We start from the raw sequence: 57,407 nt of genomic DNA on the forward strand, positions 1-57,407 counted from the left end.
GGCTCATCATCGACCGGTAGCCGTTGCGGTGAGCGAGGTCGACGGAGTCGAGCGTCTCGGTCAGGGAGCCGATCTGGTTGACCTTCACGAGCAGGGCGTTGGCCTGGCCACCCTCGATACCGCGCTGGAGCCGCTCCACGTTGGTGACGAAGAGGTCGTCGCCGACAAGCTGGGTCTTGTCGCCGAGCGTCTCGGTGATGGCCTTCCAGCCGTCCCAGTCCTCCTCGTCGAGCGGGTCCTCGATCGAGACGATCGGGTAGTTGGCCACGAGGTCGGCGTAGTAGGCGATCATTTCCTCGGCCGTCTTCGAGGAACCCTCGAAGGTGTAGGTGCTTCCCCCGATTCAGTGCTGTCGCAGAACTCCGTGGCAGCCACGTCGAGCGCGAGGGCGACGTCCTTGCCGAGCTCGTAGCCCGCCTTGCCGATGGCCTCGGCGATCAGGTCGAGCGCGGCACGGTTGGACTCGAGGTCAGGGGCGAAGCCACCCTCGTCGCCCACCCCGGTGGAGAGACCGCGCTCCTTGAGCACCGCCTTGAGGGCGTGGTAGACCTCGGCACCGATGCGCAGTGCCTCACGGAAGGTGGGCGCACCGATCGGCGCGATCATGAACTCCTGGATGTCCACGTTGGTGTCCGCGTGGGCGCCACCGTTGAGGATGTTCATCATCGGCACCGGCAGCACGTGTGCGTTGGGACCGCCGACGTAGCGGTAGAGCGGCAGCGCGGCCGAGTCGGCGGCGGCACGGGCCACGGCCAGGGAGACGCCCAGGATGGCGTTGGCGCCGAGCTCGGCCTTGTTGGGCGTGGCGTCGACGTCGATCATCGTCTGGTCGAGCAGCCGCTGGTCGTCGGCCTGGAGACCGATGACGGCAGGCGCAATCTTGTCGAGCACGACCTCGACGGCCTGCTGCACGCCCTTGCCGAGGTAGCGGCCGCCGCCGTCACGGAGCTCCATGGCCTCGAAGGCGCCGGTGGACGCGCCGCTCGGAACGGCCGCGCGGCCGAAGGTGCCGTCGTCCAGCTGGACCTCCACCTCGACGGTGGGGTTGCCACGCGAGTCGAGGATCTCGCGCGCGCCTACTGCTTCGATTGCGGCCATTCGGGTGGTGCTCCTGTGTCAGTGAGACGGATGACGTGCGAGGCCAAGCCTAGACGGCCCCTGCGCCGAGGTGGGGAGGCACGCTCCCCGGCTGGACGGCCGCCGGCCGGAGGAATCGCTCCCGATCACCGGGAGAGAGGTCTGCATCACATCGCTGCGGACTAGCGTCGCGGACCCCAGCACCGATCGGAGGCTCCCGTGAGCCCATCTGCCACCACCGAGATGTCGGCTGTCGCGGCCGTCAGTCTGGCGTGGAAACGCGCCTACAACGACCGCGACATCGACGCAGTCGTCGCGCTCTACACCGAGGACGCGGTGCTCAGCGTGCCCGGTATGCCCCACGTGCAGGGGCGTGAGGCGATCGCCGGATTCTTCCGCTCCCGCATCGAGAAGGCGGGCGACGCCGGACTCCAGGTCGAGGACGTACCGCTGGGGGACGTCGTCGTCGCAGGCTCCTTGGCATGGCAGTGGCAGACCTTCGAGATGGTCCACCGCGAGCTCGGGGTGGTCGGCAGCGGTGCCCTGTGCACCCTCTTCCGCAAGCTCGACGGCGCCTGGTTCATTGCCGGCGACATCTCGAACCTCGCCGAGCCGCGCGTCGATCTCTACGCGCACGTCGAATCGCTCCGTTGACGAGTGGATCCGGCGCTCACTCCCCAGCCGGCGCCGGAACCACGCCACGTTCTCCTGCAGACGCGGATCGTCCGGTCTGGCGCGGGACGCGGCGAGCGCGGAGGGCAGCCCCTCGGCGTACCTGCCCGTCCACCAGCAGGCGAGCGCGTGTTCGTCGCGAGCACGCCAGGCGTACGTCGCGAGGTCGGCGAAGAGAGCGTCCGGAGGTGGCGCGGTGATCGCCATCGCGGCCGAGGCGAACACGTGGGCGACCTCGTGGCGCCCACGCAGCCGCTCGACACGAGCGAGATGGACCAGGGGTTCGGCTCGGCCGGGGAGCCACGCGACGGCATCGAGGAACGCGTCGCTCACCTCGGGTGCGGGCGCCGATCGCTGCTCCAGCAGCAGCCCGACCTCGAGGGCCGCAAGGCCACGCTCCTGCAACCAACCGGCCGGGTTGGCGGCCCGCTTCCGATAGGCAGCCAGGGCCCGTTCGGGCTCTCCCGCATCGCGCCACGACTGGCCGAGATAGAACTGCATCCGTGGATCGTCGGGCTCGCGGACGAGTTCTGCCTCGATGAGCAGCGCATCCTTGCGATAGGTGTCCGGATCCTTCGAGCGGGCTCCTTCCTTGCGGACCAACACCCGCGGTGCGCCCAGCGCGCCGATCTCGGCATCCGGAAGGTCGAGGTACTCGTGGACCGCACCACGCCATCGCCACGGCATGCCGAGCCGGACCAATGCCAGCCGCTGGTAGCGCAGCGGGCCGAACTCGACCTCGAGATGGTGCCCGTCTGCGTCGAGATCGGGCCAACCTGTCGGCAGGTCGACGAGCTCCTCGTCGGCGTCGATCCACAGCACGTGGTCCTCCGCACTCGATTGGGGAAGGGCACGGGCCGCCTCCAGCGCCTCTTGACGGTTGTGGCCGAAGTTGACCCACGGACGCTCGAGCAGACGGCCAGGCACGTCGGCGAGGGTGCGCCGCACCAGCTCCTGGGTGCCGTCGCTGGATCCGGTGTCAGAGACCACCCACCAGTCGATGAGCGGTCGGACGCTGCGCAGGCAACGCTCGATCACGTGCGCCTCGTCCCTGACGATCATGTGCAGTCCCACCCGTGGCATGGCCAGACGGTAGTGGATTGGCTCGATGACCCGCGTGGTCGCATACTCGGCGCCATGCGTACTTTCCACCGTTCCCTCTCCCTGCGTGCCGTCGCCGTGCTGCTCGGTGCTGCACTGGTGGTCACCGGGTGCTCCGATGACGAGCCCGCCGAGAAGGACGTCCCGGTCCTGAGTGCGGAGGCGGTGGCGACCCTGGTCGAGACCGGCGCGAAGCAACTCGCCTCCGGTGAGATCGACGCGGCGCGTGCCACGTTCACCAGCGTGGTCGAGGTCGATCCGGGCAACGTGCTCGCGCACTACAACCTCGGTCTGATCGAGCAGCAGGACGGTGACACCGAGGCCGCGATCGAGCAGTACGACGCCGCGCTGGCAACCGACCCGGCGTACGGGCCCGCGCTCTACAACAAGGCGATCCTGCTCGAACAGACCGACCTGGAGGAAGCCGTCGCGCTCTACGAGCGAGCAGTCGAGGCCCAGCCGGAGTTCGCTCCCACCCACATGCGGTTGGGGTTCGCGCTCGTCCACCTGGGCCGCACCGAGGAGGGCGAGAAGCACTTGGCCAAGGGCCTCGAGCTGGACCCGTCGATGAAGGACGTAGCCGCACCTGACTACGACTGATCGACCGTTCGGCCATTTTCGGCCGTGACCTCGGGCGGACGGCAACCGGGAGCGCTCCGTGTCCCTATGCTCGCGACCATGCCGACCCACACCCGCCGCCGCAACACCTTCAACGCGGCCTTCGCCTCCCTCGCCTTCGCCGCCGTGCTCGCACCCACGAGCGCCCAGGCCCTCAGCTCCGCGCCCACCGTCGCTCAGGTGGCCGGCAAGGCCACCAAGCCCAACACCGTCCGCGCCTGCTTCCACCGACAGACCGGCGACCTCCGCCTCATCTTCAACAAGCCCGGACACCGCACCTGCAAGCCCGGCGAGACCAAGATCGTGTGGAAGGGCCAGGGCAAGCGCGGCGCCCAGGGCGCCCAAGGACCGCAGGGTGTCCAAGGCGTGCAAGGTGCCCAGGGCCCGCAGGGCGAGCAGGGTCTGCAGGGTCTGCAGGGCGAGCAAGGCCCGCAGGGCGCCGAAGGGCCGCAGGGCACGACCGGCCCCCAGGGCACGACCGGTGCCACCGGCGCCACCGGCGCACAAGGACCGACCGGAGCCGTCGGAGCCCTCGGCGACACCGGCGCAACCGGAGCCACCGGCGAGCAAGGCCCGCAGGGAATCCAAGGCATCCAGGGCCTCCAAGGCGATCTCGGCCCGCAAGGACCCCAGGGCGAAGCCGGCCCCATGGGCCCGACCGGCCCACAAGGCCCACAGGGTGCCGAGGGAGAGCAAGGGGCAGCCGGATCCAACGGCGCTGACGGCGCCCAAGGCACCGCCGGAGTCACCGGCCCGACCGGCCCGCAGGGTGAGACCGGTGCCACGGGCGCGGCCGGGCCGACCGGAGCGACGGGGCCCGTCGGCGCACCGGGCGCCGCGGACATCCAGTATGTGTGGGAGGACATCGTCGTGGGCGTCCAGTCACCGGTCGACGTCACGACCGCCGCCTGCCCGGCCGGAATGGTCGCCATCGGCGGCGGCGTCGCCGACCCGACTCCGGCGGTCGGCAACGACATGCTGATCACGACGCAGCCGTCTCGAAACGGACAGCCAAGCACCGACCAGGTGGGTGTCGCCTACTACAACAGCGAGGAACAACGGCGAAGACCTACACCGTCTGCATGGGTGTCCCGGCTCCCTGAGTCTGACTACGACTGATCAACCGATCGGTCATTTCTGCAGACCATGTCGGGAGGACACGGGACCGGGAGCGCTCCGCGTCCCTATGCTCGCGACCATGCCGACCCACACCCGCCGCCGCAACACCTTCAACGCGGCCTTCGCCTCCCCTCGCCTTCGCCGCCGTGCTCGCACCCACGAGCGCCCAGGCCCTCAGCTCCGCGCCCACCGTCGGCCAGGTGGCCGGCAAGGCCACCAAGCCCAACACCGTCCGCGCCTGCTTCCACCGACAGACCGGCGACCTCCGCCTCATCTTCAACAAGCCCGGACACCGCACCTGCAAGCCCGGCGAGACCAAGATCGTGTGGAAGGGCCAGGGCAAGCGCGGCGCCCAGGGCGCCCAAGGACCGCAGGGTGTCCAAGGCGTGCAGGGCCCCCGCGGTGAGGACGGAGCCCAAGGCGATACCGGAGCAACCGGCGCAACGGGAGCGCAAGGTCCCCAGGGCCTCCCGGGCGACCAGGGTCCCCAGGGACCGCAGGGTGTCCAAGGCGTGCAAGGCGTCCAGGGCGAGGCCGGCCCGCAGGGCGCCACCGGGGCCATCGGAGCCACCGGTGCTCAGGGCCCCCAGGGGATCCAAGGTGTGCAGGGCGACCTCGGCCCGCAAGGACCGCAGGGCGAAGCCGGCCTCATGGGACCGACCGGCCCCCAGGGTGCCCAAGGTGTGCAGGGTCAGGCGGGCGACACCGGCTTGACCGGAGCCACCGGAGCGGCCGGCCAGACCGGAGACGTCGGCCCTCAGGGACCCGCTGGCGAAATGGGCCCTGCCGGTGCGACCGGGGCCACCGGCCCCGCGGGCCCGACGGGTCCTGCCGGGTCAGGAGCCACCTTCTACTACGCCACGGAGCAGTTCACGGGCGACTCCGGCCCGGACGGACAGCTTGTCGCGGCCCAGTGCGAGCCCGGCGACACCGCGATCGCCGGTGGCTGGAGCACCGATCAGGCCGTCGACGTCTGGATGTATGACTCCTTCCCCGTCGATGCCGCAGGGACCGCCACCTCCGCATCACCGTCAGGCTGGGCCGCCCTCTACTGGAGTGGTCCCAGCTCCGTCGACCCCCAGGTCACCGTCTACGCCTCCTGCCTCGACCTGACTCCCTGACGGTCGACCGTTGCAGGTGAGGGTCACCGATCGCGCTCGGTGGCCTTCACCTGCTGCCAGATCTCGTTGACCTCGGTGGCGGTGAGCGGCGGGTCGCCGGGGCTGCGACCGATCGACTCCGGGTCGAAGACGTGCGGGTTGCGTCGCCGCATCTTGGCTGCGATGCCGGCCGCGACGTCGTCCATCGTGAAGGCGCCACGCTCCTCTGCGACCGCAGCGTGGAAGACCACTTGGAGCAGCAGGTCGCCCAGCTCCTCGCAGAGGTGGGCGTCATCGCCCTCCGCGATCGCCTCCTCCACCTCCCCGCCTCCTCGCGGAGGTAGGGCACCAGCGACTCGTGGGTCTGCTCGGCCTTCCACGCACAGTCTGCGCGGAGCCGACGCATGATCTCGACAAGCTCGATCACCGGGTTGGGCGGCTCGATCACCGGGTTGGGCGGCTCGGGCACCGGGTTGGGCGGCTCGGGCACCGGGTTGGGCGGCGCGGGCACCGGGTTGGGCGGCGCGGGCACCGGGTCGGGTGACTCGGTCACCTGGGGCACCGGCTCAGTCTCGAAAGCAGCCATGCCTCAAGGGTCGCTCAGCCGCACTTCTGCGACGCGGGCAGGGCCGCGATGTAGTCGGCATTGGCCGCTTCGGCGGGGTCGTAGTTGGCCGCCAGCTCGGCCAGCTCGCTCACCGGGCGCGCGAGGGAGTCACTGTCGACGTCGTACTCCGTCTCCAAGGAGGCGAAGCGCGGGTCGCGGGTGATCTGCTTGTCGGCCGCCCACTCGTCGACCAACGCCTGCCCCTGGGTCATCGCGTCGGGTTCGGGCACCCGTCCGGCGGCGAAGGCATCGGCGCCACCGGCGGCGAGATAGACGGCAGCGGTGTCCAGCTGCAGCTGCACCTCTTCGAAGACCGCCCGCTCCCCCTCGTCGATCTGCTGCTGCACCGCCTGCTGCTCCGCCTCGGTGCCGAGGAGCCTCCGCGCCTTCCTGACGTCCAGGTCATGGGCAGCGGCGTACTGCTCGGCGATGCTTCGCTGCACGAGGATGTCCAGCGTGGCCGCCCGCACCAGCCGCATCGGCACCACCTGTTCGGCGGACGCGTTGCGCGCCGAGACGAAGTCGCAGTAGCGCTGTGCCAAGTCGTCGACGTCGGAGAGGCTGATCCGCTCACCCGCGACGACCGCAGCAGCCCCCGGGTGCACGTTGCTCTGCAGCGGCTCCGCCCCACAGCCGGCAGCAGCGGCAAGTGCGACTCCGGTCAGCAGGGCGAGGGCGGCACGGGTGGGGCGAGTGGGCACGTCGGATCTCCTCAGGACTCGAGCCAAGGTGTGGTGGAGACCACACCCGCCCATTCAAGCAGGCGTCGGCGCCGGGTCCAGAACCGCGTCGATCACTCCGCGTGCCCAGGCCAGCAACTCCTCGTCGCGCACCGGCTGGTTGGGCTTCGTCTGCGGCCGCGGCACCAGCACCGAGTTGGCGGCCTTCTTCACCAGGCTCTTGGGATAGAGCCGGTTGAGACGTACGACGCGCGAGTCCGGCAGGTCGACCGGGGCGAAGCGCACGTTGCGCCCTGCCATGGTGATCTCGGTGATTCCGGCCGCCCGGGCCCGCACCCGGAACAGCGCGACCTGGAGCAGGCTCTGCACCGGCGCCGGCGGGTTGCCGTAGCGGTCCTTCAGCTCTGCCGCGATCGCGGTGACGTCGTCGTTGGTGCGCACCTCCGCCAATCGCTTGTACATCTCCAACCGCAGCCGCTCGGTGCCGATGTAGTCGTGGGGCAGGTGTGCCTCGATCGGGATCTCGATGCGGACCTCGCCGAGCTCCGGCTCCTCCTCGCCCTTGAACTCGGCGACCGCCTCACCGACGAGCCGGACGTAGAGGTCGAAGCCGACGTCGGCGATGTGGCCGGACTGCTCGCCGCCCAGCAGGTTGCCGGCGCCACGGATCTCGAGGTCCTTCATGGCGATCGCCATGCCGCCGCCGAGGTCGGAGTGCTGGGCGAGGGTCGCCAGCCGTTCGTGCGCGGTCTCGGTGAGCGGCTTCTCCCCGGATAGAGGAAGTAGGCGTAGGCGCGCTCGCGGGAGCGTCCGACGCGCCCTCGCAGCTGGTGGAGCTGCGAGAGCCCGAGGGTGTCGGCCCGCTCGATGAGCATCGTGTTGGCGTTGGAGACGTCGAGGCCGGACTCGACGAGCGTCGTACACACGAGCACGTCGAAGCGCTTCTCCCAGAAGTCGAGCATCACCTGCTCGAGCTGCTTCTCGTTCATCTGGCCGTGCGCGGTGGCGATCCGGGCCTCGGGCACGAGCTCCTTGAGTCGAGCGGCGGCCCGCTCGATCGAGTTCACCCTGTTGTGGATGTAGAAGACCTGGCCGTCGCGCAGCAGTTCGCGACGGATCGCGGCCACGACCTGCCGATCCTCGTAGGCACCGACGTAGGTGAGCACCGGGTGGCGTTCCTCCGGGGGCGTGGTGATGGTGGACATCTCGCGGATGCCGGTGATCGCCATCTCGAGCGTGCGCGGGATCGGTGTGGCCGACATGGCCAACACGTCGACCGACGTACGCAGCCGCTTCATCTGTTCCTTGTGCTCGACGCCGAAACGCTGCTCCTCGTCGACGATGATCAGCCCGAGGTCCTTGAAGCGCATGTCGGGGTTGAGGAGTCGATGGGTGCCGATGACGATGTCGATGCTGCCCTCGGCCACTCCCTCCATCACCTCGCGCGCCTCCTTGTCGCTCTGGAAGCGGCTGAGCTGCTTGAGCACGACGGGAAAGCCACTCATCCGCTCGGCGAACGTGGAGAAGTGCTGGGTGACCAGAAGCGTGGTGGGCACCAGCACAGCCACCTGCTTGCCGTCCTGCACGGCCTTGAAGGCGGCACGTACGGCGATCTCGGTCTTGCCGTAGCCGACGTCACCGCACACGAGCCGGTCCATCGGGATGATGCGTTGCATGTCGGCCTTGACCTCATCGACCGTGGAGAGCTGGTCAGGGTCTCGGTGAAGGGAAAGGCGTCCTCGAGTTCGCGCTGCCACGGGGTGTCGGGCCCGAACGCGTGACCCTTGGTCGCCTGACGCGCGGCGTAGAGCTTGATGAGCTCTGCCGCGATCTCGCGCACCGCACGCCGGGCCTTGGCCTTGCGCTTGCTCCAGTCGGCGCCACCAAGACGGTCGAGGCTCGGCGACTCGCCACCGACGTAGCGGGTCACCTGGTCGAGCGCGTCGGCGGGTACGAAGAGACGGTCGGCAGGGGCACCGCGCTTCGCCGCGCCGTACTCGAGCACGAGGTACTCGCGCACCGCCCCTTGGAGTTCGCGCTGCTTCATCTCGACGAAGCGGCCGACACCGTGCTGCTCGTGCACGACGAAGTCGCCGGGGCTCAACTCCAGCGGGTCGATCTGCTTCTTGCGACGCGCGGGCATCTTGCGCATGTCGCGGGTGGAGGCCTGCTGGCCGGTGAGGTCCTCGTCGGTGATCACGGCGAAGCCCTCGCCGAACAGGCCGGACTGGAGGCGCCCTGTCGTCACGGTCACGACGCCGTCGCCGGTCGGCACCTCACTCAGGTCCTCGACGAAACGGGCCGGTTGCTCGTTCTCCCCCAGCACCTCGACGGTGCGCTCTGCCGAGCCGTGCCCCTCTCGGACCACGACGACGGTGCGGCCCTGGGCCGCCCACTCACGTACGTCGCGGATAGCTGCCGCAAGGTCGCCGCGGTAGGACTCGGCCGGCTCCACCGCGACGGTCCGCGTCTCCGGCGCGCCCTCCTCGGGGGCAAGCGTGCCCGCCTCGTCGTCGAGGCCGAAGGGGCTGAGCGTCCACCACGAGACACCGAGGCCGAGAGCGTGCGCACGCACCTCGCCCAGCGAGCGGTAGGAGGCGGCCCCAAGGTCGATGGGAGCCTGGCCACCGCTTGCCGCGGCGGCCCAGCTGGCGCCGAGGAACTCCTCGCTGGTCGCGACCAGGTCCTGTGCGCGGGAGCGGGCACGCTCCGGATCCAGCACCAGCACATGGGTGTCGGAGGGCAGGAGGTCGACCAGCAGCTCCATCTCGTCGACGAGGACCGGAGCCAGCGACTCCATGCCCTCCACGGCGATCCCCTGAGCGATCTTCTCGGTGAGTTCGCGCAGCTGCGGATGGGCCTCACCCAGTGCCGCTGCCCGTTCCCGGACCTGCTCGGTGAGCAGCAGTTCTCGACACGGCGGCGCCCAGAGCCGGTCCAGGCTCTCGAGGGTGCGCTGGTCGGCGACGGAGAAGCTGCGGATCTCCTCCACGTCGTCGCCGAAGAACTCCACTCGGATCGGGTGCTCCTCCGTGGGTGGGAAGACGTCGAGGATGCCGCCCCGCACGGCGTACTCCCCGCGCTTCTCGACGAGGTCGACACGCACGTAGGCCGCGTCGGTGAGACGGCGGCCGACGTCGTCGATGTCGGCACGGGAGTCGAGTCGCAGCTCGACCGGCTCGAGATCGCCGAGCCCCTTCACCTGAGGCTGCAGCACGCTGCGCACCGGCGCGATGACGACCTTGAGCTCCCCCTCCTCGGGGTGGCAGATCCGGCGCAGCACCGCCAACCGCTTGCCGACGGTGTCGCTGCGCGGGCTGAGCCGCTCGTGCGGGAGCGTCTCCCAACTCGGGAAGTAGCCGATGAGCTCCTCGGGCACCAGATCGGTCAGCGAGTCGACCAGGTCCTCGGCCTCACGCTGGGTCGCGGTGACCACCAGCACGGTGCGGCCCGACGCGACGAGCCCCTCCACGACGAAGGGCCGCAAGCCGCGCGGCCCGGTGAGGTCCAGGGCATGGACGGTGTCCACGTCGGCCAGGGCACTGGCCAGGGTGGGGTCGGCGAGGACGGTCCGGGAGAGGCCGGTCAGGCGCACGGTGGTTCCTTCGATCGATCACGGCCACGCCACCGCGGGGCGACGCAGGACAGCCCCCAACCGGTGCCGGGTGGGGGTGACCCGATGAGTCTACGTGCCGGCCGAGGACCGGTTCCGGGGCCTCACGGCCGACGGAAGACGACCTGGTAGTTCTTGGAGAAGCCGATGTCGGTGCGTTTCTCGACGAGCTCCAGCTCAGCGAGCTCGGCGGCCATCCGACGGAGCTTGCGGCGGTAGGGCCGCTGCTCGGGAGGCATCGCCGCCGCGGCTGCCTCGAGGGAGTAGGCGACCGTTCCGAAGAACCCCTCCATCCGCTCGATCTCCACCACCTCGAAACCGATCAGGTCGGCGAAGTGCTGCCACGCGAACTGGGTGTAGCGGAAGAAGTCCCAGGGTTGCTCGTGCTCCTGGTAGTAGAAGGGTGCCGTCAGCCAGACCTCCCCGCCCGGCTTGGTGATCCGGTGGAACTCGCGCAGGGCACGCTCCGGCTCCCGCACATGCTCCAACACCTGGGAACACCAGACCAGGTCGTAGCGGCCGTCCTCCACGGGAATGTCCACGACGTCGCAGATGTGGTCGATGTGGCTGTAGTCCTTGCCCTGGGTCGCGGCGACGTCTGCTGCCTCGTAGCTGACGTGAGCGAACAGGTCACGGTAGGGAGCCGACCCGGCTCCTGCGTCCAGAACCCTGAAGTGGGGACCTGTCCCCCGCGCGGCCGCTCGCTCAGCGAACTTCCTGGCGTGCATGCGTGAGGTGTTGGGCACCGTGATGCGCTGCCCAGCCGCCTCCGACGACTCGTTCGGCTGCATGCGCCGAACCTAGCAGCGACGAGGTGCACTGCGGCGTACCACGGACGCAAACGCGTGGACCCGCGTACGACGACGGCGTTACGTTGCCGGGTATGAGCTGTTTCGTCTCGCACACGACCATCGACTGCCACGACGCCTACGACCTCTCCGAGTGGTGGAAGGCGCTGCTGGGCTACGAGGACATCCCCGGCGACCCCAACGAACCGGGACACGAGGAGTGCATGATCCGGGACCCGGAGTCCGGCCATCAACTTCTCTTCATCCAGGTGCCCGAGGCCAAGGCGGTGAAGAACCGGATCCACCTCGACCTGCGTCCCCGAGCGGGCACCCGCGATGAGGAGAACGAGCGGGTCCGCTCCCTCGGCGCCACCGAGGTCGCTGACCACCGCGGCCAGTACGGCCCCGGCACCGGCTGGCTCGTCTTCGCCGACCCCGAGGGCAACGAGTTCTGCGTCCTCCGCTCCGAGGCCGAGATCTCCGCCCCCGACTGAGGACTCCTACTTGGCGACGATCACCGAGGAGCCGTGGCCGAAGAGACCCTGGTTGGCGGTGATGCCGATGCGGGCACCCTCGACCTGGCGGCCCTCTGCCTGGCCGCGGAGCTGCCAGGTGAGTTCGCAGACCTGGGCCAGCGCCTGGGCGGGGACGGCTTCACCGAAGCAGGCCAGGCCGCCGGACGGATTGACCGGGATCCGGCCACCGATGGTGGTGGCGCCGGCCCGGAGCAGGGCCTCGGCCTCACCCCGCTTGGCGAGCTGGAGATCCTCGATCCAGTCGAGCTCGAGGGCGGTCGACAGGTCGTAGACCTCGGCCACCGAGACGTCCTCAGGACTGATGCCGGCCTCTTCGTAGGCCGCCGCGCCGATCGACTCCTTGAAGGTCAGCTCCGCGGCCGGGACGGCGGCAGAGGACTCCGTGGAGAAGAGCGGCATGTCGATGATCGTGTTGGGGAAGGTCGGCGTGACCGTGGAGATCGCCTTGATCCTCACCGGGTCGGCGATGCCGTGCTTCTTCGCGTACTCGACCGACGTCACCAGCACCGCGGCGCCACCGTCGGAGGTGGCGCAGATGTCGAGCAGGTGGAGCGGGTCGGAGACCACGGCGGAGTTCACGACGTCATCGACGGTGACCTCCTTGCGGTAGCGCGCGTAGGGGTTGGCCAGCCCGTGCTTGGCGTTCTTCACCTTCACTGCGGCGAAGTCCTCCGACGTGGCGCCGTACAGGTCCATGCGGCGACGGGCGTAGAGCGCGAAGTATCCCGGGTTCGTCATGCCCATGAGCTTGAAGCGGAGCCAGTCCGGGTCGTCCCAGCGCTCACCGGCGTTGGGGGCCAGGAAGCCCTTGGGGGTGGTGTCGGCACCGACGACGAGTGCGACCTCGGCCTGACCGGCGAGGATCCGCGAACGGGCGGTGTCGAGGGCTTGGGCGCCGGTGGCGCAGGCGGCGTACGACGTCGCGACACGTGCGCCGTTCCAGCCGAGGGCCTGGGCGAAGGTCGAGCCGGCGACGTAGCCGCCGTAACCGTTGCGCACGGTCTCGCCGCCGACGATCAGGTCGACGTCCTGCCACGGCACACCGGCGTCGGCCAGTGCGTCACGGGCGGCCTTGACGCCGTACTTCACGAACGAGTGGCCCCACTTGCCCCACTGGTGCATGCCCACACCGAGGATGGCGACGTCGTTGCTCATGCCTGCGCTCCTTCGCTCTGGGTGGGAAGCCACTTCCACATGGTCTTCACGGTGCCGTCCTCTTCGGTCCACGCGGGCTCGACGACGAGCTGCACGGCGGAGCCGACCTTGACCGTGTCGACGCCGTGGCCGGCGGCCAGCTGGCCCAGCACCACGATGCCCTCCGGCAGTTCCACCGCTGCGAGCGCGAAGGGCTCGTAGGGGTCACTGGTCGGGGTGTAGGGAGCCGGCGGCTGGTACTGCGCGTCGGTGTAGGACCACACCGTGCCGGTGCGGGACAACTCGGCGTCGACGAACGTCTCGCCGTCACACGCAGGGTTGCGACAGAAGTCGATGCCCTTCGGGAAGGCCAGCGTGCCGCAGGCCTCGCACTTGGCAGCGATCAGTGCCGGCTCGGGGCCGGTGGTGAACCAGCCCTCCACCGCGGGAGTCTCGGTCATACGTCCTCGCCTGTCCTCTTCGAAGTCGGAACACCGGGGATTGTGCCGCATGGCAGCGGAGCCTCGACCACGTGTTCCGTTCAGCAAGCCCTCGCGACTGTGAGGTTCGGCTCAACGGGACTCGGTCCGCATGACGGGTCGGCGGAGCTGAGGGCCGAGTCGCGGGTTCCGAGTGAAGGTTCGCGGGTTCTGAGTGAAGGTTCGCGGGTCAGCCGAATCGGCCGTTCACATAGTCCTCGGTACGACGGTCCTTGGGGTGCTGGAACATCGCTTCGGTGTCGCCGTGCTCGACGATCACACCCGGGGTGCCCTGGGCCGCGAGGAAGAAGGCGCAGCGGTCCGAGACACGGGCGGCCTGCTGCATGTTGTGGGTGACGATCACGATCGTCACCTGCTCGGCGAGCTCGAGCATGGTCTCCTCGATCACGCGGGTCGAGGTGGGGTCGAGCGCCGAACAGGGCTCGTCCATGAGAAGCACCCGCGGTCGGATCGCCAAGGAGCGGGCGATGCACAGGCGCTGCTGCTGGCCACCGGAGAGGCCCCGCCGGGGGCATCGAGTCGATCCTTGACCTCGTTCCACAGGCCACCGCGTACGAGGCAGCTCTCCACGATCTCGTCCTTGGTGGACCGGGAGGCCTTGGCTCCCGTCAGCTTGAGACCGGCGAGCACGTTCTCCCGGATCGACATCGCCGGGAACGGGTTGGGCTTCTGGAAGACCATGCCGATCTGACGCCGGGCGTCGATCAGTCGCTTCGAGGGGTCGTAGATGTCTTCGCCGTCGAGCAGCACCTCCCCCGCCAGAGCGGCGGAGGGAACCAGCTCGTGCATCCGGTTGAGGATCCGCAGGAAGGTCGACTTGCCGCATCCGGACGGTCCGATGAGCGCGGTGATGCCACCGGCCGGCATGTCGAGGGACACCCGGTCGAGCACCATGTGGTCACCGAACCACGCGGTGATCTCCCGCGCACTCAAGGCGGCCAGTCCCTCGGGCCGGCGCTTGCGGAGCCGTCGCAGCCCCTCGATCTGGGCCGGGACGGAGTCGGGCGCCGCCTCCACCGGCGGGATCGTCGTCGTCTCGTCGGAGAGCCCGGTCTGGGGCGCCGCGGTCTCGGTGTTCACTGGCAACTCCTGCTGGAAGGACGTGGGGCGTCGCCGGCGACCGACTCGGGGATCGGTCGCCGGCGACGAATTTCAGGTCTCCGGACTCATCCGCCCGGAGGGATCACTTCTGCGTGACCGTGACCTTGGCCTTGGAGCCCTTGACCGACGCGTTGCCGGCGTACGAGACCGTGAGCTTGTTCTTGCCCTTCTTGAGCTTGGCGAGCTTGAGCTTCACCTTGCCGTTCTTGACGGCGCCCTTGCCGACGACGACCTTGCCCTTCTTGATCGTCGCCGTGCCGCCGGTCACCTTCACCGACGATCCGGGGACCGAGACCGTGATCGTGGCCTTGCCCGTCTTGCCCTTCTTGATCTTCTTCGGCGCCTTGGCCTTCAACTTGCTCGTGGCCTTCGCGACCTTGAGCTGACCGGTGGCAGTGGCGGCGGCGTACGTCGCGTCACCGGCGTAGGTGACCGTGACGGTCTGGTTGCCCGCGGCGACGTTGGCCGGGAGGGTGATCATGGCGGAGCCGGCGGCGAGGGTGCCGCTGACGGTGGTCGGTCCGACCTTGACGCGGACGGCGCCGGTCGGGGTCGCGGAGGCTCCGGTGACCTTCACCGAAACCTTGGCGGCCTTGCCGTAGGTGGTGCTGCCGGGGGTCACGGAGGCGTTGACCTGGGCCGCTCCCTTGACCGTCACGGAGACGACCTCGGACGTCGAGGCACCGAAGGCGACCGACGCCGGGACGAAGACGGCGCTGTACTGGTGCTGGCCGCTGGTCACACCCGCCAGGTTGAGCACGGCCTGGCCCTGGGCGATCTGCGCGGTGCCCACCGAGGTCTCGCCCTCGAAGAACTCGACCGCGCCGTCGGCGGAGTTGCCGTCGGCCGCGACCGTGGCGGTCAGTCGCACCGCACCACCAGCGGGCGAGGTCGCCGTCAACGCGGTGGTGGTCGCCGCCGCGTCATTGGTGGTGAAGTTGGCCGTTGCCTCCTGCGTGGCTTCACCGCAGACGCCGTCGGCGTCCGGGGTGGCGAGCTGGTCGAAGCCGGCAGCCTCGATCAACGGACGTGCGTCGATGGAGCAGATGAAGCCGTCCTCGCCGAAGAGGTCGAGCACCTCCGGGTCGGCAACGTCGGCCTGGCGGACGACGTTGTAGAGCGCTCGCTTGGCGCTGAACTCACCGCCGACCAGGTCCACGGTGCCCTCGATCCGGCCGCGGCCCGCGGAGAACGGCGCGATCGCGTTGGCGTCGTCCTTGATCTCGGTGTCGTCGTGCTCCTGGACCTCGCGGACCGAGGAGGCAAGGTTGACGGTGTTGCCGCCGTTGATCCGCTTGAGCTCGCTCTCGAAGAACGAGCGGGTGCCGGACCCGGACTGCGGGATCATCGGGACGATGACTCCGGAGGTGCCGCCGACCTGGCTCCAGTTGGTCACCGTGCCGCTGTAGATCGCGAGGATCTGCTGCTCGGTCAACTGGGCCGGCGCGTTGCTGCTCTTCGAGACTGCCATCTCGAGCACGTCGAGGGCGAACGGGAAGGCGTAGAGCCCCGCCGAGATCTCCGCGGCGCTGAGTGCCGACGAGGAACGGGCGTAGTCGAGGTCCGAGTTGTTGCTGGGACCGTAGAGCAGGCCCTTGCCCGCACCGGAACCGTTGGGTCGGGTGATCGCAGGCCTGCCGGTGGCCAGCACGACGGTGTCGGAGTTCGTCGGGGTCTTGGCGTCGAACGAGACGAGACGTCCGGAGGTGCGTCCTTCGTTGTAGCCGGCGACACCGTCATGGCCGTCGGCCAAGTAGTTGAGTGCGAACATGCTGGTGTCGGAGCCAGCTCCGACGAAGTCATCGGCAACCGGGACGAACGCCGGGTCTGCCTGGGCTGCGGGAGCCGTTGCCAAGGTGGCGGCGGCCACCGCGGCCGTGGCGAGTCCCGCAACGTACCTGCGTGCAGACATCACATACTCCTCATTCGATTCATTGCTTCTGGGTTGGTGGGAAAATCGGGCTCGGCCTGCTGTCAGACCAAGTTGGGCAGCAGCCGCATGGCCGCGTCTGTGGTGGCCCAGGTGAGCGCGCCGGCGATCGGCGCCGCCACCACCCAGGTCAGGACTGCAGACCACCGTTGACGAGCGACGACGGTGGCGATGGTGAGCAGGACGAGCAGCGCCATCAGCAGCACGAGGCGGGGCAGGATGCCCGGGTCGGTGCCCATGGCGCGCTCCTCGTCGTTGACGGCACCGAGGCGTCCACTCGGCGCGGGGAACCCTTCCTTCGCCTCCGCGTCGACGTAGACGACCTCGCCTCGGCTGAGAGCATCGAGGCGCCCCCGCCCCTCGGAGGTCGCCAAGGTGAGCCGCGCGGCTCCGGCCGTGGCGGGCGCCGGCAGGAGGTCACCGGCTCGCCGTACGCCGATCACCGCGAAGTCGACCGTGCCCTGAGCGCCATCGACCCTGATCCGGTCCCCCGTCCTCAGGTCGGCGATCTCCTTGAACGGCGCGCCGTAGGTGCTGCTGCGGCCGTAGACGACCGAGTTGCCCACCTGTCCGGGGAGCACGGTGTCGCGTCGATGTCCGGGACCGGCCAGGAGGTCACCGGAGGTGGTGCCCTCGACTACGACCTGCTCGAGGTCGAGGGCTGGGATGGTCAGCAGGCTCACCGGCGTGCCCTGCGCCACGATCGGTCCGACCGGCGCCGTTGCCGCCGCCATGTCGGCTCGCAACTGGTCGTACAACACCGCCTGCTGGCGCTCCTGGGAGACCGTCGCGAACACGAAGACGTGGCAGACGAACCACAACGCCAGTACTCCGACCATCGTCAACGCCGTGGAGAGGAGTCGCAGCGACTCCTCGTCGCGTGGTCGACCCCGCTCCGGGCCGGCCGGACGCTCCACCGCGATCAGGGTCTTGCTCACCGCAACCTCCGCACCCGCACCAGGACCCGGATCCCGGTGGAGAGGAAGCCTCCGAGCAGCGCCAGACCGAGGGCGAGCGGCAACGCGACCCGCGCCAGGTTGGAGCTGGCGTCAGGTGTGGCCACGTCGGAGCTGGCCGTCGTGGTCGTCGCTTCCACAGGTGCCTCGGTCGTGGCCTCGTCCGGCGGGTCTGCGACCGACGGATCCTCGACCTGCTCGGGCCTGGAGTCGGGCATTCCGTCGTTCCCGGGGTTGTCCGGCTCCGACTTCTCGTCGGGACTCTTCGCCGTCTTCTGGGCCTCGACCGCGTCGGCAACCTCCTGCGCACTTCGGTACAGGCGCGCGGTCACGCCCGTCTTCTTGATCGGGAGGTAGCCGGCCGGGAGCTGGCCGTTGCCACGACCGGGCCGCTGGCCCTCGGTGCTCGAGATCCGGATGAACTGGGCCACCGTCTTGGACGTGGCCTTGTCGGCGCCCGAGGTGCGAGCGGCGGTGTAGACCACCATCGTGCCCGGGTAGGCGCCACCGTCCTTGCGCACGGCCGCCTGCTTGAGCTCGAACGGTTCCATCCTCTTGGCCTGCTTCGAGATCTTGATCGCCGCAGCGATGGACCTGTCGCTCGGTACGACGTACCTGCCCCGCTTGGTCTGCAGCGCTGCCTTGCGCAGGCCGAACCGTTCGGCGTCCCCCAGGGTGACGATGCCGAGGACGAAGCGGGTCCCGAGTCCCTGGCGGTCGACGCGGCCGAGCTTCCAAGGGTCGTTGACGGTGGAGCGTTCACACCGGGTCTGCACGTTCGGCCACGCGTCGAGGACCGACTCGGCGACCTTGCGCAGCGTCGACACAGGGGCTGCCAGCTGGGTGAAGTAGGGCGACGGATTCTGCTGCAGGCACTCCTGCTCGCTGGCCGGGACGTACTCGTCGAGCAACGGCCACTCCCGCGTGGGGAGCGGGATCGACTTGTAGGACGGGTTGACGACCATGCCCCACTTGTCGGCCTTGCCCTCGACGAACGCCTTCGCTTCGGGGTCTGCCTGGATGTAGGAGGTCACCGACTCGATCACGTCCGACGACTCCGAGAGTGACAGGAGGGTCGCTCCCGCTTCACGCGCAGTGAGGTCGAGCCCGGGGTTGAGTTCCTGGAACTCGGGGTCGAGGTTGATCGACAGCGGGTTCTTGCCCATCCCGGGATGGCCACGGCCAAGGTCTGAGCCGAGGTAGGACTGGGTGAGCAACTTGGCCAGCAGTCGAGCGTTGAGTCGGAGGTTGGGGTACTCGCCCGCGTTGTCAGGGCGATCGACCGCATAGCCGATCGCGAAGCCGGTGATGGCCGTCGGTGCGTAGCCCACCGGATCGGTCCCGCTGGTCTCCCGACGGCCCGAGACGAGCGCTGCGGCACCATCGCCAGTCTCCATCAACTTGAATCCGGCCTCGTCGGGCATCCGGTTGTGCTGGAACTTGAAGCGCTTCTCGTCGAGGCAGTACGCCGGCGACCACTGCAACGCCGCCTGGGAGAGGAGCTCCGAGCCGTAGAAGCCGACCGGCGCCCGGGAGTCCTGGATGTCGCAGGTGTCTGCCGGAAGCCCGAAGCTGATCGGGAAGGCGAAGCGGTTGCGCCAGTTCGACTCCGACCACCACAGCTGCGGGGAGACAGCCAGGTCGATGCCCTGCTTGGAGAAGTTGCTCGAGCCAGGCAGCCATTTGCCCTGCCGACGGCACTCACGGTCGTCGTCCAGGCAGCTGATGCCCATGATCGGGATGACCACGATCGAGCAGGCGACGGAGGACGAACATCCCAGCGACTCGTTCTCCACGTCGGAGCGGACCTCGAAGTTGACGCTGCCCCGTCCCGACGAGTCGGTGAAGCCGGCCACCTCCGCTGGCGGATAGGCGGCACCCACCGCTGCCTCCGGGGGCATCGTCTCGGCTGTGCACGCGAGGTACTCCTTGCCCGTGGCCGCCGCGAAAGGTGTCAGCCGCGAGGAGTACCCGGCCGGATCCGCGCACTCCTCCGACGGGAACGGCGCCCGACCTGACTTCTCGGCGCGATCCACCTCGTCGGCGTACAGGTCGTGGCGCCAGACTGCGGTGCGCTCGACCGAGGTGAGGCTGCGCTGCTGTCGAGTGGAGGTCCAGCAGGTCTCCGGGCGCAGCTGCTGGTCGGCGGGGAGCGACGCGTCATCGACACCGCGACACTGCAGCACCACGACCGGGTACTCCTGGCTCAGACCGTTCTCACCGTAGGGGTCGGCGGCGCGAGCGCCGCTGGGCCGGGCCCCGGACCAGTGGACACGCACTCGTTCACGGCCCCGCAACTCGTCGTTGTGGCTCAGCGAAACGGTGACCTCACGCGTGTCGACGACCGACTCCTCACCGCCGTTGACGAAGACCCGCTCGAGCGTCGCGCTCCTGGTCAGCTCGCCGGCGGTGACCCGCGTCGGCGCGGCGATCGCGACACCGGAGGTGGCGGAAGCAGAGGACGCCACGATCGCCCCCGCACCCAGCAGACCCGCCAACGTCAGCGCGACGGATCCCCGCCACAGCTTCTCCGCCATCGGTACGCTGCGCCCTGCTCCTGCGTTCCTCACGGCGTCCCCCTCAACGCGCGTCGGCGCAGCCAGACCCCGGCCAGGCCGGGCAACATCACCAGCGCGAGCAGTTCGGCGACGGCGACCCAGCCGAAGAGCTTGCGCTCGGCCTTCCGGTCGGCGCTGACCTCCATCGGATTGGCAAAGACCTCACTCGCGGCGGTGCTGCCGGGCGCAGTGCTGACCGGCTCCCCGGTCTCCGGGTCGACCTGGGGCGGCGCATCCGTGTCAACGGTCGTGTCGGGGTCGCTCTGTTCCCCGGGGGCCGCGACATCGTCAGCCTTCTTCTCGCTGTCGGCGGGCGCGTCCTCGGTCGACGGCTCGCCGGTGCCCGTCCCGGTCGAGCACGGGCCGGCACCCTGCTTGTCGCAGGCCGCCGGCATCGGCGCGATCTTGGCGAGGCGGTTCTCGTTGAGCTTGCCGGCGACGAACGTGGGATTGTTGCAGCTGGCGACGCTGCGGTTCTTGGCGTCCACTCCCGAATCGGCCTTGGCCAGCAGGTTGAGTTGTTCGAACCCTGCCTGCACCAGGTTGAGCGGCAACGGTGAGTAGCCGTAGTCCCCGGCCTTCGACTGGCCCTCGCACAGCGAGTAGTACATGAAGTCCATCAGTGTCTGACGCTTCGCCGTGGTCATTCGCCGGTCGTCGGCCCCCGTCGGCAGGATGAGGTAGGAGTAGGACGACAACGGATAGGTCCGCGGGTCCTTGGCACGATAGACCTCGTCGAGGATCTGGGTCAGATACATCTGCGAGCCCTTGTCGGTGTTGATCCGCGCCTTCGTCAGCGCCACCGCGACGTTGTAGCGCGTCGGCTCGACGTAGTAGCCGCCCTTGTTGAGCACCTTCACGACCGGGTAGTTCTTGTTCACCGGGTAGGAGTACTCGACATACGCGATCGCTCCGTTGCCGGAGAAACCGGAGACGGTGTTCATCACCTGGTCCGAGCCCGAGGGCGCCTGCATCTTGCCCTTGCGTGGGTAGTACGACGTGTAGCCCGCGCGCCCGTTGTAGGCGCGCCACAGCGACGGGTACTCCTTGTCGAGCCACGTCGTGAACTGGGCGGTCGTGCCGGAACCGTCGCCACGGACGACCGGGATGATGTCGAGGCTGGGCAGCGCTCGGCCATTGTTGTCCTTGGTGATCGCGGGGTCGTTCCAGTTGGTGATCTGGTTGGTGAAGATCTTGGCGATCGTCTCGCCGGACAGGCGAAGGTTCTTCACCATCTTTCCGCCGACCTTGATCTGGTAGGTGAACGCCGTGCCACCCGCCACGATCGGGATGTAGGCGTAGTCACGACCGTTCGCGTTGTCGGCCGCTCCGAACTCGTCGACACCCGGGTAGGGGATCTCGCTGATCCCGAAGTCGGTCACGTTCTGTGCAAAGTTCTTCCGACCGGTCGATGAGCCACCACCGCTGTAGGTGACCTTCATGCCGCTGGCGTCGACGTCCGCGATCCACTGCTGGACGATGTTCTCCGACCACGTGGAGCCAGATCCCTCGATCTGCGCGTAGGCGACCCGGGCCGCCGTACGGCCGTCGTCGGGCGCGAGCGCTGCCGCAGCGATCGGCGCCATGAGGGTGAGCAGGGCTGCGAGCACCGCCGCCAGGTTGCGGAGAGGGCGGATCAACGGGTCCTCCTGAAGGACGGGACGAGGCCACCCAGGCGGTGACGCAAGCGGGTGCGATTGCTGCGGGGACGGGCCAGCAGGCGGGCGATCACGAACAGGACCAGGACGAGTCCCAGCAACACGGTCGCCGCGGCGAAGGCGCGAGCCTCGGCCATCGGCTCACCGCTGCGGACGGTGCTGAAGATGTAGAGCGGCAGCGAGTTCATGACGCCGTCGGTCGGGTCGGCGACCAGGAACATCGCGGCTCCCGAGGTGAGCAGCACCGGCGATGTCTCGCCGACACCACGAGCGACGCCGAGGATCAACGCGGTCGCCAGACCTGGCCGAGCAGTGGGGAGTACGACGTGCCACACGGTCCGCCAGCGACTCGCGCCGAGCGCCAGGCTCGCCTCGCGCAAGTTGCCGGGCACGACCCTCAACACGACGTCGGCAGCGCGGGCGATGATGGGCAGCATCATCACCGCGAGGGCGAGAGCGGCAGCCAGACCCGACTTGGGCACGCCGAGCGCGACGATCAGGACGGCATAGATGAAGAGACCGGCCACGATGGAGGGAAGCGCCGTCATCGCCTCGACGACGGTGCGCACCACCTTGGCGAAGCGGCCGCCGACCTCGGTCATGAAGACAGCGGTGCCGATGCCCAACGGCACCGTGATGGCCACCGCGATGCCGATCTGGATCAACGAGCCGACGATGGCATGCAGCACCCCGCCCTGGGTGAACGGGTCGCGCGGGCCGGTGCCCGCCATGTCCTCGGTGAAGAAGTTCCAGTGCACCAGGGGCTCCCAGCCACGCAGCACCACGAAGACGATGATGCTGACCAGCGCGAACCCGACGATTCCTGCGGCCCCGGTGATGAGTGCCTCGACCACTCGGTCGGTCACGTCGACCGCCCTGCCGGTGAGGGCGGTGGTGAGAGCAATCATGAGCAGTCCGCAGACGAACCAGGTGATGGCGAACCAGGCCGGTCCCGTCAGCGGGAGCAGGCGGGCCGTGATCACCCACGCCAGCGCCAGCGCCGCGACCCAGGAGCCCCACCGCACCGCGCGATCATCCAGGTTGGGTTTGCCGAGACCGATGATCGGGTGCGGCACCCGATCACCTGGCGGGAGGGTGGGGATCTCCGTGGTGCCGGAGGTGCCCGGGGAGCGGGTGGGTTCCGAGGCGGCCACAGCCATGTCAGGCCTCCGCTCCGGCCCCGGAGCGGCTCCGGTTGACGACGATCGCAGCGAGGGTGTTGATCACGAGCGTGATCACGAAGAGCACGAATCCTGCGGCAAGCAGCGCCGAGAGCTGGGCCGGGCTGGCATCACCGAAGCGGCCCGCGATGAGGGCGCTGATGGAGTTCGTGCCCACCTCCAGCACGCGGAACTTGAGGTCGAAGGCCGGGGAGATGATCAACAGCACCGCGATCGTCTCGCCCAGGGCGCGACCGAGTCCGAGCATCGTGCCGCCGATGATGCCGCCGCGACCGAAGGGCAGCACCACCGCACGGATGACGCCCCAGCGGGTGGCGCCGAGCGCCAGCGCGGCCTCCTTCTCTCCCGGAGGCGTCTGTGCGAAGACCTCGCGCATCACAGCGCAGGCCATCGGGAGCACCATCATCGCGACGGCGATGCCGGCGCAGAACGCGCTGGCGACATAGCGGTTGGACTGCCACACGGCGGCGTCCGCATCGGCCTCGACCGCGAAGATCGGGATCCAGCCGAGGTGTTGGTGCAGCCAGTGCGCGAAGGCAGCTGCGTGCGGCATGACCAGGAAGAAGCCCCAGAGTCCGTAGACGATGCTCGGCACTGCGGCCATCAGGTCGACCAGTGACACCAGCGTCGCCTTGAACCTCAACGGGGCGTACTCGCTGATGTAGAGCGCGGTACCGAGCGCGAGCGGGAAGGCGATCACCAACGCCACGACGGCGATCGAGACCGTGCCAACCAGCACCGATCCAATGCCGAGCACATTCGCTTCGGGCTCCCACGAGGTCTCGGTGAAGAAGGAGAACCCGAACCGCTTCAGGGTGGGCACTGCCTGCCAGGCAAGGAAGACGCCGATGCCACCGGTGATCACCAGGACCGTGGCGCCGACGGCAGTGGCACTCCACTCGAAGACACGGTCTGCGCCCGTTGGGCGCCGAGACAGGCGACGTGGCGTCACCTCGTGGGCGGGCAGTTCGGTGCGAAGGATGGTCACGCGTCCGGGCTTCTGACTGGTCGTTAGCCCGCATCGCGACGATGGACGAGCCTGGAGCGTCGACGCCCGAACACCGACGCGCACACCATGCCCACCACCGACGACAGGTCGGTGCGACTCAGATGAACTCCCCGGGAACAGCCGGGCAGCAATGGGGGTGGCTCAGTCGGAGACCCGGTCGGCGTACGAGGTCGCCGCCCGGAAGACCGCGTCGGCGTACTCCACCGAGCGGTTGTAGGAGAGCACTGCGTTGCGCCAGCCCTCCCCGGTCGTGAGGTCGGCCCCGCTCGCGCACAGATAGCGAGCAGCGGTCCAGGCGGCGTCATCGAGGTCGTGCGGGTCGACCACGCCGTCGCCGTCGGCGTCGGTGCCCCAGCGCTCCCACGACTCGCTGATGAACTGCATCGGCCCGACCGCACGGTCCCATCGGGCGTTGCCGTGCCACTGCTTCGAGGCCGGGGTCGCAGGGATGGCCGCATAGGGCCCCTCCCCGTCGAGCACCGGCCCGAGGATCCGTGAGCTCGGCACGCCGTCATCGCCCAAGGTGCGGCCACCGATGGTGCCGTGGTGGGACTCGTTCCAGCCGACCCCGGCGAGGGTGTTCCACCCGATTCGGCAGTCGGGCAGTTCCCGTCCGGCCAGGATCGCGGCGCGCCCGTAGGCCCGCATCGCCGGCACCGGAATGCCCGTCTGCTCGCTGGTTCGCTTCACCCAGGCCGGGTCGGGTTGCACGATGTCACCCGTGCTCTGGCCGTACGCCGGCGCGACCGGCGCGACGGTCGGTGGCACCTGCCTGGCTATCACTGCGGAAGGGGCGCATCGGAGCCGCCGCGGAAGGCCCACACCGCCATCGCCCCGGCGATCACGAGCGCACCGAGGAGAAGCACTGCCGCGAGTGCGCTCGCCGCGATCGCACTCCCCGGTTCACGCCGGCAAGTGTAGGTGGCCGGCCAACGCCTCCGTCACGGCTGTGGGACGACCTGGCGCCGGAGTCTGGCCAGGCCCTGCCGGTGGTGCCAGGTGATCGCACGCATGCCGATCCCGCGTGCGGCTCGGGTGTTCGTGGTCGAGTCGTCGACGAAGACGACCTCCTGCGGAGTCGCCCGAAGGGCGTCCAGCACCTTCTCGAAGAACTCCTCACTCGGCTTGGCGGCGCCGAGCTCACACGAGAAGAAGCAGGTGTCGAAGAGCTCTCCGTAACCGAGCCGGTGACGCATCAGCGCCGCCCGTTCGGGGTGCTGGTTGCTCGCCAGATGCACCTCCGCCCCGGCGTCGCGAAGCTCACCGACCCACGACAGGAGCCCCACATGTGGCTCGATCCGGCCCCAGACGTCGGCATGGACCTGCTCCGGGTCGGCCGTGATGCCTCGGCGTCGCAGGGCGTCCGCGAGGACCGGCAGGAAGTCGCCGGCGCCACGCACGGTCGGCGCCTCCTCGATCACGAGGTCGCCGAAGAGTCCGCCCGGGTCGGCGGTGTGGCCGGCGAGTACGTCGTCCCACCCACCCGGGCGGTGCTGCACCACCCCGTCCGCGTCGAGGAGGAGGTGGCGCACCATCAGTCCGTGCCGTGCTCGTTGACGAAGGCGATGATCCGATCGGCCAGCTCGGGCCGGCAGACGATCAGGTCGGGCAGGGACGTGTCGGCGCCGTTGTAGACCAGCGGCGATCCGTCGACACGCGAGCAGTGCAACCCGGCAGCGCGAGCGACCGCAACCGGCGCCGCGTTGTCCCACTGGTACTGCCCACCTGCGTGCACGTAGGCGTCTGCGAGGTCGCGGACGACCGACATGACCTTGACCCCGGCGGAGCCCATCGGGACCAGCTCGGCGTCGATCGCCTCGGCGAGCGCCTGCACGAAGGCCGGCGGGCGGCTGCGGGAGACGGCAATACGCGGCTTGGCGCCAGCCCGGTGGTCGACCTCGTCGAGACCGGGCACGACCGCGGGCTGGCCGGTGTTGAAGGTCTCGCCCAGCATCGGCTGCGCGACGGCGCCGACGGTGAGTTCACCGTCTTCCCACAACGCCACGTGGACGGCCCAGTCGTCGCGCGGCGGCTCGGAGAACTCCCGGGTGCCGTCGAGCGGATCGATGATCCACACCCGCGAGGCGCTCAGGCGGGCCTGGTCGTCGGTGGCCTCCTCGGAAAGCACCGCGTCGTCCGGGCGGTGCTCGGCGAGCAGCTGCGCGAGCACTGCCTGCGCGGCCTGGTCACCGGCATCCTTGAGCGCCTTGCCCTCGAGGCCTTCGGCACGCACCTCGAGCAGACGCTCACCGGCAACGGTGGCGAGCCAGGTGGCGAGGACGTGGTCATCGGTGGCCGCAGCGGCAGGAAACTCAATCACGGCCCAGACCATACCGGGATGCTGCGACAGCCGCAGATGCTGCTCTGGTCAGCGGTTGAACCGCTGCTGGGTGCGCTCCAGGCCCTCCGTGACGAGGCACTCGACGGCGTCGGCAGCGTCATCGATCTGGAACGGCAACTCCTTGCGCTCGGCCGACGAGTAGTTCGAGAGCACGAAGTCGGCGACCTCCTGCCGGCCGGGCGGACGCCCGATGCCGGCGCGGACCCGGAAGAAGTCACCCGTGCCAAAGGAGGAGCGCATCGACTTGAGGCCGTTGTGGCCGTTGTCGCCACCACCGAACTTGGTGCGCAGGGTGCCGAAATCGATGTCGAGCTCGTCGTGGATCGCGATGATCCGCTCCGGCGGGACCTTGTAGAACGAGGCCACCGCCTTGACCGGTCCCCCGACCTCGTTCATGTAGCTGCGGGGGCGCACCAGCACCACCCGCGGGCCGGGCACGCCGAAGCGCCCCTCGACCACGTCGGCGCGGCCAGACTTGTGGGAGCGGAAGGTGCCTCCCAGCCGCTTGGCCAGCTCGTCGTTGACGAGGTAGCCGACGTTGTGCCGGTGCCCGGAATAGGAGGGACCGGGATTCCCGAGTCCGACCACCAGCCACACGTCCTGTGCGTCGGTCACGTCCTCGGTCCTCCCGGTCCTCCAGTTCTTCCAGCGAGGGAAGAAGGTCACTCGGCCGCGGCGGCCGTCGCCTCGGCGGTGTCACCCTCGGCAACCTGCTCGCCGCTCTCGTCGCCCAGGTCCTGGTCGAGTGCCTCGGTCACGTTGACCAGCAGCAGCTCGGGGTCGGAGAGGAGCACGGAGCCCTCGGGCAGCGTCAGGTCGGAGGCGTGCACCATCAGGCCCGGCTCGGCACCCTCGATCGAGAACTCGAACGAGTCGGGAATGTTGGTGGCCTCGGCCTCGACCTGCACCGTGGTGCTGTCGGTGACCACGAGGGTGTTGCGGACGGCCTCGCCCAGGATCACGACGGGGACGTCGACGACGACCTTCTCGCCGCGCTTCACAGCGACGAAGTCGATGTGCTCGATGACCCGGCGGATCGGGTCGACCTGAACCTGCTTGGTCAGGGCGAGCTGCTCCTTGCCTTCGATCTCGAGGGCGAGCAGGGCGTTCGCGCCACCCTTCTTCAGGGCCATCGTCGTGGCGTGGGCCGGGAGGGCGATGTGGGAGGGCACCTCGCCGTGTTCGTAGACGACCGCGGGGATCTGGGCGGCGCGGCGCAGGCGACGTGCGGCGCCCTTGCCGAACTCGGTGCGGGTTTCGGCGGTGATCTTCTCGGCGGACATGCGGGTGCTCCTCGTTCGGTGATGCTTCTGGGTCGATGGGCCACCGGCTGGAGAGACACGAAACGCCGCGCTCCGTGACGTGGACGCGCGGCGCTCAAGGCCGGCCCTGTCGATCACGGAGTCCGCTGCTTCGCAGCTGCTCCTCGCCGAGGCAACCTGAGAAGTCTAGGGCCGACGGGCGACCCCGGCCAAATCGTGCTGGGCGCCCCAGCCCGAAGGCACGCTCAGGCGTGACCGTCGAACATCGAGGTGACCGAACCGTCCTCGAAGACCGCACGGATCGCCTGCGCCAGCAGCGGGGCGATCGAGAGCGTGGTCAGCTTGTCGAACTGCTTCTCCTCCGGCACCGGCAGGGTGTCGGTGATGACGACCTCGGTGGCCGGGCTGTTCTTGAGCCGGTCGACCGCCGGGTCGGAGAGGATCGCGTGGGTCGCGGCGATGACCACGCCCGCCGCGCCGTCGGCCATGAGCGCCTCGGCGGCCTTCACGATCGTGCCACCCGTGTCGATCATGTCGTCGGTGAGCACGCAGATGCGGTCCTTGATGTCGCCGACGACCCGGTTGGCGACGACCTCGTTGGCCACGTCGGTGCGTCGCGACTTGTGGATGAAGGCCAGCGGGACACCGCCGAGGCGGGCGGACCAGCGCTCGGCGACCTTGATCCGGCCGGCATCCGGGGAGACCATCGCGAGCGGCTGGTCGCCGTACTTCTCCTTGATGTATTCGGCCAGGACCGGCAACGCCATCAGGTGGTCGACCGGACCGTCGAAGAAGCCCTGGAGCTGGTCGGCGTGCAGGTCGACGGTGATGATGCGGTCGGCGCCGGCGGTCTTGAACATGTCAGCCATCAGCCGGGCCGAGATCGGCTCGCGACCACGGTGCTTCTTGTCCTGGCGGCTGTAGCCCCAGAACGGCATGACCACGGTGATCCGCTTGGCCGAGGCGCGCTTGAGCGCGTCGACCATGATCAGGTGCTCCATGATCCATTCGTTGATGGGCATGGTGTGGCTCTGGATCACGAACGCGTCGCAGCCGCGGACGGACTCCTCGTAGCGCACGTAGATCTCGCCGTTGGCGAACTCGTAGGCGGACGTCGGCACCAGCCGGGTGTCGAGCCGGTCGGCGACCTCCTCAGCAAGTGCTGGATGGGCCCGGCCGCTGAAGACCATGAGGTTCTTCTCGGTGGCTCGCTTCACTCCGGTCACGCTGGTGCTCCCTGTTGTTCGCGTGTCATTGGCGCCGGAGTCGATTGTGCCCCTTCACCCCGACGCATGGAAAACGCAGGGTGCCCAGTGAGACGACACTCACGCGTCACCCTCACGGACCTTCTTGCGTGCCTGCCAGTCCGGGAGGTTGCGCTGCGGCCCGGCGGAGACGGCCAGGGCCCCGTCGGGTACGTCGCGACGCACCGTCGTGCCGCCTCCGGTCATCGCGTCGTCACCGATCGCAACGGGTGCGACGAAGGTGTTGTTGGAGCCCGTCTTGGCACGGTCCCCGACGGTGGTGCGGTGCTTGTTGGTGCCGTCGTAGTTGGCAAAGATCGTGCCGGCCCCGATGTTGGAGTCCGTGCCGATCTCGGCGTCACCCACGTAGGAGAGGTGTGGCACCTTGGAGCGATCACCGATCTGGGCGTTCTTGGTCTCGACGAAGGCACCGATCTTGCCGGCCGCTCCGAGGGTCGTGCCGGGACGCAGGTAGGAGAATGGCCCCACCGTGGCGCCCTCCCCCACGACGGCCAGCTCACCGTGGGTGCGCACCACCCGGGCACCGGCACCGATCTCGCAGTCCTTGAGCGTGGAGTCCGGCCCGATCACGGCGTCCTCACGCACGAGCGTCGCACCCAGGAGCTGGCACCCGGGAAGGATCGTGACGTCGGGCTCGAGCACCACGTCGGCATCGATCCACGTGGTCTCGGGATCCATCACCGTGACACCTGCCAACATCGCCTCGCGTACGACACGACGGTTGAGCTCGCGGCCGAGCGCGGCGAGCTGGACCCGGTCGTTGGCGCCCTCGGTCTGCTTGACGTCATCGAGCAGGTGCGCGCCGACGGTGAGCCCGGCATCGCGGGCGATCCGCACGGTGTCGGTGAGGTAATACTCGCCACCGGCGTTGTTGTTGGTGAGGCCGCCGAGCGCCTCACGCAGGAACGCCGCGTCGAAGGCGAGGATGCCGGAGTTGATCTCGTCGATGTCGCGCTGCTCGAGGGTCGCGTCCTTCTCCTCGACGATCCCCTCCACGTCACCCTCGGCGTTGCGGATGATGCGGCCGTAGCCGAACGGATCGGGCACCTTGCCGGTGAGGATGCTGACCGCCCGTTCCGCCGCGTCGTGCTCCTCGGCGAAGGCGCGCAGGCTCTCGCCACGCAGGAGCGGGGTGTCACCGGTGACCACCACGACGGTCCCGGTCGCCTGCCCTCCCAACGCCTCGAGGGCGACCCGGACCGCGTCGCCGGTGCCGTCGAGGGACTCCTGGACGGCGAGGACCGCCTCGGGCAGGTGCTCGAGGATGTGCGGACCGACCTGTTCGCGTTGGGTGCCGATCACCGCCACGACCCGGCGCGGCTCCATCGCCCGGACGGCAGTGAGCACGTGGCCCACCATGCTCCGACCACCGATGCGGTGCAGCACCTTCATGGTCTTGCTCTTCATCCGGGTACCGCCACCGGCGGCCAGCACGACGACGGTCAGATCCTTGCTCATCACAACCGCGACCCTAACGTGCCGGTGCACGTGCTCGACTCGACTTGCGCAGACAATGGCCCCATGCCACCCGCGAGCACCGCAGACCGTCTCCTCGATGCCCAGGTCGTCTGGATGGTCGACCAACTCACCGGCGAGGACCTCCCCGGCTCATCGGTGAGGTCGTCGACGACCTCACCGAGCTCGGTCGGAAGATCACCGTCGGCGAGGCCACCGATCCCACAGCGGTCAAGGAGTTCCTCCGCACCGCACTGCAGCAGGTCCCGGCGAGCGCCGCGGCCAGCACGCTGGTGAGCGTGGCCGCAGAGGCGGCGTACGACGGTCCGGCGGCGCCCTTCACCCTCGCCGAACTCGTGCAACGCGAGCACGTGGAGCAACTGCTCACCGAGGCGTTCGCGCATCTTGACCTCGCCGAGGTGTTCCTCGACCAGATCGCGGAGAGCCCGCTCGTGGCCACGCTGGCCACCCGCTTCGTGGGCCGCTTGGTCAGCGAGGTGGTCGCCACCAACCGAGCGGTCGCCGAGAAGATCCCCGGCGTCGGCTCCCTCGTCTCGCTCGGCTCCAACATGGCCGGCAAGGTCGTCGGCGCCGCCGACAAGCAGTTCGAGGCGTTGCTCGGCGACACGGCAGGCAAGGGCGCGACCTTCGCGATGCGCCGACTCAACAAGGTCGCCGTGGAGACGCTCCGCGATCCGGCCGCGCAGCAGGCAGCACTCCAGGTGTTCGACCTGTACGCCGACACTCCCTCGGCAGCGGAGGCGACCGGCTCGGAGACCGGGAGGACGTGCACCGGATCGCCGACCTGACCCAGGAGATCGCCATCGGGATCGCGGCATCGGCACCTGCGTCGGCCCTGGTGGACGCGCTCGTCGACGGCTTCCTTGCGGTCTATCGGGAGGAGACGCTGACGACGTTGGTGGCGGACCTCGGTGGGGACCGTGACGACCTCGTCGCTCGGGCAACCGCATTGGCGACGCCGCTGGTGACCGCGGCCGTGGCCTCCGGCGAGGTCGAGCAGCTGCTCAGGGCGCGACTGGCACCGTTCTTCCACTCACCGCAGGTCGCTGCGATCCTCGGCTGAGTGGATCCTCCGCTGTTCCGACCTTGTCGGAGCTGCGCTCAGACGAGGTCCTTGCGGTACTCCTCGAGCAACGTCCGGGCCCGGGTCTCGTCGCGCTGCGCGATCGGCAGCAGCAACTCGGTGACCACGTCGGTGAGCTCGGCGATGCGTCGGTTGAGCTGACGGTTCTCCTGCACCTCGTCCTCCACCGCGCGCAGTCGCGCCCGGAGGCCCTGAGGACGGTCCCGGAGCCGGTCCACCGCCTCCCGTGCCTGGCGAAGCCGCGTCCTCGGGGCAATGGTCCGGCGGACCCGGCCAACGGTGGTGCTCATGGGCGTTCCTTCGAGTGGGTGGGTGAAGAGGTGGTCGGGGACCAGCGCACGACCATCCGGCACACGGACGGGTCCGCCTGGTCGAAGCTGTCGTGACCGGCCCGTTCCTCGAAGTGCACCACGGTGCCGCCGGCCGCTTCGATCTCCCGGCGCACGAGGTCGGGCTGGACCCTCCGGACGAGGTCCATCGGCGGCGGTGGGCCCGCTCCGGCGGCGGGGCTCGAGAACTCGAGGAAGAGCGACCCGCCGCCCCGCAGCGCCATCCGGGCAAGTCGCCACAGGTTGGCGCGCTCCGCGGCGTCGAGGCACCCGACGAGGTGCCGGGCGTAGAGATGGTGGGGCTCACGCGCCAGCACCGCACCGAGGGAGAGCACCGTGCGCAGCTCCCCCAGGATCAGCGGCTGCACGTCGATCGCAAGCTGCCGGCGTCGAGCCTTCGCCTTGACCTGACGTCGCGAGATGCGCGAGAAGTCGGCCGAGATCACCCGGTGTCCGTAGGAGGCGAAGTAGACGGAGTCGCGACCGTTCCCGGCACCGAGATCGACGACAGGGACGTCCGCACCCACCTGGTGGCGCACCCAGATGGCGAACTCGGAGCGCTTGCGCGGCACCTCGGCAGACTCGGGGCCGCCGTGGAACTCGCTCCACCGACCCATGAGGGTGCGGAAACCGCGCAGCCACCCGTCGAGGCGGCGGATCCCAGCGGTGGGATCGGCGTACTTGAACGCGGGATCCGGGACCCGCCAACCGGGGCCGTAGACGAACCTCAGCATCTCCTCCGGCCGCGCCGGAGCGGCGAAGGTGTGGCCGTGCAACTCGATCGTGGAGACGGGCAGGATCGCGGACTCCGACAACGTGCCGCTGCGGTTTCCCAGCTGGAAGAAGGTGCCACCGACCCAGAAGGCGACGAAGACGTCGATGTGGCAACGGCGCCCGTCGCTGAGCGGCAGCAGCAGCTTGATGTCGCCCCCGGACATCCGCAGGACGTCCCAACCGAGCTCGCGCATCCGGCGCTCGATCCGGTAGGACTCGGCGATCAGGTCGGCGGGTGACTCGGTGCGGCTGACGTAGCAGAGATCGGAGTCCGAGTCGTGCGCGATCATGGCGCCGTCCCGGACCGCGCCGAGCAGCATCCCGTAGTTGAGATAGGCGTCCAGCCCGCACCGGTCACGCAGGTCGTCGAGAGCACGCCCGGTGCCGACGAGGATCTCCTCGCGGATCCGTTCGTCGGTCGCCTCGAACGAACGAGCCAGGTGTCCGACCTTGTCGATGCTGAGCGGGTGACCCGAGGCATCGACGACGCTCAACAGGCCACCGCCCTCGAAGGTGACCTCACCGTCGAAGGCGGTCGTTCCCGACCCGTCCCTGACCGTGAAGCGGCCGACACCACGCAGGTGCGGACGGAGCACGTCGGGCCAGGGAGGAACCGGCCGCCGGCGGAGATCCGGCCGTCCCTGGTCGGCTGGAACGACAACAGGTAGCGCCCGTCGAGCTCGACCACCAGGGGGCCGCGCACCTGCCCGGGAACCCAGATGCCCGACTCGTCGATTCGGGCCTCCACTCGGAGCCCGACCACACTCACGACGCGACCCGGATGGCTCGGCCAGGGGCCGTGAGGGCCCGGCGCAGCTGGCTGCTCGACGTGTGTGCGGTGTAGGGGAAGAAGACGACCTCGACCCCGACCTCACCCAGGCGCGCGACCAGGTCGTCCCCCTTCGGGGTGCCCCGCCAGTCGTCGCCCTTGAAGATTCGGTGGAAGCCGACCTCGCGCCAGGCGTCCACCTTGTCGAGGGTGGTCTCGGCGTGGACCGCGTCAACGATGTCGAGGGCACTGACGATCTCCATGCGCTCCGCAAGCGGGATCCAGGGCGTCATGCCCTTCGCCTCCAGGCACACCTCGTCGGAGACCACACCGGCCACGAGCACGTCGCACTGCTCGCGGGCCCGTCGGAGCACGTTGAGGTGCCCCACGTGGAACAGGTCGTAGACCCCCGGTGCGTAGCCGACGACGGCCATCCTGCCCTCCTCAGTAAACAGTCAAACTTAAGTAATTAACTCTACATTAACATCGGCGTCATCCCCCGGTGCTCCCGACACTGCGTTTCGACCATCGCGCGCGAAACGCAGCGCCGTGCTCAGAGCGAGAGCCTGCTGAAACCGCTGCGGTGGAACACCAGGGGCTGGGAGTCGTCGGCGTGTTCCACACCGTGCAACTCGAGCAGCACGATGGTGTGGTCCCCCGCCTCGACCTCACGGAAGATCGAGCAGTCGAAACGGGCCAGGCCGTCGTCGAGGGTGATCGCCCCGGCGTCGTTGGTCGTCGACTCGACGCCGTCGAAGCGTTGCTCCGGCGGGCCGGCGAGCTGACGGCAGACAGCGCCGTGGTGGGCAGCCAGGATCGTCACCCCGAGATGACCGGCGCGGCGCAGGTCGGGCCAGGTCTTCGAGCCGTTGGCCACCGAGAACGAGACCAGCGGCGGATCCAGGCTGACCGACGAGAAGGAACTTGCAGCGAGACCGACCGGCCGGCCGTCGACCTCGGCAGCCACGGCCACGACCCCGCTCGGAAAGATGCCGAAGGCCTCCCGCAACCGCTTCGGATCGAGGTCCTGATTGGTGGTCAGCTCGGTCCGTTCTGCAGCGGCCAAGGCGGGACTCGCGCCGCCCTGGCTCACGAGGCGGCCACCTGGCCGGCCGGACTGTGCGGTACGGCGCCCCCGGCCACCCCGCGCGGCGCGGGATCGACCCACCGCCCGCGCTCCTCGAGGATCGGGAGGACGCCCTCGCCGAACCAGTAGGCACCCTCGAGATGCGGATAGGCGGACAGCACGAACTCATCGATACCCAGGTCGGCGTACTCCTCGATGCGGTCCGCGACCTCCTCGTGGCTGCCCACGAGCGCGGTGCCGGCGCCACCGCGGACCAGGCCGACGCCCGCCCAGACGTTGGGGTGGATCTCGAGATCGTCGGTACGGCCTCCGTGCAGGGCCATCATGCGACGTTGCCCCTCGGACTCACTCCTGGCCAGGCCCGCCTGCACGTCGTCGATCGCCGATGCGGACATCTGGGCGAGCAGCCGGTCGGCCTCTGCCCATGCCTCCTCGGAGGTGTCACGAGTGATGGTGTGCATGCGGATGCCGAAGCGGATCCGGCGACCCTCCTTCTCGGCGAGCCCACGGATCCACGCGATCTTCTCGGCAACAGCAGCGGGCGGCTCACCCCACGTGAGGTAGACATCGGCATGGCGGGCGGCGATCTCGCCGGCGATCGGCGAGGAGCCGCCGAAGTAGATCTCCGGCACGGGATCGGGGATCTGCTCCAACTGGGCGTTCTCGATCGAGAAGTGGGCGCCCTCATGGGTGACGGTCTCCCCGCCCAGAGCCGCCGGACGATCCCCAGGAACTCGTCGCAGCGCTGGTAGCGCTCGGTCTTGTCGAGGAAGTCGCCGAACATCCTCTGCTCGCGACTCTCGCCACCCGTCACCACGTTGAGCAGCAACCGGCCACCACTGAGGTTCTGGAAGGTCCCGGCCATCTGGGCGGCCAGGAACGGCGTCACCATGCCGGGACGGAAGGCGACCAGGAACTTGAGCCGCTCGGTGGTCTGGGTGAGCATCGCCGTGGTCAGCCACGCGTCCTCACACCAGGCGCCGGTCGGCGTGAGGGCGGCCTCGAAGCCGTTGTCCTCCGCGGCGCGGGAGACCTGGGTCAGGTAGGGGACGTCGCCGGGGCGACCGGATGCACCGGTGCGCACGCCGTGACCGCCGCTGATGACGTGGCGGCCGTCCCCACCGTTGGTGGGCAGGAACCAGTGGAATTTCAGCGACACGTGCACTCCTCGATAATACCTAGTAGATAACTAGACTTTATCGTCATGAAGCCGCGCTCCCAAGCAGGGGCCCTCGATGGAGTGAACGTGCTGCGATCGGACGCCGGGAACGACGCAGGCACTCCATCGAGGCAGACGGGATGGAGGTGACGCGGCGCGTGGGAGCACAGCGCGCCGACTTGCTCCCCGGGTAGGAGTCGAACCTACGTCGCTAATCCTGATTCAAAGTCAGGCGGGCCCTGCCGGCAGACCAACCGGGGAACGATCCCCGGAGGGATCGAGGAGTCAGTCTAGGCACTCCCCCACTCGACTGCGCACTTGAACCCCGCCATGGACCAGCTCCACCACGTGCACAACGGGTGCACGCGGCGACGCTTCGCGCTGTGCGGCGCCCTGCTGCACAACACCTGCCGGGCGACGAGGGCCACTAGGCTCGGGGCGTGGACCTTCCGGTGATGCCTCCCGTCCGACCGATGCTGGCCAAGCCCGTCGCCAACGTGGCGGCCACGGCCAAGCACGGACCGATGCTCTTCGAGCCGAAGTGGGACGGGTTCCGCTGCCTGGTCTTCAAGGACGGTGACGAAGTCGAGTTGGCCTCGCGCAACACCAAGCCGCTCACCCGCTACTTCCCCGACGTCGTCGCGGCGGCCCGCGAACAGCTGCCCGACCGGTGCGTGCTCGACGGCGAGCTCTTCGTCGCCCGCGGCGAGCCGGGCCACCAGCGGTTGGAGTTCGAGGTGCTGCAGGAACGCATTCATCCGGCGAGGTCCCGGGTCGAGTTGCTGGCCGAGGAGACACCAGCCGGCTTCGTCGCGTTCGACCTGCTCGCGCTGGGCGACACTGCCTGGATGGAGCGCCCGTTGCGGGAGCGACGTACTGCGCTGACGGAGGCGCTGGGTCACCTCACCGGGCCGTGCCACTTGACCCGCACGACCGAGGACCCGAGCGAGGCGGAAGCCTGGTTCACCGAGTTCGAGGGCGCCGGCTTCGACGGCGTGATCGCGAAGCCACTCGACGCGCCGTACTCCCCAACCAGCGCACGATGCTCAAGGTGAAGCACTCCCGCACCGCCGACGTGGTGCTGGCCGGCTACCGCGAGCACAAGACCTCCACTCCGGAGGACCCGCTCGTGGGCTCACTCCTGCTCGGCCTGTACGACGAGGGGCGGCTCCAGCACATCGGTGTCAGCGCCAGCTTCACGGCCACCCGTCGGGCCGAGCTCTTCGCAGAACTGCAACCGCTCGTCTGCGACATCGCCGACCACCCGTGGGGCGAGTGGACGATCGCCAACCCCGATCGGGTCCCCGGCACCCAGAGCCGCTGGTCGGCGGGCAAGGACCTCTCCTTCACCCCGCTGCGTCCCGAGCGGGTGCTGGAGGTGGGCTACGACCACATGGAGGGTCGCCGGTTCCGACACACCGCCCAGTTCAAGCGCTGGCGCGACGACCGCGACCCACAATCGTGTGGTTATGCGCAGTTGGAGGAGCCTGCCCGCTATGACTTGGCTACGATCTTGAACATCGACTGATCCCACCAGGAGGCGCGTCATGACCACGCAAGAGCCCGAGCAGTCCGAGACCTACGACGTGGTCCTCCTGTGCGAGGAGGCACTCACGGCCCTCGACGCCGAGCAGGTCACGTCGCTCCACCAGGAGCTGCGCGACGAAGGCCAGGCGATCCGCTACCACGTGCTGCTGCCGGTGGAGGATGCCGCGGCCCGCGTGGAGGCGGCCATGGGGTCCCTCGCTGCCGGTGAAGTGATGGCTGCCCCTGCCATGGCCATCAGTGAGGTCGACCTGGAGGAGGTCCGCCGCGACTGTGAGGAACGCTCACAGGCCGCGGTCGACGAGTCCGTGCGGCAGCTCGAGTCGATCGGCGCCACGGTCACCGGCCACCTCGTGCACGGAGCCCCGGTCGACGCACTGACCGAAGCGGTGTCGCGGCTCGACGGCCGCGAGGCGATCATCCTCACCCGACCACACGTGGTGGCCGAGTTCTTCCACGTCGACTGGACCTCCAAGGCGCGCCGCAAGCTCGGCGTGCCCGTGCTCCACCTGCTGGAGAAGGAGACCTTCGGCGAGCAGGGCGAGTCCGGGGTCTAGCGATTCCGCAGCCGGCGCACCGCCAGGGCACCGGCCAGCACGACCAGCACCACGCCGCCGATCACCCACGGTCCGAGCCCACCGCCCGTCGCCTCGACGTCGACGCGCTCGGCCGCGGTGTCGTCGGCGGAGAGCGACGGCAGCGCACAGCGGTTCTCGTCGGCGGTGTTGTAGCACCAGCCCTCGATGCTGCCCGGGGCCGGTCGGAACTCACCGGCACCCTTCTGCGAGTACTGCCAGGCGGCGCCGACCCCCGAGGCGTGCGAGTACTGCCAGTACTGGCCGTTGTAGCGCGTGGGGCAGCGGTCCGGATACCCGGAGAGGGTGCACAGGTAGCCGCCCTTCGACTCGGACGTGGCGACGTCAGCGGCAGCCAACGCGGCCGAACCGCTGTCCGGCGTACCCACGCACTCACTCCGGAGCACTTGGTCGGGCGTCTCGACGTGCAACCAGACCTGGCCGGAGTCGAGGCACTCGCCCACGGTGGCGGTCGTGCCCGGATGCGCGGCAGCGGTCAACGCCAGAGCACTGAGCAACGCCGCCACGAGTCCTGCGGCAAGACGAGCGGTACGCCGCGTCACGGGCCCACCCTCACCACGTGCGATCGGGGCCGTCATCGGGCCTTCCCTCTCGTTGGTCCTGATTGCGCCGCCTCTCGCGGGCGGCCTCCCGATTGCGATCGGTGAGCCGATCGGCCTGCTCCTCCTGCGCTTCCTCCTCGGGGCCCTGCTGTGGTTCCTGTTCGCCGACCTCGAGCTTCTTCTCCAGCCGCTCCCTGGTCTGGTCGACGCGGCCCCGCTCGGAGTCAGCAGGGTCGCTGTCCTCGCCTTCATCGTTGGGTTCCGGCGACTCCGGCTCCGGCGATGGCGGCTGCTCGGAGGCAGCCCCTTCGTCACACCCGTCGGCCTCGGTCAACACCCTGCGTGCCTCGGCCCAGCGCAGCGTGGCGGTCTGCTCGTCTCCCGCATCGGCGAAGTCGTCACCGGCGGCCTCGAGCGTCCAGGTCCAGTTGAGCGCGATCCGGCAATGCGCCGACTCCGGAGCGACCCCCGATGCCTGCTCGAACCAGGTCGCGGCCGCACGCCACTCCCTCGGCCGTGTGCGGCCACACCACGGTTGTAGGGCGCGATCCACCGCTCCACGAGGTTGAGCCGGTCGGTGAGGGCGAACCACCGCTCGGCCAGCGCGGGATCGTCGGAGCGCCACGCCTCGTCACCGAGCTTCGTGGCCACCTGCATCGAGGCGACCTTGCCCGCGACAGCGGCTAGCAGCGCCACCGTGATCACCGTCGTGGCGATGATCCGGCGCCGCCTGCCGCGTTCCTCAGGATCCGTGACCATCGGCCAACTCCTCCCGCGCCGAGCGAAGTCCCGCGACCGACACCCACAACAACCAGAGCAGGCCACCGACCGCGACGACGGCCACGATCCAGTAGTACTCGTCGCCGGGCACCGTCTCGGTCGCAGTCTCCGTCGGCCCCGAGGCAACCAGCTCGGGCAGGTCACCGGCCGCAGCGCGGTGGGCATACTCACCGCCGACCTGCTCGGCGATGGCCTTCAGCGCCGACTCGTCGATCTTCGACAGTTGCACCTTGCCGTCGATGCGGATCGGTTCGTCACTGTCGTCGCTGACGGTCATCCGGCCCCCGGACGGGGTGCCGTAGCCGAGCACGAGCGCGCCGCTCACGAGTTCCTGAACCGGCGCGAACGAGGCCGGCGCGGCCTCGGCCGTCTGTTCACCGTCACCGACGTAGACGACGTACCGCTCGTGGTCGGGGCGTTCCTCAGCAGCTCGGCGCAGCACGTGCTCGGCCAGCTCAGCGGCGACCGAGACGTCGGAGCCGGACGCCTTCGCCGACGGCCGCCAGCCGACGGTCTCCCAGAACGCAGCAAGCGTGGTGACGTCCGTGGTGAACGGCACGGCCAGGCGCGCGTCGTCGTCGAAGACGATCACCGCGACACGGGAGCCGGCCAGCTGCTGCACCAGCGCGGTGAGGTCGGCCGCCGCCCCTCCATCCGGGGTCGGTTCCCTGCCCAGTCCTGGGCCCCCATGGAGGTGGTGCGGTCCAGGACGATGACGACGTCAGTCCTCTTCTCCTGCGGCACACTCACCTGCAGCGTGCCGACCGGGCGCAGCCCGATGACGACGACGGCGGCGGCCAGGGTCAATCGGACGACGGCGCCGGCACGATCGCCTCGCGACATCGTCGACCACTGGCACCACGCCCACACCGCGGTGGCGGCGAGCAGCAGGAGCGCGCCGGCCAGGACCGGCCAGATCGGTTGCAGCATCATCGGCGCCTCCACACGGCGATCAGCGCGCCGGCCAGGCCGAGCAGGAGCAGTACGGCGCCGGGAACGATCCGGTCGAAGCTGCGGTCCTGGGCCATCGCCATGATCGCCGTCTTCTGCTGGGCCTTGATCTCGGAGGCGATGCGCGCGACGTTCGCCGACTCGCCGGCCGTGATGGCGAGGACGTCGCCCGCCGTCGTCGCCACCGCCGTCCGCATCTCTTCGACGTGCGCCTCCTCGGCGCCGGCCGGCATGATCGCGAAGACCATGACACCGGCCTCCTCCGCCATCGCGGCGGCCTGCGGGAGCGTGTAGATGACGTCACCGGCCACCTCATTGTCGGTGGCCAGCACCACGGTGCGGGAGCGGAAGGTGTCGAGCTGGTCGAAGTTGCGGGTGCAGGTCGCCAGGCCGTCTCCGATCAACGACGAGCCCACCTTGCCGGAGCTCACGCCCGGCAAGGCTGCGACCTCGCCCCTGACCGACCTGCCCACCTCCTGGAGCTGGTCGGCGATGTAGTCACGGTCGCTGGTGAGCGGGAAGACCGTGACTGCGTAGGCGTCGAAGACGACCAGCCCGATCCGCTCCTCGTCCAGTTCCTCGGCGAGGGCGCGATAGGCGTCGACGACGTCGGCATCCACCTCCTTCATCGATCCCGAGACATCGAGGCAGAGCACCACTTCACGGGTGCGCATCTCCTCGGAGTCGTCGCTGACCCCCACCAGCCGCGAGGCCAGGAGCGCCACCCCCGCCAACGCCACGGCCAGGGCCACGGTCTCGAGCAGACGCAGCCGCCACTCCCTGCGGGCGAGCGTCCGGAAGAGAGGCAACGCACGGATCCGGTCGAGCGACGAGGCGAGCACCGGCGTACCTGTCACGCGTCCCGGTCGGGCTGCCCGCCAGGCGACAGCGCCGAGCGCGACCGCGGTGACGAGGATCAACGTGCCGACCCACCACTGGATCAGGTCCACTGCCGCACCACCTCACGCGAGCGCTCGAGGAGAGGGGTCAGTACGGCGCCCTCGCGTGCCGGCTCGAAAGCCAGCTGTTCGGCCTCGGTCACCAGCGCGACCACCCCATCGAACCTCGGGTCCTTGACCGCGCGGCCGCGCAACTCGGGGAGCACCCGGTAGTCGGCGTCACCATTGGTGACCGTGCCGACAAAACGACGCACCTCCCCGCTGAGCCGGGTGGCGCCGTCGGCTGGAGTCGTCACACCGCCGTCGACCGCCGCTTCGATCCGGTCGATGCGGGTCAGGGTCTCGGCCCGCAAGCGTTCCAGCAAGTCGTCACCCCACGAGTTCGGCCCGGACGCCCGCAACGCACGGCGAGCCCACCAGATCACGGCGACGATGCCGATCAGGCACGCGGCCACGACCACCCACCACCACGGCGAGTAGCTCGCGGGCGGGTGGAGCTGTGTTGCCCAAGGGTCAACGGACACGACGCATCCTGTCCACCAGGGAGAGCAGGGCCCCGATCACTCGGTCGGGGTCGTCGAGGTGCACATGGGCGACTCCCAACCGGCTCAACGCGGTGGCTCGTCGTTCGGCGCGGGCAGCAGTCGTTGCCGCGATCTCCGACGCCAGAGCGGTGCTCTCTGCTGCGAACCGTGGGAAACGGCGGCCGGTACCGATGTCACGGACAGCAAGGCCCGCGCGACCCGGCTCGGTCGGGTCGAGCTCACCGACGGTGACCATCACGAGCTCGTGCTGCACCAGCAATCTCCGCAGCACCGACTCCATCGCAGCGTCGACCTCCACGTCGTCCAGGAGAAGGAACATCATGGTGCGGCGGCGGCTCGACAGCACCGCGTGCTCCAGCACGGCCACGGTCTCCTGCCGGGGCGAGGTCGACGAGCTGGCGTCGTGGATGCGCGTGAGCATCCGCTCCAGCTCGAGCTCGCGGGTCGAGGGCCGCAGGATGGTCGGCCCCTCTTCGGCCCGGTGCACCATCCCGACATAGTCGCCGTGGCTGACGGCAATCCAGCCGAGCACCCCGGCCGCGGTGATCACCAGGTCGCGCTTGGTCGTCCCGCCCGCTCCGGACCAGGCCGACAGTGCGGAGAGTTCGCGGCCGGTGTCGACGACGAGGAAGACCGTGTGCTTGCGGTCGGCGACGTAGCGCTTGACGAGCAGTCCCCCGTGCCGCGCCGATGCCTTCCAGTCAATGTCGGAGACGTCATCTCCCGGCTGGTAGTCGCGCAGGTCGGCGAAGTCGAGGCTCCGGCCCGACAGCATCGACGTGTATTGCCCGTCGAGCAGCCCGGAGATCGGCCGCCGGGCATGGAGCGCGAGCCGCGTCTTGATCTTGGTGAGCAGTGCCATGGCTAGGGAGTCGGCACCACGTCGAAGATCGCATCGATCACGTCTTCGGGTCGCACCCTCGAGGCGAGAGCCTCGAACGTGAGCATCAGTCGGTGACGCAGCACCGAGTGCCGCAGGGCGACCACGTCCTCGGGAAGCACGTGCGCCCGGCCGGCCAAGAGGGCCTGGGCGCGCGCCGCCTGCAGGAAGGCGATGGAGCCACGCGGACTCGCGCCGTACTCGAGGTAGCGGGCGGTCTCCGTGGGCAGGAACTGCTCGGGGTGACGGGTGACGTTGACGATCTCGATGATGTAGCGGTTGATCGACTCCGCGACGTGGACCTTCGAGACCAACGACTGCAGGAACAGCACGTCGTCGAGCGAGGCGACCGACGCGACGTCCGGGGAGTCCAGGTCGCCCGCGGCGAGGCGGGCCAACACCTCGGCCTCCTCGAGCGGCGAGGGGTAGTCGAGCACCTCCTTGAGCAGGAAGCGGTCCATCTGGGCCTGCGGCAGGACGTAGGTGCCCTCCTCGTCGATCGGGTTCTGCGTCGCCAGCACCATGAACGGCACGGGCAGGCGGTGGGTCTCCCCACCGATCGTGGTCTGTCGTTCCTGCATCGCCTCGAGCATCGCCGACTGCGTCTTGGCCGAGGAGCGGTTGACCTCGTCCAGCAGCACGAAGTTGGCGTGCACCGGACCGAGCTGGGTGCGGAACTGGGTGGTGGCCGGGTTGAACACCTGGGTGCCGATGATGTCGGACGGCAACAGGTCGGGAGTGCACTGGATGCGGGAGAAGTCGGCATGCACGGCCGAGGCGAGGACCGAGGCAGAGAGGGTCTTGGCGAGCCCGGGCACCGACTCCAGCAGCACATGGCCGCGGGTGATCAGCGCGACGAGCAGTCCGCGCAACAGGTCCTGCTGACCCACGACCTTGCCCTGGAAGGCGACGCTGATGGCTCCGGTGATCGCCGACGACCGCTCGAGCTCAGCGTCGGACACGGTGCGCACCGCCGGCTCGGGTGAGGTGGAGGTGTCGGTCATGGCTGAGCTCCTTGGCTGTCGTGGTTCCACAGTTGGTCGAGGCGGGCACGGTCCTGACGACGGGTGAGCGAGTAGGGCTCGATCGCGTCGTGGGATCCGGACTGGGTCGGGGTGGCTCGGCGCCGACACTGCGGCGCAGGGCGGCCAGGATCGGGTGGCCGAAGACGGCCAGCAGCAGCGCAGTCGTGATGCCCCGGGTGAGGTCGAAGGCGAGGGAGGTCTCCACCGTGTAGCTCCACAGGCGTGAGATCACCTCGCTCGCCGGGAGACCGGGATGGAAGCTGGTCAGCGTGGTGCCGGGCTCCTGGCCCCAACCCATCAGGTTGAGCAGCACCCCGCTGATGAGACCAGCAGCCACCGCCAACGGCAGCGAGCACAGCCAGGAGACTCGGGGCCGCGCTCGCCACAGCAACCCACCCAGCATCCCGCTGAGCCCCCAGATGAATGCCTGGGTGGGCAGAGTGCTGGCCGGCTCACCGACCGTGATCGTCGACAGGAGCGCGGACGACGCGCCGACCAGGAACCCAGCTGGTGCACCGACGGCCATGCCGGCGAGCAGCGGCAATGCGTGCACGAACTCCACCCCGCCTGCCTGGGGGTTGAGTACGGCGCGCACCACCGTGTTGGCGACGACGAGCGTCACCACCACCGACATCGCGTCAAGGCGCCGACCGGCGTCGAGCCACATCGCGACGGCCAGGGCGAACAGACCGCACACGAGCGCGGCCAGCACCCACGGCGCCTCGTCCTGTGCCTGGGCCCGGTTCGGAGAGGTCAGCGAATCCCAGACGGGCCAGCCGAGCCAACCGAGTCCGGTCACCACGAGCCCGGCAAGCACCAGGAGCGAGCGCCACCCGTGCGGCGTACCGACCTGCTGCCACGTCATCCGCTGCGCCTTGGTCATCTGGTCACCGCCGCGCGCGTGAGGTCGGCGACGTGCAGGGCCCGGGTGCCGAGGCGCACCAGTTGGGGAGGGTTGGGGAGCTGCGCGAGCACGGCGAGCGGGGCACCGTCGGCGACCACCGTGCCGCCGTTGACCAGCACCAGCCGGTGGCAGGCCCGGGTGAGCACCTCGACGTCGCTGGACACGAGACAGGTCATCGCCCGGTGATCGTCGTGGAGGGTGCGGGCGACGTGGCGCCGGGCAGCGGGGTCCAGTCCGCGGGTGGGCTCGATCAACAGCCGGGCACCGGGACGGCTGGCGGCGAGAGCCCAGGTGAGGGCGGCTCGCTCCCCCGGCGAGTGGCGGTCGACGGAACGGTCCTCGGCGACGTGGGCCAACGGCTCGACGTAGGCCGCCACGCTGCCTCGCGCCAACCGGTGCCAGCGCTCCCACCCCGTCATCAGGGCCGCGACCCGGGAAGCCCGGGGCAGCACCAGTCGCTCCGCGAGGAACTCATCGCCACGGGCGACCGCCACCAGTCGTCGGGCGAGGTCGACCTCCGCGGTCCGGTCGCCCGAGACGGAGACGACCCCGAGGCACTCTCCGTCGCGCAACTCGATCGGTCGGTCGATCCGGGTGATCTCCGGTGCGGCCGCCACCAGTCGGTCGCCGAACGGTCGACGTGGGGTCCGCAGGTGCGGCACCGCTGCGGTCAGGTGCACCTGTGCCAGCTCGGTCTCCGACGCGGTCCAGACAGCCCGCGGCAGGTCGAGTCCACGAGCCAAGGCCATCGCTGGTGGCGCGGGAACGGTCCGCGGGCGCCACTCCCCACGCGAGGTGAGCTGGGCCCGATCAGGTCCGATCAGCTCGAGCACCTGGTCGCAGGAGGAGATCGCCTCCTCCACCAGGTGATCGGCCCACACCACGACGGCGCCCGCCGCCGCCTGGGCGCGGATGGCGGCAGCTGCCGCAGCACGCCGCTCGGGGGCGAGATCGAAGAGCGGTTGGTCGAGTAGGACCACCCGGGCATCGGGAGTGTTGAGGGCTCGAACGAGCCGCAGCGCAGCACGGTCCTGGACGGTCGGGCCATGAGCAGCTGCGCCGATCCCCAACGCCGCCACCAGGTCGGGGTCGGCACTGCGGAGCAACGGACCGATCGCGTCCGCGGGCAGCTCGGCGAGGTGGGAGCCATCGACGACCTCCGCCAGCTCCGAGGAGGTGAGACCGAGCAGTGGCGCGGCACCGGCGGCCACCGTCCCGGCGAGCCGCGCTCCCGGCACCAGCCGTCCGGCCAGCGCGCGCAGCAGGGTGGTCGCGCCTCTTCCATTGCGGCCCACCACGAGGGTGACGCCCGAGAGCTCCGCCGACAGGAGGAGAGCACTGTGCCACGTGCGGGCAGCCAGACGGAGAGTTGATCGATCCTGAGGTTCGCGGTCACCGGCGTGCCCTCCCGCAGCGAGGGCCAGCACCGGCAGGCGGCGATGGAGAGCAGGAGGTCAGGGGCGCCGGGGAAGCTGCGCGAAGTCGACGACCAGCGCATCTGCGTCGCCCGGTCTGCTCACGGACCAACCAGCAGACCGCGACGGCGAGCGCAGCGAATGACCGGCACCAGGTCACCCGTCGTCAGCCGGGGCAGTGCGGCACCGCGGAGCAGCAGGCCGACGAGCAGGAAGGCAGCGAGGGCGATCAGCGTGCGCTCCGTGCCCGACACGCCGGGCCATCCGTCCGGGTCGATCGCGGCGGTCGCCCACCACAGGCAGAGCCCGAGTGCGAGGACGAACCCGATGATGGCCCGGGCGCCGGATCCTCGAGCGTCGTGGTGTGCGAACCAGTCGTCGGCGACGGTAGCGGGCCCGATTCGGCCAGGTCTCCGGCACGCGCCGTCGCCCCGGGACTGGGGAAACCGGAACGGCGAGCCTGCCGCGCTGTCCGCCCGCTCGGCGGCGTACGCCTCACCCAGGCAGAACATCGGTCCGAACGCCCGCGCGGCTCGGCCCCACATGACCACGGCCAACCGCAACCAACCGTGAGCGGAGACGACCTGGAGGAGCACGACGAGGATCGCCACCACGGCAAGCGCTTGCGCGCCGCGGGCCGCCGCGAAGTGCAGTTGGCCGGTGGTGACCGCACCACCGAACTCACCACTGGTGTCGGTGGACCACCCAGGGAGGAACCAGACGACCTGGCCACCCATCCCATCGCGGTGGATGCCCGCGCCGAGCAACGTCCAGATCGCAGCCAGCGTCAGCGACAGGGGTACGACGAGGCGGGTGACCACGGCACGCGGACCTGCCACGACCCTGCGGTCACCCAGCAGCCGACGGCAACCGCCGCCAACAGCAGCGCATTGGTCGTGGAGGTGACGACCAGCCCCATCACGCCGGCCCACAGCAGCCACGGCAACGCGGTGAACCGCTCGGCCGGGACGGCGAGCCTGACCTCAGCCACGGCGTACCGCCCTGCCCCGCGTCGCGCCGCGGACCACCCCGACGAGTGCCACGAGCGCTGCCAGACCGGCGAGGCCCAGGGCCGTCCGACGGACAGCGGCGGGAGTGTGTCCCTTCGGGCTGCCGGTGGCGGCGCCCTCCACGTCGGCGGCGATGTCGGGGGTGTCCAGGTCCTGCGAACGCGGCCGGGGCACGGCCACGCTGGAGCCGGTGACCGTTCCGGGGACGGCGGTGCCGATGCTGGGCATCGCGGGCAACGGTTCCCGGGCGGCCGGCTTCCCTCGTCGCTGGGCAGCACCTGCCACGTGGCGACCGGAGTGCCGCTGGCGGTGTTGACCAGGCGTGCTGCATGCCTGCGCGACTCCAGGCCCCGCGGCACTTGGTAGCCGATGCTGCAGGGAGTCGCGGCGTCCGCGCAGGACTGGCTGCCGGCGCCCGCCGACTCCCACTGACCGTTGCGTTCGATCTCGACGTCGAAGCCCGTGCCCGGCACCGCCGCCGTCACCTGGAGGTCGAGGTCGACGCCAACCGGTTTGGCGGTTCCGTAGCCGTCGCCGAGGAGCACCGGCCGCCGGGATGCAAGCGTGATCCAGGTGCCGAGCACGACCGTCAGGTCGGGGCCGACGCTGTCGTCGAGGGCCATCAGGAGCGGCCCACCCGACTCGTCGTCCTCGAGCACCGGGAGCTCGAGATCCGCACGGCCGAAGCCGTTGCCGTCGGTGGTCACCTCGACCACGGGACCGAACTCCGTGAACTTGACGCCGACAGCGGTGGGCTCCACGCGGAAGGCACGGACGCCGACGGTGACGTCGGGAGTCCCGGTCACCGCGACCTCGGCCGGCATCCCCTCCAACCAGGTGGGGTCGGCCTGGACCGAGCACGGAACGGACCCGCCACAGAGGTCGCCGGTCTGGGACGAGGGAGTCGAAGGCGTCGAGGGAGCAGCCTGGGCTGCCACTGCTCCGGCGATCGCCAGTGGGCAGGCCACGAGCAGTCCCAGCAGCAGGCGGGCAAGAGGTTGCGCGGAACCTCGGAATCGAGGGGTCACGTCAGCCGCTCTCCCACGTCACTCGCTGCTCGCCGACGCGCCATCAACCACCAACCCGCAGGGGCGAGGAGGAGCAGCAGCCCGAAGAGACCGAGGCTGCGCGAAACTCCGCCATCGGCTTGCAGGGCCCGGTCGTCCGCCGTGCCCGGGTTCGGTTCCTGCCCCCAGACCGAGCCGGCGGGTGAGGTCTGCGAGGCGTCCACGTCCGGCGACTTCTTCGGCTTCTGCGGCTGCTTCGGCGCGCCGGCACCTCCTTGGGGAGCGGGCGCCGCCGAGTCGCTGGTGGTCGACGGCGGCGGAGCGTCACCGCGGTCGTCCGTGCCGTCGTCGGGCTGTTTCGTGGGATCGGCCGTCGGATCCGGATCCTGAGTGGGCTTCGGGTCGTCGGTGGGATCGGGGTCGTCCGTGGGATCTGGATCGGGGTCGGGTATGCCGGGAGCAAGGTCACGGTTGAAATCCTTGCCCTTGTCCTCGCGCTCAGGCGCGAGGGACGGCGTGACGTCCCACTCGACGAAGCGCTGGTCGCCGCCCAGCCGGTTGAGCGTGGAGTTGATCCGGAACTCGTACTCCCTGCCGATCTCGAAGAGGCCGCTGGGCAGCGTGTAGGTGATCTGCTGGCGTTGCTTCGGCGAGCCCGTGAGCCGCTGGGAGTCGGCCTCGCTGTGGCCTGGCAGGTCCATCCAGTCGGCGCCTTCGGACGGATCCCGGTACTGGACCCAGTAGCCCTCGCCCGAGACGTGGCCCATGACGTCGAGGTGCAGCACTTCGTCCACCGGCTTGAACTGGGTGTAACCGTCGCCGTACAGGTGGAGCGTCTTGCCGCCGAACTCGATCAGGGTGCCGATCCGATGCCGGAGGTCGATGCCGGTGTCGTCGGTGAGGCCGATGAAGAGCCACCCACCTGACGGGTTGCCCTCCGGCTGGCGCACGTTGAGCTGCATGTCCCGGGCCCGGCCCACGGAGTCGTCACTGGGGAGAACGCGAGTCGTGGCAGTGGCGCCCTGCGCTGCCGGGACGAGCGCCGTGATGGCACCTTCAGCGTTGAACTCGACGAGATAGGCCTGTGTCGACGCGTCCACGCCGATGTTGCCGTAGGCGATGGCAGTGAGCGGTTCCCCGAGGTTGATCCTGGTGACCTGGTTCTGCTCCGACACCTGACACCCGTACTGATCCGGGTCACTCGGCGCGTAGCCGTCGCACAAGGCGCGCTGCGTCCCGCCGACCGCACCTGCCGGAAGTGGAGGCGCGAGGCAGCACAACAGCACCGCACCGACGAGGGCTGCGAACCTCCGTCGACGCGGCACTCGATGCTGGTGCCCGAGACCCACGTGACGCCCTTCCTGTGGTGTCTCTACTTCTTGACCTTGATCGTCTTCGTGGACTTCGTCGCCCGGTAGGACCTGTCACCCTTGTACCTGACGACCAGCTTCCAGTTGCCCTTCGCAACCTTGGGCAACTGCACCTTCACCTTGACCCTGCCGGCCGGCAACTTCGCCTGCACCCGCTTGGTCTTCTTGCCGTTCTTGAGCACGACCACGACCTTGCCGCTGGCCTTCGGGCGGCCGGCGACCCGGGGCACCGTGACCCGGACCGTGCCGGCCTTCTTGGTGGTGGGCTTGCGGACCCAGTTCGTCTTCGGCTTGCTGGTCGCCTTGGTGGTCGGGTCGGTGGGGGTCGGGTCGGTGGGACCCGGATCCGTCGGGCCGGGGTCGACCGAGCCGGGCTCGAACTGCGGCGGGACCCGCGGAGCGCATCCCGCTTCGCTCAGGCACGCGCCCTGGAACCAGTTGGTGGCCGCGGCCGGCACCTCGAAAGGCTCCGAAAGCCATCCAGCGGCCATCTGCGACGTCGTGAACCGCCACCACGGGCTGAGTTCGTCGCCGATCCCGTCGATGTGGGAGACCATCTGATTGGTGATCGTCACCTCGTAGCCGACCGCCTCAAGGGCACTCTTGCGGGTGGCTTGGCCATCACTGGCAAGCGTGCCGCCGATCTTGCAGCGGGCCTCCCAGCCGCGCTCGGAACCGTCCCCGAAGTCGACCACGACGGTCAGGCCCTCACCCTGCTTGCACCAACCCTCACGCCAGCCACTGCCGGTCGGGTCGGCCGACGCGGGCGCGCTGCTCAGCAACCCGAGCATCAGGGCGAGCACTGCAGTGAGCGCCAGGCCCGAGGCCCGTCGGCGACTGGCCAATGTCTGCTTCATCTTCTCCCACTCCCGCACGGGAGGAGAGTCGCGACGCCTGCCGCGTCGCTTCCATCCACCCGTTCTCCACGACGGCTGATGTGTCTGCCTCCCGGGGCCAGTCCGACTCGTCGGCGGTTCACGCACGACTCACGGTTGCGGGTCAGCGCCGGATTCACACCGGCTTTGGACACCACAGGAGAATGTTCAGTTCTGATGGGGCACAAGGGCCCGCCACCATTGTGCGGCTGCGTGGCCGGGGCGCCAAATCAACCGGCGGCGCTGCACGACGCGGACGACGGCCCGGCAGCCAGGCTGCCGGGCCGTCGTGTGACACGTCGGTTCAGGTCACTTCTGGACCAACACCACCTTGCCGGTCTTCTGCTTAGCCTTCTTCACGAAGGTGTCGGCCAGGTAGGCGGCCTTGACCGCCCGCTTCCCCGACTTCGCCTTCTTCTTCACGGCCAGCTTCACCTTGGCCACGCCCTTGGCATTGAGCTTCACGGTGGCCGTCCTGCCCAGGAACTTCACCCTGACCTTGCCGGTGGGGATGATGTCCGTGCCAGGAGCGGTCACCTCGACCTTGAAGCCAATCCTCTTGCCACGCTTCACCTGCTTCTTGACGGGCTTCACGGTCACCTTCGCGGTCGTCTTGACGACCTTGACCGAGACCGCCGTCGAGGAGGAAGCGAACTGGTCGCTGACGCCGGCGTAGGCGATCGTCAGGGACGACGTACCCGGCTTGAGGGACTTCGCCGGGAGCTCCAGGTTCGCCACGCTGTCCGCCAGCGTCCCCGTGAGGGTGTTGCCGGCAACCTCCGTCGAGACCGTGCCGGAAGGCTTCTCCTGTCCGGACTCCGCCTCGACCGTGACCGTGACGTTGCCGGCCCTGCCGTAGACGACCTGGGGAGCCGTGGCCTTCAGCGAGGTCACGACAAGGTCAGCGACCTCGACCAACTGGGCCACCGCGTCGGCGACTCCCTGCACCGAGGCGTCCACCTCGTCCTGGGTGGCGTCATCGTCCGCTGCCACGGTCGTCGCCACGGCGACTGCGGCCTGCAACGCCGCCCAACTGTCAACCGTGTAGTCACTGGCCTCGAGCTGGTCCACCTCGGCGAGCGCCGCCTGCAGTGCGGACTTGTCGACCGGCTCACTACCCGGGCGAGTGGTCACCTGGTCGCCGTACACGTAGACGGGCGGCATCCCACCCAGGTCGTAGGGCCCGATCGCCACGGCATTGAGGTTGGCCGGTTTGCCCTCCAACGGGATCTCGCGGTGGTAGGGCCACTCCGAACCCAGTCCGCCGATCGAGAGGTGCCCATTCAGCGTCGTGTCGGCGTCGCCGCTGAAGGTGTAGTCGAGCGCATAGGTCGTGGTGACGCTCGTGTACTGACCACCTTCGTTGCTGGTGATCGAGGTGCTGCCGTCGGAGTAGGTCAGCTTCGGCTTCGTCCCGGCCATGAAGGCAGGGTTGTAGATGCCGCCCAGCTTCTCGATGCCCCCTTCGACCCCGACCATGCTGATCCTCGCGACGTCGCCGGGCTCGAACGCCTCGCCGGGCCGGGAGGAGTTCTCGATCGAGACGTCGATGCCCTTGGCCCTGACGACGTGGTAGGTGGTCTCACCGTCGTTCGTCAGCTCGATCACGTTGCGGCCGGCCTTGAGCGTGACGGTGAACTCGCCGTCCTCCGCGGGCTGATAGGTCTTCCAGCCGTCGCCCCACGCCGTGACGTTGAGCGGATCGTGCACCCTCACGGACGTGCCTGCCGCCGGCGTGAAGCCGAACGGGCGGGACCCGACGGTCCTGTCGAAGTAGAAGGTGTCGAGCTCGTTGCGGACGTCGATCCCGGTGTCGAACGACGCGTCTGCGCCGCCGACCTTCACGACGACCAGACCAGTGTTCTGCTTCTCGATGCCGTTGAACGACCAGTTCGTGCTGCCGGGCGTGCCGTTGTCGTTCGCGGCAAGGTAGCGCAGCGGGTCATAGGTGACCTTGACGACGCTGACCCCCGGCTGCTCGGCACGGATGCGCAACTGTCGACGCCCCTCGGCACCGATCTCGCGCGCGGTGATGCTGTTCCCCGCAACGTCGAAGGTGTAGTCGGGCTCGATGAACAGGTTGTTGACCTGGTCGAGCTGCGCCTGCGAGGTGCGGAACGTGTCGAGATCGAAGTGCTCGCCCACCTCCAGGTTGACCACACCGGTGTCGTCCAGGTTGGTGTAGAGATTCCGTGGGTCTCCTGCGCCCAGGCCGGGGATCGACAGCGAGGTGTCCTCGCGCCCTTCCAATGGGGTGAGGTTCAGCGTGTACTGGGCTTCCGACGAGGCCGCAGCGACGGTGAAGATCTTGACGACCTTGTCGGTCTCGCCCTCGATCAGTGCCGAGGCGATCTTCTGCGAGGTGTAGGCAACCGGTGTCGTCGGGACGTAGACGTCGTGGTCGGCATCGGAGAACTGGTCGACCTTGGCAACCGGGTACGACATGAACTCCGCATAGTGCTGGGCCGTCCCGTTCTTCCACGACAACGTGAGGTCGGCCCCCTTGGTGACCTTCACGGAGAGGCCGAGGCCGTCGAAGCCCACCCTGCTGATCGCTGTCTGCAGGACCAGGCGTGCCCGATGGACCTCAGCACCCGTCGAAGCAGGGTTGCCCTCGACCGCGGCGGCCGCGGTGATCGCGGCCTGGAGCAGGGTCCAGCGGAAGGGCGCCGCCACGGTGGCTTCGCTGATCGCGTTGGCCTCGTTGATCACCGACCGAAGTTCGCTGAGATCCGCCTCGCTCGGGGTCTCGACGACGTCGACGAAGTAGGAGGTGAAGGTCGTCTTGTCGTAGTCACCCCTGGCCTGGTCCGGAACGACGGCCGTGACCGTGCGGTTCTCCGGGTCGGCGTTGTTGGAGCCGGTGAAGGTCGCTGCGTTCATCGACGGCTTGGTCGAGTGCAGGAACGTGATGCGTTCCAGCGTCGTGATGCCGGCGAACGTCGTGGCGGAACCGAACGCGTAGGTCTCGGCCGCGACCACGAGGTTGCGGAGGCTGGTGTTGCCCTGGAACGGGTTGGCCAGGGTGAAGGACGCAACCGGCGGAAGGCTCACGTCGGTGAGCGCGGTCATCCCGCTGAGCGCGTACGCCGTCCCATCGACGACTCCGGACAGGTCGAGCTCCTGGATGCTGGCGCCCGCGTACGCGGGGTTGCGCAGGTCGGCCCAGTCCTGGCTGTTCAGCGTGCCGATCACCCGGAGCTTCTCGAGCACGCTGTAGTCGTAGTTGCCGGCGCTCTGACCGAAGTCGTTCCTCAACGCTCGCTGCATCCTGTTCAGGAACTGGCCTTGGGCGGGCGTGTCCACTGTCGTCCATGGGCCGGATTCCACGACCGCCTCGGCCTCATTGAGCGCCGCGATCGCAGCGTCGACCTGGGCGTTGGTGGCCAGCGGGTCGATGGCGACGTCGAGTCCAGCTTCGATCTCGTCGTCGGTCGCGGTCGCCGGATCGGGATCGGCGAGGGTTCGGATCAGCTCCGACTTGTCCGCCATCGTGAAGTAGGGGTCCCCACCCCAGCAACCGTCGACTGCGCCGGTGTCACAGCCGTAGCCATGCATGGTGAACTGCCAGCGGATCACATCTCCGTCATCGAGCTCGTAGGCGCCTGCTCCGACCGGGGCCATGACGTTGTCGACCGTGTACATCCAGCCGGACATCACCGAGTAGTCGAACTCACCGAGATAACCGTCGCCGTTCTCCTCGGTCAGCGTGAAGTCGGGCTGGTCGGTGATGTAGCTGGGGACGTTCACCGTGCCGGTGTCGAAGCCGGCCACCTTCGAGAGGTACCAGCCACCGCCGGTCGCATCCCCCGGGTCGGCGTAGTCGTGCCCGGCCTCGTCGAGGACGGCCTCCGTCACCTGCGCTGCCGTCTCACCGGCAGGCACCGTGAGCTTCACGGGCTCGATGTAGTGACCCTGACCGAGGTTGTACCCCTCGAAGGTGACATAGACGTGGATGTCACCAGGTGCCTCGTCAGCAGAAGCCGGCGAAGTCAGCCCCAGCACCAACGCGAGGCTCGTCAATGCGCTGAACAGCAGCGCAGTCCCCCGTCTGCGGGGGTGTTGGATGGGCGTCGTACCCATGTGTTCTCTCCTTGTTGCAACGTGCGTGGAGAGACGACAAGCGAAGAAGAAACCATGTCACTCGACATGAGACCCTTCGCCACCCGAGCGACAGGGCACCATGGCGAACGAAGGTCTCGTTCAGGCCACTTTCCCGTTTTCCACGACAGGACCGAGCCAGACAACCCGTGACAGGTAATCCGACTCGCAGCACGATCCCGATCTCGTGCTGCTCACGGCTGCGGGACAGCGCCGGATTCTCACCGGCTTCCCCCACCACGGGTGCAACTGGTACAGCAGGCCGCGCGGGAGCGCGACCTGCTGCGGACCTTATCCCACTGCCACCAGCGGACTTCGACCGCCGCCAATCCTTATTGCAAATTGTTTGCAATAAGGATTGGCCGTGACGCCGACGCCGAGGAGACCCATGGCTGACTACAACCTTCCCGACCTTCCCTACGACTACGCCGCGCTCGAGCCCTACATCTCGGGCGCGATCATGGAGTTGCACCACGACAAGCACCACGCGACCTACGTCAAGGGCATCAACACCGCCGTCGAGCAACTTGCCGAGGCCCGCGAGGCCGAGTCGTTCGGCAGCCTGTCGACGCTGGAGAAGAACCTGGCCTTCCACCTCGGCGGGCATGTCAACCATTCGGTGTTCTGGCCCAACATGAGCCCGGACGGCGGTGACAAGCCGACCGGCGAGCTTGCCCAGGTCATCGAGGAGTACTTCGGGGGCTTCGACAAGTTCCGCGCCCACTTCGAGGCCAATGCGCTCAGCGTCCAGGGGTCCGGTTGGTCGGTGCTGACCTGGGACATGGTGGCCCAGCGGCCCTACATCATCCAGCACTTCGACCACCAGGGAAACGTCCCGATCTGCATGGTCCCGCTGCTGATGCTCGACATGTGGGAGCACGCCTACTACCTCCAGTACAAGAACGACAAGGCGACCTTCGTCAAGGAGTGGTGGAACGTGGTCAACTGGGCCGACGTGCAGGCACGCTTCGAGAAGGCACGCACCCAGACACCGGGCTTGATCCTGTGACGGCCGAACAGCGCGCCGCCCAGCTCGTGCCGGTGGTGGCTGCGGCCCAACGAGTCGCCGGGGTCATCGCAGCCCGGGGCCGCGGCGATGCCAACGGCACCCGCACCCTCATGGCGTCCTTCTCCGATGAACAGGAGCTGGCCGGGGGCGCGCTGCTCGTTGCCGAGTTGTCCCTGGGTCTGCTGCGGCAGGCCACGGGACAGACCCTCGACGAATGCGTCGGCGAGCTCTGCCTCGAGATGGAACGAGCGCTCGACGGCACATGAGGACCCTCTCCGTCCCGGGATCCCCGTCCACGGAGAGCGACGGCCCGGCAGCAGCAGCTGCCGGGCCGTCGTCTTCCAGGGCTCAGGTCACTTCTTGACCTTGACCACCTTCTTGGTCTTCGTGACCGCCTTCTTGACCTGGGCGTCACCGAGGTACTTCACCTTGACGGCCTTCTTGCCCGGCTTGACCGCCTTCGTGACCTTGACCTTGACCTTGGTCGCGCCGTTGGCGTTGAGCCTTGCGGTGACCTTCCTGCCGGCGAACACCACCCGAACGTTGCCGGTCGGCTTCACCCCCGCAGCCGTCACCTTGACCTTGAACACGGCCTTCTTGCCCCGCTTCACCTGTGCCTTCTTGACCTCCACCTTCACGGTGCCGGCGACCTTGGCCGGAGTGGGCGTGGGGGTCGTCGGGGGCACCTCCCCCACGTCGGTCATGTCATAGAGGCTGTTTCGACCGTCCACGAGGCGCAGGTAGTCGGCAATCCCGTAGAAGCCCTGCTCCGTGGACATGCTGTTCCGGTTCGTCGAGGGCTGGTTGTACCAGAAGCCGCCACCGTCGATGTAGAAGTTGGTGACTGCCGCTGCCGCGCTGCCGCCGCTCTTGACGAACCGCGGGTCCGTCGCCGGGTCGATCCCGAGCGGGGTCAATGCCGCGATCGCCTGGACGGTGCTCTCGACGCTCTCGCCGAAGCTGGCGAAGGCGCCGCTGTCCTTCTGGATGTTCGCAAGCACGGTCACACCGCGCTCCAGCGCCGCAGCGACTGCCGGCTGGTCCTTGTAGGGCGCCAGTGCCTGCATCGTCATGCCCGTCATGTCCGGGTCAGGGGTGCTGCCGAAGAACGCCCACCCGCCCCCGTTGATCTCTGCTGCGAGCGTGAGGTCGACCAGGGCTTGCCGCGTGGTCGGGTTGACCACACCCTCGACCACGGGGATCTCGTAGTTGTTGGAGTCCAGCGCGAGGAGCCCGAAGATCCGCTGGTTGGGCAACCGCATCGTGTCCAGGTCGGCGAGACCTTCGAGCAGGTTGTGACCGCCCACGTCCGAAGGATCCTCACCGATCGCCGTGACGGCGAGGATCACTCGCTCGAACTCGGTCGCCGCACCCAGCTTGCCGTCCTTCGCGACCACGTCGTCGACGAGGTTCTCGTAGTAGGTGCTGAGCCACTCCTCGGCACCCGGAGTGTTGTTGCGGGCAAGGCCGAGCGCCTTCCACTCGAGGCCGAGGCCGGACGGTTCGTAGTTGTCCAGGATGTACTGGCCGGTTGCGGCCTGCATCTCCCGGAACTTGGCGACGAGTGCGTCGTCGGAAGCAGCGACAGGAGCTGCGTGTGCGGTGCTGGCGACCAACGCCGGGGCGAACCCGACGAGGAGGGCCAGGACGGCGAGGAGTGGGGCCAGCGCGAGTGCGCGTAGACCCTTGACGGGCGGTTTCATGGTTCCCTTCCGGCTGCAATGGCTGGGCGAGGGAACCCGCCGAGAGAGCAGGAAGTCCCTACCCTGCGATCGCGACAGCGAGTAGTGGCGGTGTTGCTGCCCAGGCAGGCCTCCCGACTCTCCGTCGACTGCTCGACGGACCACGGTTGCGCGTCAGCGCCGGATTTCGACCGGCTTCCCCTGATCTGGACACATGTGAAGTTGTCGCCCACAGGCTACCGCCTCCCTGCGGCGCCCACCCCGCCTCCCACGCAATCCCCCTCTCGAGGAGGCCTACCTCCTACGCTCGTCCCATGCGCGTGGTCTCCCTGCTCCCGTCCACCACCGAGATCCTCTTCGGACTCGGCGCCGGGGACGACGTCGTCGGCGTGACCTTCGAGTGCGACCATCCGGCCGAGGCACGAAGCCGGCGGATCGTCTCCACCTCCGCACTTCCCGACGGGCTGAGTCCGCGCGAGATCGATGACTTCGTCTCGGCCGCCGTACGCCGCGGCGAGGATCTCTATCACCTGCAGGCGGACGCACTGGCCGAGCTCGACGCCGACCTCGTCGTCACCCAGGACCTGTGCGCCGTCTGCGCCATCGACGTCGCCGCCGTCGACCAGGCGCTCGGCTACCTGGGTTGCAGTGCCGACGTCCTCACCTTCGACCCCCACACGGTCGCGGAAGTGCTCGACTCCGTGATCGTGCTCGGCAAGCGCACCGGCAGGTACGCCGCCGCACAGGCTTGGGTGGACTCGTTGCGGCAGCGTCTGGAGACGGTCAC

The 57,407-nt window shown here is 69.1% G+C and carries 54 protein-coding genes, 1 tRNA gene, 3 pseudogenes and 2 riboswitches (1 of these 60 running past the window's edge); of the genes and pseudogenes, 13 read left to right on the top strand and 45 right to left on the bottom strand.

Going from position 1 to position 57,407, the window contains the following annotated elements; all coding sequences use genetic code 11:
* Window positions 1-1,098, bottom strand: a pseudogene (eno, locus tag L1066_RS10285) (phosphopyruvate hydratase); the annotation flags it as partial.
* Between the two features lie 222 nt (window positions 1,099-1,320).
* Between eno and L1066_RS28540 the strand changes: the two are divergent.
* From L1066_RS28540 to L1066_RS26595, 4 genes are all read left to right on the top strand, one after another.
* Window positions 1,321-1,731: a YybH family protein gene (locus L1066_RS28540; RefSeq protein WP_376707672.1), complete on the top strand. Its 411-nt coding sequence runs from the start codon at window positions 1,321-1,323 to the stop codon at window positions 1,729-1,731.
* A 1,155-nt stretch (window positions 1,732-2,886) separates the two neighbouring features.
* Window positions 2,887-3,450, top strand: a complete 564-nt coding sequence (locus L1066_RS10295) for a tetratricopeptide repeat protein (RefSeq protein ID WP_235736239.1) — start codon at window positions 2,887-2,889, stop codon at window positions 3,448-3,450.
* Window positions 3,451-3,528: 78 nt separating this feature from the next.
* The gene (locus tag L1066_RS26590; RefSeq protein WP_235736240.1) at window positions 3,529-4,587 is read left to right on the top strand and encodes a collagen-like domain-containing protein; all 1,059 of its coding nucleotides are present in this window, start codon (window positions 3,529-3,531) and stop codon (window positions 4,585-4,587) included.
* Between the two features lie 146 nt (window positions 4,588-4,733).
* The gene (locus tag L1066_RS26595) at window positions 4,734-5,708 is read left to right on the top strand and encodes a collagen-like domain-containing protein (RefSeq protein ID WP_235736241.1); all 975 of its coding nucleotides are present in this window, start codon (window positions 4,734-4,736) and stop codon (window positions 5,706-5,708) included.
* 23 nt (window positions 5,709-5,731) lie between these two features.
* Here L1066_RS26595 and L1066_RS10310 read toward each other — a convergent pair whose 3' ends face one another.
* From L1066_RS10310 to L1066_RS10325, 4 genes and pseudogenes are all read right to left on the bottom strand, one after another.
* Complete coding sequence (locus tag L1066_RS10310; protein ID WP_235736242.1) at window positions 5,732-6,007, bottom strand: MazG nucleotide pyrophosphohydrolase domain-containing protein; 276 nt, start codon at window positions 6,005-6,007, stop codon at window positions 5,732-5,734.
* 280 nt (window positions 6,008-6,287) lie between these two features.
* Window positions 6,288-6,995, bottom strand: a complete 708-nt coding sequence (locus L1066_RS10315) for a SurA N-terminal domain-containing protein (protein WP_235736243.1) — start codon at window positions 6,993-6,995, stop codon at window positions 6,288-6,290.
* Between the two features lie 54 nt (window positions 6,996-7,049).
* Window positions 7,050-10,569, bottom strand: a pseudogene (gene mfd / locus L1066_RS10320) (transcription-repair coupling factor).
* 122 nt (window positions 10,570-10,691) lie between these two features.
* Window positions 10,692-11,378, bottom strand: a complete 687-nt coding sequence (locus L1066_RS10325; protein WP_235736244.1) for a class I SAM-dependent methyltransferase — start codon at window positions 11,376-11,378, stop codon at window positions 10,692-10,694.
* Between the two features lie 92 nt (window positions 11,379-11,470).
* Between L1066_RS10325 and L1066_RS10330 the strand changes: the two genes are divergently transcribed.
* A complete protein-coding gene (locus L1066_RS10330; protein WP_235736245.1) occupies window positions 11,471-11,869 on the top strand; it encodes a VOC family protein in 399 nt (132 codons plus the stop codon).
* 6 nt (window positions 11,870-11,875) lie between these two features.
* On the opposite strand, the gene L1066_RS10335 is transcribed toward L1066_RS10330, so the two are convergent.
* The 17 genes from L1066_RS10335 to glmU form a co-directional block, all read right to left on the bottom strand.
* Window positions 11,876-13,066, bottom strand: coding sequence for a lipid-transfer protein (locus L1066_RS10335; protein WP_235736246.1), 1,191 nt, complete (start codon window positions 13,064-13,066; stop codon window positions 11,876-11,878).
* Complete coding sequence (locus L1066_RS10340) at window positions 13,063-13,506, bottom strand: Zn-ribbon domain-containing OB-fold protein (RefSeq protein ID WP_235736247.1); 444 nt, start codon at window positions 13,504-13,506, stop codon at window positions 13,063-13,065. The genes L1066_RS10335 and L1066_RS10340 overlap by 4 nt, the downstream gene beginning before the upstream one ends.
* Window positions 13,507-13,714: 208 nt before the next feature.
* Window positions 13,715-14,020: a phosphate ABC transporter ATP-binding protein gene (locus L1066_RS29270; protein WP_512699719.1), complete on the bottom strand. Its 306-nt coding sequence runs from the start codon at window positions 14,018-14,020 to the stop codon at window positions 13,715-13,717.
* The gene (locus L1066_RS29275) at window positions 13,930-14,625 is read right to left on the bottom strand and encodes a phosphate ABC transporter ATP-binding protein (RefSeq protein ID WP_512699718.1); all 696 of its coding nucleotides are present in this window, start codon (window positions 14,623-14,625) and stop codon (window positions 13,930-13,932) included. Before L1066_RS29275 ends, L1066_RS29270 begins: the two co-directional genes overlap by 91 nt.
* 103 nt (window positions 14,626-14,728) lie before the next feature.
* Window positions 14,729-16,558 carry an Ig-like domain repeat protein gene (locus L1066_RS10350; protein WP_235736248.1) on the bottom strand — a complete coding sequence of 610 codons (1,830 nt, stop codon included), beginning with the start codon at window positions 16,556-16,558 and terminating at the stop codon, window positions 14,729-14,731.
* A 62-nt stretch (window positions 16,559-16,620) separates the two neighbouring features.
* A complete protein-coding gene (locus L1066_RS10355) occupies window positions 16,621-17,514 on the bottom strand; it encodes a sortase domain-containing protein (protein WP_235736249.1) in 894 nt (297 codons plus the stop codon).
* Entirely contained in the window at window positions 17,511-20,102 is a 2,592-nt protein-coding gene (locus L1066_RS10360; protein WP_235736250.1) for a hypothetical protein, read from the bottom strand. Before L1066_RS10360 ends, L1066_RS10355 begins: the two co-directional genes overlap by 4 nt.
* Window positions 20,099-21,730, bottom strand: coding sequence for a phosphate ABC transporter substrate-binding protein PstS (locus L1066_RS10365; RefSeq protein ID WP_235736251.1), 1,632 nt, complete (start codon window positions 21,728-21,730; stop codon window positions 20,099-20,101). The genes L1066_RS10360 and L1066_RS10365 overlap by 4 nt, the downstream gene beginning before the upstream one ends.
* Complete coding sequence (gene pstA, locus L1066_RS10370; RefSeq protein ID WP_235736252.1) at window positions 21,727-22,908, bottom strand: phosphate ABC transporter permease PstA; 1,182 nt, start codon at window positions 22,906-22,908, stop codon at window positions 21,727-21,729. Before pstA ends, L1066_RS10365 begins: the two co-directional genes overlap by 4 nt.
* 1 nt (window position 22,909) lies before the next feature.
* Window positions 22,910-23,917 (bottom strand): phosphate ABC transporter permease subunit PstC, encoded by a 1,008-nt coding sequence (pstC, locus tag L1066_RS10375; protein ID WP_235736253.1) that lies wholly within the window; start codon window positions 23,915-23,917, stop codon window positions 22,910-22,912.
* Between the two features lie 162 nt (window positions 23,918-24,079).
* The gene (locus L1066_RS26600) at window positions 24,080-24,706 is read right to left on the bottom strand and encodes a lytic transglycosylase domain-containing protein (RefSeq protein ID WP_235736254.1); all 627 of its coding nucleotides are present in this window, start codon (window positions 24,704-24,706) and stop codon (window positions 24,080-24,082) included.
* A 173-nt stretch (window positions 24,707-24,879) separates the two neighbouring features.
* Window positions 24,880-25,473 (bottom strand): HAD family hydrolase, encoded by a 594-nt coding sequence (locus L1066_RS10385; protein WP_235736255.1) that lies wholly within the window; start codon window positions 25,471-25,473, stop codon window positions 24,880-24,882.
* Window positions 25,473-26,258 (bottom strand): 3'(2'),5'-bisphosphate nucleotidase CysQ, encoded by a 786-nt coding sequence (locus L1066_RS10390; protein ID WP_235736256.1) that lies wholly within the window; start codon window positions 26,256-26,258, stop codon window positions 25,473-25,475. The genes L1066_RS10385 and L1066_RS10390 overlap by 1 nt, the downstream gene beginning before the upstream one ends.
* A gap of 48 nt (window positions 26,259-26,306) precedes the next feature.
* Window positions 26,307-26,894 carry an aminoacyl-tRNA hydrolase gene (gene pth, locus L1066_RS10395; RefSeq protein ID WP_235736257.1) on the bottom strand — a complete coding sequence of 196 codons (588 nt, stop codon included), beginning with the start codon at window positions 26,892-26,894 and terminating at the stop codon, window positions 26,307-26,309.
* 47 nt (window positions 26,895-26,941) lie between these two features.
* Complete coding sequence (locus L1066_RS10400) at window positions 26,942-27,562, bottom strand: 50S ribosomal protein L25/general stress protein Ctc (RefSeq protein WP_235736258.1); 621 nt, start codon at window positions 27,560-27,562, stop codon at window positions 26,942-26,944.
* Between the two features lie 224 nt (window positions 27,563-27,786).
* Window positions 27,787-28,767 (bottom strand): ribose-phosphate diphosphokinase, encoded by a 981-nt coding sequence (locus L1066_RS10405; protein WP_312007497.1) that lies wholly within the window; start codon window positions 28,765-28,767, stop codon window positions 27,787-27,789.
* A 99-nt stretch (window positions 28,768-28,866) separates the two neighbouring features.
* Window positions 28,867-30,264, bottom strand: a complete 1,398-nt coding sequence (glmU, locus tag L1066_RS10410) for a bifunctional UDP-N-acetylglucosamine diphosphorylase/glucosamine-1-phosphate N-acetyltransferase GlmU (RefSeq protein ID WP_235736259.1) — start codon at window positions 30,262-30,264, stop codon at window positions 28,867-28,869.
* A gap of 44 nt (window positions 30,265-30,308) precedes the next feature.
* Between glmU and L1066_RS10415 the strand changes: the two genes are divergently transcribed.
* Both L1066_RS10415 and L1066_RS10420 read left to right on the top strand, forming a co-directional pair.
* Entirely contained in the window at window positions 30,309-31,070 is a 762-nt protein-coding gene (locus L1066_RS10415) for a hypothetical protein (RefSeq protein ID WP_235736260.1), read from the top strand.
* Window positions 31,049-31,345, top strand: coding sequence for a hypothetical protein (locus tag L1066_RS10420; protein ID WP_235736261.1), 297 nt, complete (start codon window positions 31,049-31,051; stop codon window positions 31,343-31,345). The genes L1066_RS10415 and L1066_RS10420 overlap by 22 nt, the downstream gene beginning before the upstream one ends.
* A 38-nt stretch (window positions 31,346-31,383) precedes the next feature.
* On the opposite strand, the gene L1066_RS10425 is transcribed toward L1066_RS10420, so the two are convergent.
* The 7 genes and pseudogenes from L1066_RS10425 to L1066_RS10455 form a co-directional block, all read right to left on the bottom strand.
* The gene (locus L1066_RS10425) at window positions 31,384-31,656 is read right to left on the bottom strand and encodes a DUF6752 domain-containing protein (RefSeq protein ID WP_235736262.1); all 273 of its coding nucleotides are present in this window, start codon (window positions 31,654-31,656) and stop codon (window positions 31,384-31,386) included.
* Window positions 31,653-33,065 carry a class I SAM-dependent methyltransferase gene (locus L1066_RS10430; RefSeq protein ID WP_235736263.1) on the bottom strand — a complete coding sequence of 471 codons (1,413 nt, stop codon included), beginning with the start codon at window positions 33,063-33,065 and terminating at the stop codon, window positions 31,653-31,655. The genes L1066_RS10425 and L1066_RS10430 overlap by 4 nt, the downstream gene beginning before the upstream one ends.
* A 169-nt stretch (window positions 33,066-33,234) precedes the next feature.
* A complete protein-coding gene (locus tag L1066_RS10435; RefSeq protein WP_235736264.1) occupies window positions 33,235-33,672 on the bottom strand; it encodes an FAD synthase family protein in 438 nt (145 codons plus the stop codon).
* Between the two features lie 119 nt (window positions 33,673-33,791).
* On the bottom strand, window positions 33,792-34,331 hold the full coding sequence (locus tag L1066_RS10440; RefSeq protein ID WP_235736265.1) for a flavin reductase family protein: 540 nt from the start codon (window positions 34,329-34,331) through the stop codon (window positions 33,792-33,794).
* Complete coding sequence (locus L1066_RS10445) at window positions 34,328-34,978, bottom strand: LLM class flavin-dependent oxidoreductase (RefSeq protein WP_376707666.1); 651 nt, start codon at window positions 34,976-34,978, stop codon at window positions 34,328-34,330. The genes L1066_RS10440 and L1066_RS10445 overlap by 4 nt, the downstream gene beginning before the upstream one ends.
* Before the next feature lie 50 nt (window positions 34,979-35,028).
* Window positions 35,029-35,490: pseudogene (locus tag L1066_RS10450) on the bottom strand (LLM class flavin-dependent oxidoreductase); the annotation flags it as partial.
* Between the two features lie 176 nt (window positions 35,491-35,666).
* Window positions 35,667-35,745: transfer RNA gene (locus L1066_RS10455), tRNA-Gln, on the bottom strand.
* A gap of 179 nt (window positions 35,746-35,924) precedes the next feature.
* On the opposite strand from L1066_RS10455, the gene L1066_RS10460 reads away from it, so the two are divergent.
* Genes L1066_RS10460 through L1066_RS10470 form a run of 3 tightly spaced genes read left to right on the top strand, consistent with a single transcriptional unit; the run spans window position 35,925 to window position 37,586 of the window.
* The gene (locus tag L1066_RS10460; protein ID WP_235736266.1) at window positions 35,925-36,539 is read left to right on the top strand and encodes an ATP-dependent DNA ligase; all 615 of its coding nucleotides are present in this window, start codon (window positions 35,925-35,927) and stop codon (window positions 36,537-36,539) included.
* A complete protein-coding gene (locus L1066_RS10465) occupies window positions 36,536-37,012 on the top strand; it encodes an ATP dependent DNA ligase (protein WP_235736267.1) in 477 nt (158 codons plus the stop codon). The genes L1066_RS10460 and L1066_RS10465 overlap by 4 nt, the downstream gene beginning before the upstream one ends.
* 19 nt (window positions 37,013-37,031) lie before the next feature.
* Window positions 37,032-37,586 carry a putative universal stress family protein gene (locus L1066_RS10470; RefSeq protein ID WP_235736268.1) on the top strand — a complete coding sequence of 185 codons (555 nt, stop codon included), beginning with the start codon at window positions 37,032-37,034 and terminating at the stop codon, window positions 37,584-37,586.
* Here the strand turns inward: L1066_RS10470 and L1066_RS10475 are convergent.
* The 15 genes from L1066_RS10475 to L1066_RS10545 form a co-directional block, all read right to left on the bottom strand.
* Window positions 37,583-38,203, bottom strand: a complete 621-nt coding sequence (locus L1066_RS10475) for a hypothetical protein (RefSeq protein WP_235736269.1) — start codon at window positions 38,201-38,203, stop codon at window positions 37,583-37,585. The two genes, L1066_RS10470 and L1066_RS10475, sit on opposite strands and share 4 nt — an antisense overlap.
* Window positions 38,178-38,720: a hypothetical protein gene (locus L1066_RS10480; RefSeq protein WP_235736270.1), complete on the bottom strand. Its 543-nt coding sequence runs from the start codon at window positions 38,718-38,720 to the stop codon at window positions 38,178-38,180. Before L1066_RS10480 ends, L1066_RS10475 begins: the two co-directional genes overlap by 26 nt.
* 189 nt (window positions 38,721-38,909) lie before the next feature.
* Window positions 38,910-39,569 (bottom strand): VWA domain-containing protein, encoded by a 660-nt coding sequence (locus L1066_RS10485; RefSeq protein WP_235736271.1) that lies wholly within the window; start codon window positions 39,567-39,569, stop codon window positions 38,910-38,912.
* Entirely contained in the window at window positions 39,536-39,880 is a 345-nt protein-coding gene (locus tag L1066_RS10490) for a hypothetical protein (RefSeq protein WP_235736272.1), read from the bottom strand. The genes L1066_RS10485 and L1066_RS10490 overlap by 34 nt, the downstream gene beginning before the upstream one ends.
* Complete coding sequence (locus L1066_RS10495) at window positions 39,877-40,848, bottom strand: VWA domain-containing protein (RefSeq protein ID WP_235736273.1); 972 nt, start codon at window positions 40,846-40,848, stop codon at window positions 39,877-39,879. The genes L1066_RS10490 and L1066_RS10495 overlap by 4 nt, the downstream gene beginning before the upstream one ends.
* Window positions 40,839-41,321: a hypothetical protein gene (locus L1066_RS10500; protein WP_235736274.1), complete on the bottom strand. Its 483-nt coding sequence runs from the start codon at window positions 41,319-41,321 to the stop codon at window positions 40,839-40,841. Before L1066_RS10500 ends, L1066_RS10495 begins: the two co-directional genes overlap by 10 nt.
* A complete protein-coding gene (locus L1066_RS10505; RefSeq protein ID WP_235736275.1) occupies window positions 41,311-42,204 on the bottom strand; it encodes a DUF58 domain-containing protein in 894 nt (297 codons plus the stop codon). The genes L1066_RS10500 and L1066_RS10505 overlap by 11 nt, the downstream gene beginning before the upstream one ends.
* 2 nt (window positions 42,205-42,206) lie before the next feature.
* Complete coding sequence (locus tag L1066_RS10510) at window positions 42,207-43,226, bottom strand: AAA family ATPase (RefSeq protein ID WP_235736276.1); 1,020 nt, start codon at window positions 43,224-43,226, stop codon at window positions 42,207-42,209.
* Window positions 43,171-44,130: an ECF transporter S component gene (locus L1066_RS10515; RefSeq protein WP_235736277.1), complete on the bottom strand. Its 960-nt coding sequence runs from the start codon at window positions 44,128-44,130 to the stop codon at window positions 43,171-43,173. Before L1066_RS10515 ends, L1066_RS10510 begins: the two co-directional genes overlap by 56 nt.
* Window positions 44,127-45,578 carry a hypothetical protein gene (locus L1066_RS10520; protein WP_235736278.1) on the bottom strand — a complete coding sequence of 484 codons (1,452 nt, stop codon included), beginning with the start codon at window positions 45,576-45,578 and terminating at the stop codon, window positions 44,127-44,129. The genes L1066_RS10515 and L1066_RS10520 overlap by 4 nt, the downstream gene beginning before the upstream one ends.
* An 89-nt stretch (window positions 45,579-45,667) precedes the next feature.
* On the bottom strand, window positions 45,668-46,387 hold the full coding sequence (locus L1066_RS10525; RefSeq protein ID WP_235736279.1) for a hypothetical protein: 720 nt from the start codon (window positions 46,385-46,387) through the stop codon (window positions 45,668-45,670).
* Complete coding sequence (locus L1066_RS10530; protein WP_235736280.1) at window positions 46,354-47,604, bottom strand: hypothetical protein; 1,251 nt, start codon at window positions 47,602-47,604, stop codon at window positions 46,354-46,356. The genes L1066_RS10525 and L1066_RS10530 overlap by 34 nt, the downstream gene beginning before the upstream one ends.
* Window positions 47,601-48,758, bottom strand: coding sequence for a hypothetical protein (locus L1066_RS10535; RefSeq protein WP_235736281.1), 1,158 nt, complete (start codon window positions 48,756-48,758; stop codon window positions 47,601-47,603). The genes L1066_RS10530 and L1066_RS10535 overlap by 4 nt, the downstream gene beginning before the upstream one ends.
* A gap of 197 nt (window positions 48,759-48,955) precedes the next feature.
* Entirely contained in the window at window positions 48,956-49,828 is an 873-nt protein-coding gene (locus tag L1066_RS10540) for a hypothetical protein (protein WP_235736282.1), read from the bottom strand.
* Between the two features lie 309 nt (window positions 49,829-50,137).
* Complete coding sequence (locus tag L1066_RS10545) at window positions 50,138-53,911, bottom strand: DUF4430 domain-containing protein (RefSeq protein ID WP_235736283.1); 3,774 nt, start codon at window positions 53,909-53,911, stop codon at window positions 50,138-50,140.
* A gap of 152 nt (window positions 53,912-54,063) precedes the next feature.
* Window positions 54,064-54,186: riboswitch (cobalamin riboswitch) on the bottom strand.
* A gap of 131 nt (window positions 54,187-54,317) precedes the next feature.
* Here L1066_RS10545 and L1066_RS10550 point away from each other — a divergent pair.
* Both L1066_RS10550 and L1066_RS10555 read left to right on the top strand, forming a co-directional pair.
* Window positions 54,318-54,938 (top strand): superoxide dismutase, encoded by a 621-nt coding sequence (locus L1066_RS10550; RefSeq protein ID WP_235736284.1) that lies wholly within the window; start codon window positions 54,318-54,320, stop codon window positions 54,936-54,938.
* Window positions 54,935-55,204 (top strand): hypothetical protein, encoded by a 270-nt coding sequence (locus tag L1066_RS10555; RefSeq protein ID WP_235736285.1) that lies wholly within the window; start codon window positions 54,935-54,937, stop codon window positions 55,202-55,204. The genes L1066_RS10550 and L1066_RS10555 overlap by 4 nt, the downstream gene beginning before the upstream one ends.
* Window positions 55,205-55,291: 87 nt before the next feature.
* Here L1066_RS10555 and L1066_RS10560 read toward each other — a convergent pair whose 3' ends face one another.
* The gene (locus L1066_RS10560; protein ID WP_235736286.1) at window positions 55,292-56,641 is read right to left on the bottom strand and encodes a prenyltransferase/squalene oxidase repeat-containing protein; all 1,350 of its coding nucleotides are present in this window, start codon (window positions 56,639-56,641) and stop codon (window positions 55,292-55,294) included.
* Between the two features lie 86 nt (window positions 56,642-56,727).
* Window positions 56,728-56,845: riboswitch (cobalamin riboswitch) on the bottom strand.
* Between the two features lie 89 nt (window positions 56,846-56,934).
* Between L1066_RS10560 and L1066_RS10565 the strand changes: the two genes are divergently transcribed.
* On the top strand, window positions 56,935-57,407 hold the 5' portion of the coding sequence (locus tag L1066_RS10565; RefSeq protein WP_235736287.1) for a cobalamin-binding protein. The gene runs 412 nt beyond the window's last position; only the first 473 of its 885 coding nucleotides appear in the window; the start codon lies at window positions 56,935-56,937; the stop codon falls past the right edge of the window.

This window comes from Nocardioides alcanivorans (assembly GCF_021555175.1).
GTDB lineage: Bacteria > Actinomycetota > Actinomycetes > Propionibacteriales > Nocardioidaceae > Nocardioides > Nocardioides alcanivorans.

What these genes read in the sequence shown, in the direction of transcription:
- L1066_RS10330 (WP_235736245.1), top strand. Translation starts at nt 11,471, where the DNA reads ATGAGCTGTTTCGTCTCGCACACGACCATCGACTGCCACGACGCCTAC.
- L1066_RS10550 (WP_235736284.1), top strand. Translation starts at nt 54,318, where the DNA reads ATGGCTGACTACAACCTTCCCGACCTTCCCTACGACTACGCCGCGCTC.
- L1066_RS10475 (WP_235736269.1), bottom strand. Translation starts at nt 38,203, where the DNA reads ATGACGGCCCCGATCGCACGTGGTGAGGGTGGGCCCGTGACGCGGCGT.
- L1066_RS10505 (WP_235736275.1), bottom strand. Translation starts at nt 42,204, where the DNA reads ATGGCACTGCTCACCAAGATCAAGACGCGGCTCGCGCTCCATGCCCGG.
- L1066_RS10325 (WP_235736244.1), bottom strand. Translation starts at nt 11,378, where the DNA reads ATGCAGCCGAACGAGTCGTCGGAGGCGGCTGGGCAGCGCATCACGGTG.
- L1066_RS10470 (WP_235736268.1), top strand. Translation starts at nt 37,032, where the DNA reads ATGACCACGCAAGAGCCCGAGCAGTCCGAGACCTACGACGTGGTCCTC.
- L1066_RS10510 (WP_235736276.1), bottom strand. Translation starts at nt 43,226, where the DNA reads ATGACCGACACCTCCACCTCACCCGAGCCGGCGGTGCGCACCGTGTCC.
- L1066_RS26590 (WP_235736240.1), top strand. Translation starts at nt 3,529, where the DNA reads ATGCCGACCCACACCCGCCGCCGCAACACCTTCAACGCGGCCTTCGCC.
- L1066_RS10490 (WP_235736272.1), bottom strand. Translation starts at nt 39,880, where the DNA reads ATGATGCTGCAACCGATCTGGCCGGTCCTGGCCGGCGCGCTCCTGCTG.
- pstA (WP_235736252.1), bottom strand. Translation starts at nt 22,908, where the DNA reads ATGGCTGTGGCCGCCTCGGAACCCACCCGCTCCCCGGGCACCTCCGGC.
- L1066_RS10435 (WP_235736264.1), bottom strand. Translation starts at nt 33,672, where the DNA reads ATGGCCGTCGTCGGCTACGCACCGGGGGTCTACGACCTGTTCCACGTG.
- L1066_RS10295 (WP_235736239.1), top strand. Translation starts at nt 2,887, where the DNA reads ATGCGTACTTTCCACCGTTCCCTCTCCCTGCGTGCCGTCGCCGTGCTG.
- L1066_RS10515 (WP_235736277.1), bottom strand. Translation starts at nt 44,130, where the DNA reads ATGACCAAGGCGCAGCGGATGACGTGGCAGCAGGTCGGTACGCCGCAC.
- L1066_RS10545 (WP_235736283.1), bottom strand. Translation starts at nt 53,911, where the DNA reads ATGGGTACGACGCCCATCCAACACCCCCGCAGACGGGGGACTGCGCTG.
- L1066_RS10340 (WP_235736247.1), bottom strand. Translation starts at nt 13,506, where the DNA reads ATGACCGAGACTCCCGCGGTGGAGGGCTGGTTCACCACCGGCCCCGAG.
- L1066_RS28540 (WP_376707672.1), top strand. Translation starts at nt 1,321, where the DNA reads ATGTCGGCTGTCGCGGCCGTCAGTCTGGCGTGGAAACGCGCCTACAAC.
- L1066_RS10400 (WP_235736258.1), bottom strand. Translation starts at nt 27,562, where the DNA reads ATGTCCGCCGAGAAGATCACCGCCGAAACCCGCACCGAGTTCGGCAAG.
- L1066_RS10425 (WP_235736262.1), bottom strand. Translation starts at nt 31,656, where the DNA reads ATGAGCACCACCGTTGGCCGGGTCCGCCGGACCATTGCCCCGAGGACG.
- L1066_RS10385 (WP_235736255.1), bottom strand. Translation starts at nt 25,473, where the DNA reads ATGGTGCGCCACCTCCTCCTCGACGCGGACGGGGTGGTGCAGCACCGC.
- L1066_RS10350 (WP_235736248.1), bottom strand. Translation starts at nt 16,558, where the DNA reads ATGTCTGCACGCAGGTACGTTGCGGGACTCGCCACGGCCGCGGTGGCC.
- L1066_RS10335 (WP_235736246.1), bottom strand. Translation starts at nt 13,066, where the DNA reads ATGAGCAACGACGTCGCCATCCTCGGTGTGGGCATGCACCAGTGGGGC.
- L1066_RS10560 (WP_235736286.1), bottom strand. Translation starts at nt 56,641, where the DNA reads ATGAAACCGCCCGTCAAGGGTCTACGCGCACTCGCGCTGGCCCCACTC.
- glmU (WP_235736259.1), bottom strand. Translation starts at nt 30,264, where the DNA reads ATGAGCAAGGATCTGACCGTCGTCGTGCTGGCCGCCGGTGGCGGTACC.